Origin of the sequence: Paenibacillus sp. P3E (genome assembly GCF_001909045.1) — a bacterium.
In the GTDB taxonomy this organism is placed as follows: Bacteria; Bacillota; Bacilli; order Paenibacillales; family Paenibacillaceae; genus Paenibacillus_AQ; species Paenibacillus_AQ helianthi.
This window is the reverse complement of record NZ_LVWH01000187.1, coordinates 1-57,671: the sequence shown is the minus strand read 5'-3', so window position 1 is coordinate 57,671 and position 57,671 is coordinate 1. Positions and strand designations below refer to the sequence as shown.

Below are 57,671 nucleotides of genomic sequence, written 5' to 3'. Positions count from 1 at the left end.
AGCACGGTTCCAGCCAACGGCTGGGCTTTTACAGCGGCGCTTCCCTCCATCAGGGCATACAGCTGCCGGATGAACTCGCGGGACTGGGAGCAGGCCACCTGGAGAAGCTGCTCTGTTCCGGCGGCCAGCTCTGCCGGACTGCAGCCCTGAGAAGCCTCAAGCAACTGGCGGGCTGCTTGCTCGGTAGCCCCGAAGACAAAAGCCCATTCGTCTAGCAACTTCACATACCGCTCTTCAAGCTGTGGGATAACCGCCTTAATGACTACCGTATGCTCCTGCTCCTGTTTTTTCCAGAATGCAATTTCTTCGAGAATACGTACTGGCAGCACTTGCCCGTATAGATCCGGCATACCTGTAATCCTCCCGTCATAGATCTTCAACAGTTCATTCTATGTACAGGAGCAGCAGCTTATGATTTCCACATCGAATTCTTAGCGCTTCATAACAGGGTGATTCTTCAGATCCACTGGCTCTGCAAACTTAACATTCTTAAACACTTGATTCACATTCAATTGCTGTTCTACACGCAGTGGTAATGGGGACGCTGTAATCTCATTGATAGTTGTGCCGGTTTTATCGGTAAGGATAACCTTCAAATCGAGCTCTGTCCGGGTCATTTTCAGTTCGCAATCATTTGCCACTTCAATTTGCAGGAGCTTAAAAGGAGATATATCAATAACTACCGTGAGCCCGATTCCTGTAAATCCGTAAAGATACGTTTGTTCTGTTGCACCTGTAGCTGTATAGCTCATGTCAATGGTCCCGCTTCCAATCTTAACGCGGGACTGTAAATCTTCGATCTCCCCGGGAATCCGGGGCGCAAGCGTAAGCCTCTGATTAATCATATCCGGCCGGAACCCCAGAAAATACTGATACCACACACGCAGCTGCTCGGCATTGGACCAGGCTTGCAGGTAGGCTCCCGTAAGTTTGGCTGAGCTCTGGCCTTCCTGCGGATAAGCATCCATATTCTCGCTCAGTCCCCCGACTACTCCCAGGTTCAGCGCTTGCCAGTTCATATTTTTGAAAAGTTGATAAGCCGTTTCTTTCTGCCCGGCCTCGATCATACGCTGCATGGCTATACCGTTTAACCAGAGCCAAACCGTACCATTGTGGTAAGCTTCATCTTTATGGTACAGGCGGGTTAAGTGAAATGGATGGAAAAACGGATGCTTTTGATTCAATGAAGCAACTCCCCATGGATACACGAGTTCCTCCCATGCTGTACGAATCACTTCACATTTGAAAGAATCATCTTCAATCATGTCCAAGGCAAACAATTGGTTAGGCCGCAGTGAGAATTCCGGCTCATCCTCCGAGTTCAGCCGGTCAGCGAGATAGGGATGTGCCTGATCCCTAAAATCCTCTGCAAAGTTTCTTTTGAGTTTGCCCGCGATATTGCTCCATTTCTTCGCGCTGCCGCTGTCGTCCATGTACTCGGCAAAATATATCCCAGCTTGCAGCTGGTCGTACCAAAGCGCTTGAATATCATTGGCCCGGGTGTCTCTAGGAGAGTAGGACTTCAGATTCGCATCCCGGGCATCCATCCAGGTTTCGTTATCATCGTGCATAAGGTAGCCTTTATCGTCTACCCAATGCTTAATGGAGCCTTCTATACTGTTTTGTACCGCCGGATAAAGCTCTGTGATGATTGCCGAGTCACCCGAATATTTAACGTAATCCTGCAATTGGATAATAAACCGCGGTGTCCCGTCGGTTGTATGGTAGTCTACGTTTTTTAGAGCAAGAATATTGGGCACCCTGCCGAAGTATTTGGAAGTTGCATCGGTGTTCTGAAATTTCGCAAAGGATAGCAGTATATTCTTAGCAGTTTCAAATTGCCCGGTTACCAATACGGCTCCCGGAAGCGCAATAAATTGGTCTCTTCCCCAATATTCATTAAACCAGGGGAGGCCGGCATAGATCCCGTCGCCTTGCTGTCTGGTCACCAGTTGGTCCATCGTTAGATTTAACCAATTCAAAGACAAGGCGAGCGAGTCACTGGTGCTGGCGATATACACATTCTTCTGCAAAAAATCCTCCATACGCTGTATTCGTTCGAGCTTCATAGGGATGACATCCCGTCTCGTATCATGAATCATATCTGCCGCTTCGGCAGCCGTTTTGCCCACGGCTATATAAAAGCCTCCGGCGCTGGCGCCGGAATAAACGATATGGTTTTTAACTTCCACCGGCTGGCTGCTTGCTGCGCCTACAGCAATAACCCATCCGCCTTCTATTGAATTGAAAAAAGCGATGCCTTCCCGTGGGCTCAGCGGGTTCAGCTGTTCTCCCAACAATTCAATCCCAATGGTTTTTTGAGCACCGGAGAGACGGATCTCCAGCACATTTTTGTAGTCAAACATCCATAGTTCTTCGGTCAGATTCCCATGTCTACGTACCATTTTATAGGGGGACACACAGACTTCAGCTTCTTGATTATCCAGTTTCCGTTGATCTGCAATTAAAGTGTAGCCGCCAAAAATTCTGCTTTTTGAGATGTTCAATCCCTCAAAATAAGCATGCTCCACATGGTTGTTGAGATGGGATTGAGTATAATAATAAGCGGCCTCTTTATTAGTAAAGGAAATTCCGCGATTCTCTTCGCGAGAAACGAATATGTTCATTTCATCCAGAATATCGGATGTTTGCCCGGCATGATTTGTTGATAATTTCACTGTTGCTTACCTCCCGCAGTAAAAATTTATACATTACTCTTTAACAGAACCCACCACGATTCCTGTAACAAAGTATTTTTGCATAAAAGGATAAATCAGGAGCAGTGGCAAGGTGGAGATCACGATTTTGGCAGCATTCAGCGTCCGGTTCGAAATCTTGGAGTACTCTATGAGCTTTTGTGGATCAGTTATATTCTGAACGTCTACGCTTAGCTGCTGGATATAAGTCTGCAAAGGGTAATTTGATGTTTTGTTGATATACACCAAAGCACTGAAGTAGTCATTCCAATGTCCGACAATCGTAAACAGCAGTACAGTGGCAATTGTAGGCAGCACCACAGGTACATATATCGTTGAGAGAATTCTCCACTGCGAAGCCCCGTCAATGGTTGCGGCCTCTTCCAGAGATTTCGGTACGGCGCGGAACGCATTCATCAGCAAAATGACATTGGCGATCGGCACAGCTCCCGGCAGAATCAAAGCCCAGATGGAATCCAGAAGATGAAGCTGTTTGACAACCATAAAGGTTGGAATGAGACCACCGGAAAACAGCATGGCGAAAATCACAATATTCATATACACCTTCTGTGCCCGGAATTGCTTTGAGCTTTTGGATAACGGATAAGCAGCAAGAATCATCAGCATCATATTGACGATCAGACCAAGGACAACCCGTTCCACCGAGATCATAAAGGAGCGCCAGAACTGGGAGTCCGACAGCAACTTCTCATAGGAGCTTAAGGTAAAATTAACCGGGAAAATACTTACCATATTTGCGGAAGCCGCCGCATTGTCACTGAAGGAAATGGCAACCAGATTAACTAAGGGTATAAGGCAGGATAAAGTGAATGCTAATACAAATATCCAGATTATAGTATCCGCAATTCGGCTTTTGATGGAATGAGTGATAATGAATAACACCTCCTTGTTCAGAAGATTCTGTAATCGGTAAGCTTCTGTGCCAGTTTATTGGCGGATAGGATGAGAACAATTCCGACAACCGACCGCAGTAGCCCTATCGCTGTTCCCAGGCTGTATTGTCTCTGTACCAGACCCACCCGGTATACATAGGTGTCAATAATATCGGACGTTGCATAAACCAACGGATTATATAGATTGAAAATCTGGTCAAACCCGGCATTGAGCACGTTGGGCAGATTTAAAGTGGTAACCAGCAGGATGGTTGGCATCAGGCCGGGCAGCGTCACATACCACAGCTGTTTAAACCGGTTGGCGCCGTCAATGGATGACGCTTCATAAAGTCCCGGATCAATGGCCGTCAGGGAGGCCAGATAGATGATAGAGCCATATCCAAACCCTTTCCAGACATCTGTTAATACCAGCATAGGTCTGAACCAGTGGTTGCTGGCCATAAACAAAACCGGATCAATGCCAAACCATCCCAAAAATGCGTTAACCGGACCTTCGAAGGAAAAAATATTCATAACGACAGTAGCCAGTACGGCCCAGGACAGAAAATTCGGCAGATAAACAACGGTCTGCATGAACTTTTTGACAAATCGTACGCGAATTTCGTTTAACAGTAAGGCGAACACAATGGAAACCAAAGTCCCTATTAAAATTTTCCATAAGGCAATGACTATAGTATTGATTAATATTTGCTTACTGTCGGGAATTTGAAACATAAATTTGAAATTATCAAGTCCTACCCACGCTGATCCACTCATCCCTTTAGCAGGGATGTAATTTTGAAAAGCCATCACGATACCGAACATTGGAATAAACGAGAAGATAATCAAAAATACTATACTTGGTGCGAGCATAAGGTGGAACGCCGCCTGATCTTTTTTATTGTTCATTTAGAATCATCTCTTTCTATCATTTGGAGGTGATTTCTTTATTGACTTCGTTCGTAATCGTATCGCCGCCTGTTTTTTTCCAACTGCTGACAAAGCTATCAAAAGCGTCAGGAGATTGCTCACCGGTAATGATCTTCAAAAACATTTCCAGCTCCATCTTCGTCAGTGTCGGCCACTTCAGTGCCATGGAAGGTGTTGTTCCGAAAAATACAGGGTTAACTTCCTTGATCTTTGAATTCTTGACCAGGTTGGCCGTCGTGATGCTCGAGGTATATCCGGCCCATCCATTCGAATCCAGTTTCTCCCCATTTTTTATGTTATCCAGATACTTCTTGTATGAGCGGTAGGCGTTTATATCGTTGCTGGTGAGCAGTTTGCTGCTATCCCCTGTCTTCAGCGCTTCTTCCATAATCCCGACATTACGGTAAAATGCATCATAGTAATCGATATTTATAGCAATCGGAGATCCCCCGACGTTATAGCTGGCATAGTCCTCAAATTTCTTTAGGACCGCTGCATCTTTTTCCTGATAACGCTGATAATCAAACTGAAGGCTGGCGATCTTTATAGCGGCTTCCGGATGCTCGAACCCTTTCCGGACCACAAGGTAACTGCTTGAAGGGTTGCCGGTGAACATCGTAACTGAACCATCCTCCGACTGCGGAGCCACATAAGAAGCCCACTTGGCATTTGGATTCAGCTTAATCGAATCCGCTACCGTCCAGCTTCCCCACCAATTGTCCATGAACGATCCGCTTTTTCCGCCGGTAAGCAGCGCCTTCCGGTCGTCGGATGTGCGTACGGCAAACTGCCGGTCGATCAAGCCTTTTTTGTACATATCCGCCAGCTTTGCAAGGGCCGGCTTCATTTGGGGCTGTACGGAACCATACACTGCCTTGCCGCTCCCATCATCCATCCATTGTTTCGGGAATGCGCCATACAACGTAAAGATGTTGTTCAATTCATACTGGCCGCCGGAAACACCAGCGGTATTTTCATTGTCGACCACAAGACCAACCGTGTTTCCCGCTCCATTGCCGCCAGGGTCTTTTTTAACGAACTGGGTGATGATATTCTCCACATCATCCATCGTTTTGGGATCTGCGAGTCCCAGTTTATCCATCCAGTCTTTGCGCAGCCAGAGGACCCCTGGGCCGTGTGAAATTTCCGTAGTCGGCAGCGCCATCAGTTTTCCGTCAAACCTTGCGGTATCCAGAACACGGCCCTTATAGGAGTCGTAAATCTCCTTAATTTGGTCGCTGGCGCATTGATTATAAGCATCTGTCATATCCGCAATAAGATCGTTTTCATAAAGCTGCTGCAGAGTAGAGAGGTCAGGGACAACCATGATATCAGGAATCGTACCGCCTACAATGGCCATTGAAACCTTTTGATTATAGTCCGTGCCGTCATTTGCTTCAAATGCAACTTTGTTTTGCACGTTGAGTTTTTCTTTGATATATCTGGTCCACACATTATCGGTTGCATTATCCTTTTCATACGGCGTTCCCGCAAGCGCAGAGAAGTTGGAGGCCACCTGTCCTATGGTGTAGGTAACGGTTTCAGGATACGGGGTAAAAGGAGTCGTCTGGGCTTTCTTCCACGCGGGATCATTTGAATTTGCCGCAGGGTTTTTAGCCGAGTCATTGGAATTATTGGAACTTTGGCAGCCTGCGACTGACACGGCTAAAAGCGCTGTCAATAAAATAGTGCAAGACTTTGTGAGCTTGGATGACATATAAGAACCCCCTTAAATAAATACGTTGAGTCAATAGGCTAGAGATAACGGATTCAAAGCGCCGGCTTGCTTTGAAACCAGAATTAATTTGGCTTCTTTATTGTAGAGCCCTTTACTTTTGAGCGTAAATACAAATAAATTACGTTTTACACAAATAAATAACATACTTGAAGCAAAGCGTTTTGCTTGCTGAAAAGCTCAATTAAAACATGGTACACTATACATGATTAGGGACACAAATGGATTACTGCGTATGGAGAGGGCGTCCGGGATGTTAACGATACTAATAGCAGATGACCAAAGGGAAGAACGGGAAGGCATTGAATTTCTCATTGATGAACTGGGGTTTGTCCTCCATATAGAGATGGCGGAGAACGGCCGAAAGGCTCTCGAGTATCTGGAGCAAAATCCTGTTGATATCCTTTTTACTGATGTTCGGATGCCCTTGATGGATGGCTTGCAGCTTACCACAGAAGCTTTAAATCTTAACCCCAAATTAAAAGTTATTCTTTTCAGCGGGTTCGCTGAATTTGAATATGCAAAAACCGCCATCTCCCTTGGTGTTTCTGAATATCTTCTCAAGCCGATCAATGTTGAAGCTTTCCAGCATACCATGCAAAAAGTAATTGCTCAGCTAACAGATCAGAAACAGGAAAACATCGCTTCGCAAATTAAACTTGAATATGTCAAAAAGCATGTGCTTTTTAATCTTGTTAACGGCCTGGGAATACCTTCTTCGATGAAGGAGATATCCTTCGAGCTTCCGGATCATTATCATGGAATGTTTTTGCTGGAATTTGACAAGAACTTTTTTGAAAATGCCGGACCGGAGTTTGAGGAGTTTATCTTGTCTTTACTGAAGGACCCTGTTGATTATGTGAATTTGAATGGCTGTCAGAGCTTGCTGTTATTTCCCCATCTGCCGGTAGGTTCCCCTGGTTCTTTCCATGATTTAGGCACGTTTTTGCATGATAGTATACTAGATAACTACAAAGTACATTGCTACCTCGCTATCAATGATGAAATCACGGTGCTGGAGGATCTTTCCGCCGCTTTGATTCGATTAGATCAACTGATGGAATACCGGTTCTTCTCACCGGATTTTTTTGTATGTGAAGTGAAGAAAGATTTTTACTTTTCTAATGACATGCTTCCCGGGTTATCAGATGGCGATCTTTTAAATCACATCAGAAATAATTTGAAGGAAAGGGACATTTTCAGTCTTAGAGCAAATACAGATCTTTTGTATCAAAAATATGCGAATCAGGCTCAGTTTTCACAATTATATGTCAAGTATATGTTCTCTTCTTTGTATCAGGAGATTATGACCTATTCTGCACCTGTATCTGAAATTGAATTGAGCTATGGAATCGAAAAAATATATAAGTCCGAAGAATTAAAGGAAATAAAAGAGATTATAATTGCCGGGATTGCTCTTCTTGATCAGGAGGATAACAGTTCCGAATTTTTAAACCGGGATATTGCCGCCGTAAAGCAGTACATCGAGGATCATTATGGCGAGGATTTGAGTTTGGATCTTCTTGCTGCAAAGATACATTTATCACCCCATTATTTAAGCTCCATTTTCAAAAAAAATACGGGATGCGGATTGAACAAGTATATTAAAAATGTCCGTATGAATATAGCGAAGGACATGCTGCAGCAAACACATCTTAAGGTTTCAGATATTTGTTATACAGTGGGGTTTCAAAACGTTTCTTATTTCTGTCAGAATTTTAGAGATTTTTTTGGGCAGACACCTGAGAAATTCCGGCAGTACAATCAGAAATAACCCCAGCCCGGGAGGAACGGCATGCAAACGTGGAAGGCCCTTAAACAGAAAATCGGAGACTTTAGATTTCAAACAAAAATAAAGCTTTCATTTTTACTGGTCAGCATGATTCCTGTTATTGTTCTCGGAAGTTTTTGCTTCTCAGAAACCAGATCGCTCTTAGTGCAGCAGTCAAAAGCCGATCTGAATGCCACGTTAAAACAAAGCGTCCTGTCTGTAAACAACCAGATGGATGTCTACAATAAAGTAATGAACTTTCTGAGCTTCAACCAGGAGATTTTGAATGCCGCCAACACCACATATACCAGTGCGTATGAAATGTATGACCAGTTAAATAACGTAATCGATCAGAATTTCTTTACAGCGCGTTACTTAAACACCGGGGTAGAACAAATTATCCTGTATACCGGAACTAATCTGCCTCCACATGGAAACACAGTAAGACCTATCGATGAAATCAAAGAAGCCTCATGGTACCCGCCTGTAATGAAGTCGGTTGATGTTCTTTGGTTTTCCAGCGGGAAAAGTGTATATAGTGCCCGGCGTCTCCTCAGCACAAAACAGGAAAATCCCAAAGATAATATTCTGTTTGCACTGGTAGACTATGATGCACTGTTTAAAACGTTTGAACCCCTCGAATCCCATGGAGCGGAGATAATGATAATGGACTCCAATGGAGATTCTATTTATTCCTCGGGAGCTGACCGTAAAAATTCAGTTATCCCCATTTCCGATAAGACAGCTGATGAGTTTCATTGGAGTGGTAAGAACTACACCGTCCTTCAATCTTCGATCCCGATTACAGGCTGGAAAGTATATTTGTATAAGCCGACAAGCCTGATTACCAACTCTGCATGGTGGATTGCTTTGACTGTCCTGTTGATGATTGCCGCCTGCATCGCTGCTGTCGTTGTAGCTGGCACACTCTTTTCCCGGAAAATTATGCTGCCTATTCACCGCCTGCACAAAAATATGAAACTTATAGGAGAAGGGAATTTAGAGATTAAAGTTTTTAGCGATTCTAAAGATGAAATTGGAGATCTGATCCGAGGGTTTGGAAGTATGTTAGGAAGGACCAAGACGCTAATTGATACTGTGTATGTGGGAGAAATTGCACGCAAGGAATACGAAATGAAAGCTCTGCAGGCGCAAATCAATCCTCATTTTCTATACAATTCCCTGTCATTAATAAATTGGAGAGCGCTTCGAATACATGCGACGGATATTAGTGAAATGGCACAGCTATTATCTACCTTTTACCGTACTACGCTCAATAAGGGCGAGAATCTGATATTGGTTTCAGACGAAATTCTTAATGTTCAGTCCTATATTAATATCCAGTTGATTATGCACAGCAACAGTTTCGAGATAGATTATCAGATTGATGACTCCATTCTTTCCTGCCGTATGCCCAATTTAATGCTCCAGCCTTTAATCGAAAATGCGATCATTCATGGAATTGAAAACCGGGAAGACGGTGGTGGAATCATTCATCTCTCAGGCCAAAAAGATGGTCAAAGTATAGTTTTTCTGATAACTGACAATGGAATCGGAGTAGAGCAGGAGCGGCTTGCTCTATTGCTTAAATCTCAATCTAAAGGATACGGACTTAAAAATGTAAATGACCGGGCAGTTGTAATGTACGGCGAACAGTATGGACTTACGATTAACAGCATCCTCGGAGAAGGAACTCAAGTTTTACTCAGAATTCCTTATGATGAACAGAATTAAGATTCAGCTTCGCGCATATAAAAAACAGGTTCACGAAAAGGCGATTGAGCCGTTTCAGAACCTGCTTAAATGTTACGACACGGTGAAACATATACGTCTGTTCTACTGGGCTTTGGCCAGCTGCACGTTGCCCAGAAAAGCGGACACACGCCGCAGATATTCACGGGGGTGCTCACGGAACAGCAGCTCATGATGGCTGTCCTGCACGATCCAGGAATCTGAGTAAGGGTTGCTTTGGTTCGCCGCAAGTTCTTCAGCAATCGGATACGGCGCCTTGTCATCTTTGGTGCCATGCAGGAACAGTGTAGGGAACGGGTAATCCTCTGCCTTGACCTTGGAATAGGGGATTTGATTCAATCCTGTACCGTTCAGCACTGGGAATAACAGCTCCATAATCTCCAGAGAGGGCTGGCGGGGGAGGTCGATATTGTGCTTGATGTTATGGTACAGCGTATCCGGCTCAAGCAGGAAGGTGCTGTCCAGAATCATGGCATCGACATCCTTGGTGACGAGTCCTGCCTGAAGCGCGGTACCAGCTCCCATCGAGAAGCCCCAGACTACAATCTCTTTGGCGCCATGCTCCTTGGCGTACTTTATGGCTCCAAGGAGCTGCTTGGATTCTTTTTTGCCGCCGGTGGCGATATCCTTGTTGGTCTTGGAAGCGAAACCGTAGTCGAACATGACAACGTTGAAATTCAGGCTGTGCGCATAGTGTGCCAGATCGTACATCGGTACCCAGGTTTCCTCGCGGTTGGCACCATATCCATGACTGAACACAATAGTCTTGGTCGAGCCCTTCGACGGAATGTACCAGCCTTGCATCATGCGGCTGCCATCCAGCGCCGGAAAGGTGATATCCTTATAATCCAGTCCCTTGGCCAATGAAGGATTGGAGTAGAGCGGGGCTACGGTCGGGTTGGACAGCACCCAGGCGATATAGCCATGCAAGGCGATGAAACAGAAGACAAAAAAGAAAAAAACGGACAAAAGCAAAGCAACGACAATATGTTTAACGCGAATCATCCGCAAAGAAAGCTTGGGTGCAGCACTTGGTGTGCGCTCACCCGGCATACGGGAGACCGGTGTGCCGGTACGTGTAGTTGCTAAGTCCATGAGGTCCCCTCCTATAATGGTCCGTAATTTGCAACGAAAAAAAAGAATGTGCGGTGAGAAATTGTGCTGTTCATTCTCTGCTGCAGGCTATATAATTCATATATTTAATCGTATGATTATGACCTTACAAAGTCAATGAATTCGCCGCTTTTGTAATCTAACTGTAAAGTGCCGCCCAGACTTTTCCGCTCACTGAAACTGCTGGACTTTCCCGGGGCATTTGCTCTAAGATAGAATGGATATCTTAAATAATGTAACCGGGTTTCATTTGGTGAAACAGTTGAAGGAGAGAGTGCTGTGGAAGACCGAAAGCTGACTGTACGCGCGGTAGAACGTGCGTTGGATATATTGCTGTGCTTTACACAGGAAAGTGATCTGAGTCTGACGGAAATTGCCTCCAGAATCAGCCTGCACAAAAGCACAGTGCACCGGCTGCTGACTACGCTTGAGGATAAGGGATTTCTTCTGCGTATTGAAGCCACGGAAAAGTACCGCCTGGGCATCCGCATCTGGGAGCTGTCCACGCATCTGCCGACATTGGATGAACCGGCGGCGCTGCTGCTTCCAGCCATGGAGAAGCTGCGCGACTCGCTGGGAGAGACGGTCAGCCTGTATCTGCGCGACGATCTGGAACGTGTGCGCATCCAGGCGGTGCAGAGCAGGCAGGCGATCCGCCGGGTCGCACAGATTGGTGCGAGACTCCCGCTCTCGGTCGGTGCTTCGAGCAAGGTGCTTGCAGCCTACGCTCCGCATGAGGTACAGGCCCGCCTGCTGGCCGACCCGAACTGGCCGGAGGCTGTGGATAGAAGTACGTATTTAGAGCAATTGCAGGAAATTACACGCCGGGGTTATGCAACAAGCTTCGAGGAACGGGAGCCGGGTGCAGCAGCGGTAGCGGTGCCCATTACCGGAAGGGCGGGGAATGTGGTCGCTGCGCTCTCCCTGTCGGGACCCGTCAGCCGCCTTTCCCGCGAGACGCTGGAGGATTATGCCGTGATTTTGGCCGAAAAAGCTGCTGAAATGGGTCTGATGATGGGTTAAAGCACCCAAGTTCCGTTATATAGTCGATTTAGGGGGTAATTAGTAAGTGAAGGTAATTGTACAGTCATTATCTATAGGATATTGTGGTTAATTCCGGGGCATGGGGTGATAGGATGGCAACTGTAGTACCCGATTCATTAATGGAGGAGATGGAGCAGCTCCAGGAATCATTCAGCAGGATTACTGGGCAGGCTATCGTACTAACAGATCAGGAGGGCAACGTCTTTACTCGTCCGGTAGCTCCAGGAATGTTTTATGAGGTCATTTTGACTTCACTCCAGAATATAGACAACCCTTTCAAGCCTACCCTGCGGAGATTGGGTCCTTTGTCGCATCCTGTAATTCTGGAGGAATGGATTCCCGGATTGAAATATGCCATCATCCCGCTGTTCCCCGGTTATGGACAGGTCTATTATTTATGGTCGGGCATCTACATGCAAGAGGGCACCAAAGCGCTGGTAATGCCTGCTTTTGAAGCGAAAATGAAGAATCACCCGGTCTATGAGCATTTATGTAAGGAGCTGCTTGCCCTGCCTGAGCTCAGCCGGGAGCGTATTGCTGAAGTACGGGACAAGATCGCCGTGCTTGGCCGCATCCTAAGCAAGTTGTTGTCCGGTTGTGCGGGTGCCTCCTCTGCCACACAAGGCTTTGGAGATATGATCTCCGGGCTCTTAATGAATCTGGAAAAGGGTTATCTCAAGGTTGAAGAGGTGCTGCAACAATTGGCGGCCACTCCTTCGGCAGGGGATTTATATGCTTTTGCCAAAGAGAATGAGGCTGGAGAATTTCAGGTGAAGTATGCCGCCGGCAAAGGATCGGACCAGCTAATGAATGCCGCATTCCAGCAAGGCGACGGATTCCTGGGACAGGCTGCATTAGGCAAGGAGCCACGGCACTGGAGAACGAGCGCGATAGACCCGAGGTCACTGTTCTTCACGCAGCGCGGTCTTCCGCAGCCGGAATATTTATCCTGCTACCCTGCTATGATCTATGGCGGCAGAAGAGCGCTTCTGCTGACCGTTGGCTTCGGTAAAAGTGAACATATACAGAACTACGACCCTCAGGAGCAGTGTGTAGCCTCATTACTGGGGATTTCCGATAGAGGGCAGAAGCTGATACGACGGGAAGAGCTGCGCAAAGAAGGAACCCTCATTCTTAAAGAAGCTGTGCGGCTGCTGCCGCTGGCAGCCTCCCATAAGGAGCTCGGCAGCCAACTGATTGATACTGTAATGAGCATGCCCTTTTCCCCTGCATCTGTCCTTGTCTTTTTTCAGAACCCAACAGCTGATCAGAGTACATATTACGCCAGAGGCTGGCCGGAAGCAGAAGAGCCGTTCTACGTGAAGGATCTGAAGATGCGGTATTCCCCCCAAGCTTTTCTCTCGGGCTCTGTCATCCATGAGACCTCAGGCGAACGGTTCTTGCTGGAATGCCCGTTAATCGCGGAAAATGTATACAAAGGGATATTGTCCATCGGATTCCGCAAACGAATTGAAGCGCAGGAATGGCGGGCCTTTATGGAGTGTATTGCCACTCTGGCTACGACGGCTATCCGTCTTCTGGAGAAGGACAGCAGATATGCAAAGCAAGCGGAGACCTTTTTGAATAACCTCCTCCAAAATCTGCAATATCATCATCCGGAGCTGCAGCGCATTTCACTGGAAGCCTCAAATATGGCTTATGATTTTGCCCGTTATGCAGGCCTGCCAGAGAAAGAGTCCGAGCGGCTGAAACTTGCTTGTAAGCTGGCGCCTTTTCCGCTGGAGGTACTAATGGAATATGATTTCTACATTCAAGAAGTATCGCTGCTGAACCAGGTAGATCAATTGTCCGCTTTTTATTTTGAAATTGAGAAACCCATGCTGTCCTTTGAGGCCCAGTTGCTGGCGCTTGTGCTGCATCATGCAGGCAAACAGGAGCAGGCAGAGACGCTGAAAGACAATCGGGAGAAAGGGATCGTTTCTTCAAGATTTCATTTGGACATCAATGTAAAAGCAGTAATTGATGCGGAGCCGCGGGTGGCGTTTCAGTCCTTTCTGCTCAGCCGGTCCGGGGAACAGCGTCATATGCAGCCAGTCTCGCCTGTTAAGCTCCTCAATAATACGTCCCTCAAGTCACCGAAGGAGGAATGGGGGATCTCGCCCCGTGAAGAAGAGGTGCTTGAGCTGATTATTCTCGGCAAGACGAATAAGGATATTGCTGCGGCGTTGTTCATTAGCGAACATACCGTCAAGAACCATTTGAGCCGTATCTTTGATAAAATGAACGTAAGCGACCGCTCGCAGATTATTGCTCTTATCTATAAAAGGATTCTAAATTCGGAGCGGATTGAGATATAGAGGTTGGAAGCCTCCTCCATCCAAGTGTAATGGTTCTCAAAACAAAACAGCCTTCAATCCTCCCGCAGGGAGAGGTTGGAGGCTGTTTTGTGATCGGAGAAGACCGGCATCCCATGCGAAACGCAGGCAGCTGGTCTTCCGCGAAAGATCTATTCCACCGGAAGCGCTGAATCTGAAGTGGTGGCATCGGCCAGCATCTGGCGGAGCACGGTCTGCAGAATCCCGCCATTGCGGTAGTAGTCAATGTCCACGGTACTATCGAGACGGGCAATGACCGGGAATTCGAACTGGGTGCCGTCTTCACGGGTAGCGGTGACAGTCAGCTCTTGACCAGGCAGTACATCGTTGCCAAGTCCGGTGATGTTGAAGGTCTCGCGTCCGGTCAGCCCCAGGCTGCTCCAGCCATGACCTTCCTGGAATTGCAGCGGAAGCACGCCCATGCCGACGAGATTGCTGCGGTGAATCCGCTCGAAGCTTTCGGCGATAACGGCTTTGACGCCCAGCAGGAGGGTGCCCTTTGCTGCCCAGTCGCGGGAGCTTCCGGTACCGTATTCCTTGCCGGCGATGACGATCAGATTCTGTCCTGCGGATTGGTACAGCATGGACGCATCATAGATCGACATCACTTCTTCGCTTGGCAGGAAGGTGGTGACTCCGCCTTCCGTTCCCGGAGCAACCGCATTGCGGATACGGATGTTTGCGAACGTGCCGCGCATCATCACTTCATGGTTCCCGCGGCGCGATCCGTAGGAGTTGAAGTCGGCGCGGTCCACGCCATGACTCCGCAGATATTCACCGGCAGGACCGGAGTTGGAGATATTACCCGCTGGCGAGATGTGGTCAGTGGTTACGGAATCAGCAAGCAGTGCAAGCACCCGGGCATTGCGGATGTTCTCGATATCACCGACACCGTCTGCCAGATGCTCAAAGAATGGCGGGTTCTGGATGTACGTTGAGTTGTCGTCCCATTCATACAGCTCGCCTTCCGGTACCGGAATCGAGTTCCAGCGCTCATTGGCCGTGAATACATTCTCGTATTTCCGGCGGAACATCTCCGGACTCAGGGAGAGGGCGATGGCTTCACGGATTTCTGCAGAAGTTGGCCAGATATCAGCAAGGAAGACAGGCTCGCCTTGCGGATCATAGCCCAGCGGCTCGGTTTTCAGATCAATGTTAACTGTGCCTGCCAGTGCATAGGCTACGACAAGCGGCGGGGAGGCCAGGTAATTGGCTTTGACCTGTGCATGCACGCGGCCTTCAAAGTTCCGGTTCCCGGATATTACGGCAGCTACCGTCATATCATGGTCTGTGATCGCCTGGCTGACTTCATCCGGCAGCGGGCCGGAGTTGCCGATACAGGTGGCGCAGCCGTAACCGGCCAGATAGAAGCCCAGTGCTTCCAGAGGCTTCAGCAGATTAGCCTTTTCCAGGTATTCGGTAACGACCAGCGAGCCTGGCGTGAGGCTGCTTTTTACGTATCCCGGTTTGGTCAATCCGCGCTCTACCGCCTTCTTGGCCAGCAGGCCGGCTCCCAGCATTACACTCGGGTTGGAGGTGTTGGTACAGCTTGTAATGGCTGCAATCACAACCGCCCCTGTGCTTAGCTTGCTGCTCGTGCCGTTCTTATGCTGCACTTCCACTACTTCGTTTATTTTCTCGTCGCTCAGGCCATAACCGCCTTTGTCGACCGGAGTGCGGATAATACCTTCGAAGTTTTCTTTCATGTGTGTCAGCTCCACCCGGTCCTGCGGACGTTTCGGTCCGGCAAGACTCGGAACCACTGAAGCTAAGTCTAGCTCAATGAAATCACTGAACAGCGGGTCAGGCGTTTCGGAGGTACGGAACATACCCTGTGCCTTGTAATAATCCCCAACCAGCTCCACAAGCTCATCCGGACGGCCGGTGCTGCGCAGGTAGGCAAGCGTCTCTTCGTCCACAGGGAAGAAACCGATGGTTGCCCCATATTCGGGAGCCATATTGGCTACGGTCGCGCGGTCTGCCAGGCTGATGTTGGCCAGGCCCGGTCCGTAGAATTCAACAAATTTGCCGACTACGCCTTTTTTGCGCAGCATCTGCGTGACGGTCAGCGCCAGATCGGTTGCTGTAGCTCCTTCTACCAGACTGCCGGTAAGCTTGAAGCCCACCACATCCGGTGTTACAAAATAAAGCGGCTGCCCCAGCATGCCGGCTTCCGCCTCGATGCCGCCTACACCCCAGCCTACAACACCGAGACCGTTGATCATCGTCGTATGAGAATCGGTGCCTACCAGGGAGTCCGGATAGACGACGGTTTCGCCGTCCACAGTCTTGGTGGTTGCCACGGAGGCCAGATACTCCAGGTTAACCTGGTGCACAATGCCGGTTGCCGGTGGAACCGCGCGGAAATTGTTGAAGGCGGTCTGCGCCCAGCGCAGGAACCGGTAGCGTTCTTCATTGCGTTCGAATTCTACGTTCATATTGTATTCAAGCGCGTCTGCGGTGCCAAAAGCATCAACCATAACCGAATGGTCAATGACCAGGTCAACCGGTACGAGCGGATTGATCTTTTTCGGGTCGCCGCCGGCTTTCTTTACGGTGTCACGCATGGCGGCCAGATCGACAACCACCGGTACGCCGGTGAAATCCTGCAGCACGATCCGGGCCGGGATGAAGGGGATTTCCTTATTGCGGTCGATATCGCCAGACCAATCCGCCAACTGCTTCACATGTTCTTCGGTAATCGCCCGTCCGTCATATTGGCGGACAGCGGCCTCAAGCAATACTTTGATGGAAAACGGCAGGGAGGAAATAGCCCCTGCGCCTTGCTCTTCAAGGGAGTTAAGATGATAGTAGCGATAGCTTTTGCCGCCTGACTCCAGGGTGCGGGCCAGCGAAAAGTGGTCCTTGCTTGGCATATATGCGCCTCCTTGTTTCATCTGATGAAACTACATTTCAATATTTCGTGTATCATAAGTATAACGGTTACATAAGTGCGAGTAAAGTATTTTTTGCCGCAGAAAGGCCCGGATTATTCAATGGGATGTGAGGTTTGGCCCCTGGAAAATAAGGGGATTGCTAATTTAAGATCCCCTTCCCCCTTCATCGCGTAAATGAGAGCCCGTTGTCCCGTCATCCCATAAGCCAAAAGTGTTTCTTCTTTTTTCTAGCTGTATAGCTGCGAGGTTTTCCTCATATACATAGAGCAGCAGCCAAACAGGGATGAAGGGCGGGGAATGGAATGGAACAGAAGTGGAAGAAAAGCCTCTACGTGTACGTAGATCAAGTGAATAAAGGTCGTGTGGCCCCGGGAGTTGACCAGCAGCGCAGCAGTGCGGTCAGGGACCCGCGGTTCCTGCTGGAGCAGGGAGAGCGCTCCCGGCGTCTGGCGCAGTGGTACCAGCGGCGGGGCATAACACCGCTTCGTTCGGAGACGGGCGTCCGCACATTGCGGACGGTCCGGCAGAACCCGTCCGAGGTGGTCGCGGATGTAGCGCTGCACAGTGCACTCTATTACGAGAAGGGCGGCATCACGCACCGTGAGGATGTCATTGAAACGGAGCGGCTGACTTTTGTGAGTGAAGGGGGCGCCTGGGAGATTACCGCTGTGGAGCGCAGCGTGCCTGAGCGGAATTCAATGCGCAAAGTGCTAGGACCGGAGCCTCTGCTTCGGCTATCCAAATGGGGCGAGGTGCTCCCCGTTCCCCAGCCGTCGCAGCCATTGCTTAACAAGAGTATACTCCGCAGCATTGCCAGCGGCAAAGAAGTGCGCTACCGCCGGGAAGAGGCAGCCGCTTATGCCGACCGGTGGTGGAAGGACGGCAATCCGGAGTTCGAGGTATTTGATGTGGACTGTACTAATTATGTGTCCCAATGTCTCTTTGCAGGGGGGGCGCCTATCAACTATACTGGTAAAAGAGAAACGGGCTGGTGGTACAAAGGCTATAACGGCGCGCAGGAATGGTGGAGCTTCAGTTGGGCGGTGTCGGACAGTCTGCAGCGCTATTTAAGTGCAAGCCGGAGCAGCGGACTACGGGCCGAGGCGGTGGAACGGGCAGATCAGCTGATGCTCGGGGATGTTATCCAGTACGATTGGGACGGCAACGGCCATTATCAGCACAGCACGATTGTTACCGCTTTTGACGCAGCGGGACAGCCGCTGGTGAATGCGCGGACAGTCAGCAGCCGGCACCGCTTTTGGGATTATCGTGATTCCTATGCATGGACTGACAGAACGGCCTACCGTTTTTTTCATATTAATGACTACTTATAAATCAGAAAGAGGTTAGGGCATGAGTGACACAAAATTAACCGTAGGACTGGTGTACGGCGGCAAATCCGGGGAGCACGAGGTATCGCTGCAGACGGCATTTGCGGTTATGAATGCTTTTGACTACGCTAAATATGAGATTATTCCTTTTTATATTTCGAAGCAGGGGCTCTGGAAGGTCGGAGCGGTGCTGGACGCACCTTTTGGGGCTATTGAGCAGTTGAAGCTGGGCGGCGAAGCCGGGGATATGGGCATGGCGTTAAATGCAGTATTCAGCGGTCTGACCGGCGGCAGCCAGGTGATTGATGTGATGTTCCCGCTGCTGCATGGTACCAACGGAGAGGACGGAACGATTCAGGGCTTGTTCGAAATGGCTAATATCCCGTATATCGGTGCAGGCGTGCTGGCATCTTCTGCAGGTATGGATAAAGTCGTGATGAAGAAGCTGTTCGGTGAAGCCGGGTTGGATCAGTGCGAATACTGCTATTTCAATATCAGTTCATGGAAACGCAAAAGCCATGAGCTGATCATCGGCCTGGAAGATAAGCTGGGGTATCCGGTATTCGTCAAGCCGGCCAATCTGGGCTCCAGTGTGGGTATTTCCAAAGCCGTGGACAAGGAAAGCCTGATCAAGGCGGTCGATTTTGCGTTCCGTTACGATACCAAAGTCATTATTGAAGAGTTCGTCGATGCGCGTGAGGTTGAAGTCAGTGTGCTTGGCAATGAGGAGCCCGAGGCTTCGGTTCCGGGTGAAATCGTCTCTTCTGGTGAATATTATGATTACGCGGCAAAATACACCGACGGCAAATCGCAGATGCTGATTCCGGCACCTGTGGACTCTGAGGTTGCAGACCGCCTGCGGGAATCCGCCATTCAGGCCTTCCGGGCCATTGAGGGCAGCGGCATTACCCGGGCCGACTTCTTCCTCCGCAAATCAGACGGAAAAATTCTCATAAATGAAGTGAATACGATGCCCGGCTTCACACCGTTCAGCATGTATCCGCTACTGTGGCGCGAGACGGGGGTATCCTATCAGGCGCTGCTGGACCGCATGATTGAGCTGGCGCTGGAGCGTTACCATTTCAAGCAGAACCTGAAGTACGACAACGAATAACATTTTGCGAGCGGCGGGGTGATTCCGGCCGGGAAGGAGAGGAACAGGATGGGATTTCAATCCGAATTCAATTCCGTGTGCAAGTTCAAGAATGAGCAGGAGCTGTACGAGCTGCTGGAATACGGCCGCACCAAAATGGTTAAACAGGGCTTCCGCGTGTATCCGACCGGTCAGAAGGTTATCGCCTACACACCGGAGAATGTGGCGGTAGCCATTGTCAAAATTTCCGCGTCCATCGCGGAAATTAATTTTCAGGGCAATGAGGTTACCGCTGTGGAGATGGATCTGGTACGCAAGCTGAATGACGAAGAATCGAGGATACAGACGGCACTGGCGTATGAGATGTTTTTTGGGGAAGAAGGATGATTGTCCGGTTTGGCTATGTAGCTATGTCCACAGTCATTCCGGACTGCTCGCCCTCCAAAACCATGACCATGGCCAGCTTCAACAAGCTGAGTGACCGGGAGGCCGGAATCCGGCGGCTGGAAACTATCGCCCGGGGGAATCTCCACAATACCCTGCGCCTGCTGAAACATAATGTAGGCTCGGATATCCAGGTATACCGCTTGACCTCCAAACTGATTCCGCTGGCTACACATCCCGACATGCAGGATTGGAATCCTTTTGCCGCACTCACTCCTGATTTTGCCGAAGTAGGCAGCTACGTGAAAAAACACGGACTGCGGGTTTCTTTTCATCCCGACCATTTTACGGTTCTGAGTACTCCCCGGCCCGAGGTGCTGGCCAGCTCCATCCGCGATCTGCAGCATCATGTGGATATGCTGAATGCCATGGGCCTTCCCGCCACCGCGAAGAACAACATTCATATCGGCGGCGCTTACGGGGACAAGCCTGCGGCGGCTGCACGCTTCGTAGAGCAATTTGCGGTATTGCCGCAAGTATTGCAGGAGCGGATCACACTGGAGAATGATGACAAGACATTCAATGCGCCGGAGACCCTTGAGGTCAGCCGGAGGCTGGGGCTGCCGATGGTTCTCGATATCCATCATCAATGGGTGAATAATGAAGGCGAGCTTCCCTGGGAGCTGTGGCCGGAGATTCTGAAGACCTGGCAGACACCACTGGCACAGAGGGGTACGCTCCCCGGTGAGTGGCTGCCCCCGAAGATCCATGTCTCCAGCCCGCGCAGCCCTTCGGACCCTAGAAGCCATGCTGATGGTGTCGAGCCCGCACCCCTTCTGGCTTTTCTGAAGCGCATCGCTGCGGATACTCCGGCCGTGGATGCGATGATTGAAGCAAAAGCCAAGGACGGGGCGCTGTTCGATCTGATGGAAGCCCTGAAGGAGCTGGCTGAAGCCGGGAACGGAATAAAGGTATTAGATGGAGCCAGCGTTAATATTGAACCATAAACCCCGCATAACCCGGGGCTAGAGGCGGGAAACGGGGCAAGGTATGACTTGATAAGTCCCTTGAAATAGGGTACGTTGAATGAAACTTAAGCAAGAAGAAGGTCAGCGCCGGGAACACCTGGCCTAGCCGATTGCCGGATGTAAGTCTGATCCCAAAGAGCGAACATATGTCTTTACATATGAGAACAATTATGTTCAAGAAAGCGGAGTGAAGATATGAATCCTACAAATCCTGATAACCGGAATGACCGCGAGCCCTACGTAGTTACCAGTAAGGGGCATACGGCTGCAGCCATCAACGCCGCTGCCAAAGCGGGGGAATGGATCAAGAACAGACAGGGTCATGTGAAGGAGCTGGGCAGCAAGACGTCGGCCCAGGATCTGGTTACAGAAGTCGACAAAGGCGTGGAACAGATGATACGCCGGCTGATCCTGACCCATTATCCCGACCATGCCATTCTCGGGGAAGAGAGCGTTCTGCCTGGGGCAGACGCTTTGACCGCAGCCCTGGAAGAAGGGCGGAAGCATGAGTATTTATGGATTGTTGACCCGATAGACGGAACGACTAACTTCGTACATGGCTTTCCCTTTTATTGTGTTTCGATAGCCCTGGTAGTCAAGGGAGAGCTGACAGTGGGGGTCATCTATGACCCTATCCGGGATGAAATGTTCGTCGCCGAGAAGGGCAAAGGCGCTTATATGCATGGTATCCCTACCTCCGTTTCTGCTGAAGCAGACCCGGGAAGCAGCCTGGTAGCTATGGGCTTCCCTCCAGACCGTCTCTTTGCCCAGCCCGCCAACATGGCCGGGCTGCAGCAGATTCTGCCGCAGATCCGCGGCGTCCGTGCAGGCGGGTCTGCCGCTCTGCATCTGGCTTATGTGGCAGCGGGCCGGGTGGATGGTTATTGGGAAGTCGGCTTAAGTCCGTGGGACTGTGCAGCAGGTGTGCTTCTGGTATTGGAGTCCGGCGGCAAGGTGACGGATACGCAGGGCAATCCCTATGACATCGGTACACGTCATGTGGTGGCAAGCAATGGCCGAATCCATGATTTCCTTGTAGGTTCGCTGGAAGAAGCTAAGGCAACGGGATATAAGAAGTAGGAGGCGGCGGGAAGCATGAGCGAGAAGGACGATCTGGAGCGCAAGCTGAGTGAAATGCTGGAGGATGGCGAGATGGAGGAGACAGACCGGACCGCCAAGGAAATCCGCCAGATCTCACCCAAGTATGAGATTCGTATTCAGACCACACTTGATCCGATTGTGGAAGAAACGCTGCGCTACCGCAAATTCGGCCATGAGCTGGATGACAGATATGATAAATATCTGAAGCGTACGGAGAAAGGTAATGCCTTAATAGACACCGATGATATGAAGCAATAATAGATACATGCCAGAGCGTCTTCCCGATATCGGGAAGACGCTCTTTTGCATAGGCGGACTGGGTGTTAGAATGGAATTATACCAATTTGGGAGGGATACGATGCTGAACATATGGAAAAAAGTGTACACGGCTGGCACAAGCAGCCTGCTGCTGTTCACGTTATTGATCAGTGCAGGAGCGGGGTCTGCTAGTGCAGCTGAAGCAACAGTAACACAGGGGGCGGAGCCGGATGTTTTTCGCATCGTAGCTTTGGGGGATTCCATCACTGCCGGCTATGAGCCGGGAATGACCGATCCGAATGTGAAGCCATACGGATATGCGGAACGTCTGCTGGAGCAAGGCTGGTATCATGGCAGAAGCGCTCTTAGCAACTATGGTATCCTGGGACTTACCACTACGGGGCTGCTGAATTATACCGCGGCTATTAAAGATGGAGCTGTTACAACTGCCGACGGGATACAGCCCGGACTCCCGGACCCGCGGATTCAACAATTTGCCGCACTCACGCCACAGATCAAAACAGAGCTTGGTGAGGCGGATCTGATCACGCTGACGATCGGCGGAAATGATGTCAGCAGCCTGCTGCTTACGGCCAAAGATCTGACAGAAGAGGCGTTCAAGGCTGAGCTGGATCAGCTTTTGGCAAGCTACAGCACCAATGTGAAGACAGCTCTGGAGAATATCCGCACGGTTAATCCGCAGGCCACCATTCTGCTGGCTGATCAGTATCAGCCGGCGCCTAAGATTGCCGTGAGCAGCTCCTACCTGAAGCTGATGAGCGCTGCGCAGCAGTTCACTGTGGCAGCAGAGGGTGTAGCGTCCAGCATGAACCAGCCGGGTGCTCCGGTAAAAGTGGCTCATGTGGCGGAGAAGTTCGCAGGTGTGGAAGCTTCGCTGACCCATATCATTGGCGCGGGAGCAGCGGATTTTCATCCAACCCAGCTGGGATATGAGACCATCGCCCGGGTTTTTGCCGAGTCCTATTGGGGAGAGTACCGTACGCCATCCGTCCCCGTTTGGACAGCCGCATCGGCACCTATGTCGATTGTGGTGAAGGGAGTAGAGCTGAATACGCCGAATAAGCCGATTCTGAAGAACGGCCAGAACTTCCTGGCGCTTAAGGATATTCTGAATGCTGTGGGTGCCAACGGCAAATGGGACAACAAAACCCAGAGTGCGAGCATTGTGTACGGTGGAAGAACCGTTGTGATTACCATCGGCTCCAAAACGATCAAGGTGAACGGGGCAGCTGTAACCGTTGATACGCCAGCGTTTCTGCAAAAGGTAGGCCAGGAGGATAAAACCTATCTGCCGCTTGCCGCACTCGCCACCGGCCTCGGCTTCGATGTGAATTACAGCAGCAAGCTGCGGACGGCTTTCATAAATCCATAAATACACATAAACTAAAGATAAATATAAAGATAAATATAAATTCAGCCCGTACGGCATAAAGGTGGATGAATGTTGTTGTCTAGTGCAAAATATAATGCAGAATATATGATTACCATGGATGATATTGTGCGAGAGGGGGGGCCCGTGCTGCGCACGGTAGCTGAACCTGTACAGCTGCCCTTGCAGGCCGAGGATCAAGAGGCGCTGCAGTGCATGATGCAGTTCTTAAAGAACAGCCAGGATCCGGAAGTATCCGCCAAATACAAGCTGCGTTCGGGTGTCGGGTTGTCGGCCAACCAGATCGGACTGCTGAAGCGGATGTTCGTAATGTACCTGAGGGATGAGAAGGGTAACATGGTGGAGCAGGCCTGGGTGAATCCCAAGATCATCAGCCACTCGGTGGCGATGGTATATCTGCCGGAGAGCGAGGGCTGCCTGTCCGTTGACCGCCCGGTGCATGGTTTTGTGCCGAGATACGACTCCATAAAGGTCAAGGGATATAATATGAGCGGCAAGGAAGTCGTTATGAAATTCAGGGGCTATCAGGCCATTGTAGTTCAACATGAAATTGACCATCTGGACGGGATTATGTTCTATGACCGGATCAATCAGGAGAATCCGTTTAAGCTACCCCAAGGCGTGAATATCCGTAGTCTTTATGAGCAGAAGAGCAACAGATAAGCCGGTTTAAACCGCTTTCCTCCGGGAGAGTGGTTATTCAGAATGAGACGCTGGCTCTCGTAATTGTCGGAGTGTTCCTGTACAGGATACGAAACGGGACATTTAAAAAGCATCTCATGGCGGAGAAGGCTATTGTAGTCAGCTATATCGTTGTATCGATGGCGGCATCCAATATGGCTTTTCTCCTTCGGCTGGTAATCACCTTATCCATTGCAGGAGTATTTGTTTACGGCCGCAGCAGGAGCACCCCATGAGAGGAGAGGTTAAATGGGAGAATCCGTTTGACTTTCACTAGCTGTGCGGTAACGCAAAAAAACAGCCCACTGCGCTTATATCCGCAGTGGGTCTGTTTGTATTTTAAGGAACTACAGCGCAGCTGAGGCTGTTGCCTGCAAGGACTGTATTATTTCTCCGCCGCCATGGCCTGGAACGAAGCGTCTGCCGCTTCGAGAGTGAGGTCAATATCGGCATCGGTATGAGCCGTGGTCAGGAACCAGGCTTCATACTTGGACGGGGCCAGGTTGATGCCGCGGTTCAGCATGTGGCGGAAGAAGCTGGCGAACAATTCGCCGTCTGTATCCTGCGCTTCATCGTAATTGGTTACCGGGTGGCTGCAGAAATGAGTGGAGAATGAGCCGCGGATCCGATTAATGGTCAGCGGGATGCCATGGCGGTCAGCGGAAGCCTGAAGCCCTTCCGTCAAACGGATCGCCAGCCGTTCCATCTCGTCATACACGCCTTCGGCTGCAAGCACCTCCAGGCAGGCAATGCCTGCGGAGATTGAGGCCGGATTGCCCGCCATTGTTCCGGCCTGGTAGGCCGGGCCGAGCGGGGCAACCTGTTCCATGACATGCTTGCGGCCGCCGTAAGCGCCGATCGGCAGGCCGCCTCCGATAATTTTGCCCAGTGCGGTCAGGTCAGGAATGATATCCTCATGATGATCGAGTCCTGCATAGGTCTGGGTAGAACCATAATGGAAACGGAAAGCGGTGATGACTTCATCGTAAATTACGAGGGAGCCATTGTCGTGAGCCTGCTTGCAGAGCCCTTCGAGGAAGCCCGGCTGCGGCATAACCATGCCGAAATTGCCGACAATCGGCTCTACCATGACCGCTGCGACATCCTTGCCCCATTTATCCAGCGCTTCGCGTAGTGCGTCCAGATCATTGAAGGGAACGGTAATGACCTCCTGGGCGATGCTTGCAGGTACTCCGGCGCTGTCGGGAATGCCGAGAGTGGATGGACCCGAACCAGCGGCTACCAGAACAAGATCAGAATGACCGTGGTAGCAGCCGGCGAATTTGACAATCTTGCTGCGCTTCGTGTACGCGCGGGCGACACGGATTGTGGTCATGACGGCCTCAGTGCCAGAGTTGACGAAGCGGACTTTGTCCATCGAAGGGATGGCTTCTTTCAGCATCTTGGCCAGTTTGATCTCGAGCTGCGTGGGAGTTCCGTACAGCAGCCCGTTTTCTGCAGCTTTTGTAATAGCTGCTGTAATATGGGGATGGGCATGTCCGGTAATAATCGGTCCGTAGGCGGCCAGATAATCTATGTATTCATTGCCGTCTTCGTCCCAGAAGCGGGAGCCGCCGGCACGTTTCATGAAGACGGGAGCGCCGCCGCCTACAGCTTTGAAGGAACGGGAGGGACTGTTGACGCCTCCGACAATATGCTGCAGGGCTTCCTCATACAAATGTTCAGATGTGGTACGGTTCATGGTTCATCATCCTTTCAATAGTAGTGGCACAAGGGAAAGGGCGAACCGCCGGATTCATCCGCTGTTCGCCCGCCCTAATGCCAAGCATAGGTTTATTTACGAATATCTCTGAAATGGAGTGCCTTATTTGCTCCCGGCGCTTGCCGAAGGGCTGCTGCCCGGTGAAGCAGAAGGCGATGGAGACGGCTCAGGACCAGTCAGCGTGTCTTGAACGAACTGCTTCAGCTCATCTTCGCTGCTGATGCCGATGACCTGAGAGCCATCCTTGGTTGTTTTCTCCCTGATAATATCCATTGGGGGAACCTGCACGCTGCCGCCCATAGAGCTGTTGTAGCCTACTGTAGCCAGTTTCCACATGTCATTCACATCCAGGTTGGTATCAATATAAGGGGTAACCTGGGACAGAATATTAGGCAGCTTAATAATGGACGTGGTACTAATCACCTTATCTGCTACAGCCTTAAGGAAGCCGCGCTGGCGTTCCGTCCGGGTGAAGTCGGAGGTGGCGTCATGACGGAAGCGCACATACTGTAGTGCCGAGTTGCCATCCAGATGCTGAAAGCCTTTTTTTAGATCAATATCATATTCGGGTCCGTCAGCCTTAGATTTATAGCGCATGTCCTTCTCAACCTCATAATCGATCCCGCCAACGGCATCCACTAGCTTGATGAAGCCCTGAAAGTCGGTATAGACATAATATTGAATCGGAATGCCCAGCAGGTCGCTCACTGTTTGCATTGCCGTATTGGGTCCGTAGGTGATTGCGGCATTAATACGCTGAGTGCCGTGCTCAGGGATAGAAACATAAGTATCACGGAGGATAGAGAACACATAAAACTTCTTCTTGACCGGGTCAAGCGAGGCGACCAGCATCGTATCGGAGCGTGGGACTTCACCCTTCTTCACGCCTCGCGCATCGACACCCATAAGCAGGATGTTGACCGGCTCGGTACCTTCCCATTTAGGAGGCTGAATAACATCGGCCGAAGGAGAGGGGAGTGCCGCAAACGGTGAGTCTTCACCCGTCTTGTGCAGATTGTCCATTTGATTATAGATCTCAGCAAAATAATAAATTGCCCCGCCGATAATGAGGAGAAGTATGATTGCCAGAGTCCAGAGCAGCGGTTTCTTTTTTGACTTACCGGCTTTTGCGTGCCGTTTCTTTCTTGGTGACATTTCGTTCTTCCTTTCCCATTCACATTCTCTACATTATAATTTCTTTTAGGTATACAAGCAATTTCGGAATATACATCCATATTATTAAGGAGTGAAACAGTAAATGAACGAACTTAAGGTCGGACAAGAAGTGCCGGATTTCACCCTTCCCGCTTCAACTGGACAGAACATCAGCTTACGGGATTACCGGGGCAGCAAGGTAGTGCTGTATTTTTATCCGAAAAATATGACGCCTGCCTGTACCCAGGAGGCCTGCGAATTCCGTGACGCCGGGGACCCGATTGCCCGGGGCAATGCAGTTCTGCTGGGAATCAGCCCGGACAGCCTGTCTTCCCACGCGAAGTTCATCGAGAGGAACAGTCTGCCGTTTCCGCTGCTCTCCGATGAGGAGCATAAGGTAAGCCAATTATTCGGAGTCTGGCAGCTTAAGAAACTATACGGCAAAGAATTTATGGGTATTGTGCGCTCTACCTTTCTGATTGATGAGCAAGGCCTTCTGGTCAAAGAATGGCGGAAGGTCCGGGTCAAAGGACATGTTGAAGCAGTATTGGGAGAAATCATGAATAAATAAGTATGCTAGTAATTAATTGTAAATGTCTGTAACATTTCTAACAGCCTCTATAAGGCGCTCTCATGATATAGTTGCCTCATATTACTTCAAATTTGGAGCAAGGCATGGTGATGAGGGCATGATGATGCTGCGTATTGGGCTGGACGTCGGATCAACTACGGCCAAATTGGTTGTTATGGAACGTGATGCGATTATATATCAGGATTATGTGAGACATTTTAGCGATATAAAAAAAGCTGCGCTATCCCTCCTGTCGGATGTGCGGGACAGGTTCCCGGATCGTGAGGCTGCACTTACTGTAAGCGGTTCCTCCGGCTTGTCTCTCTCGAAGCTTGGCGAGGTCCCCTTTGTTCAGGAGGTCATTGCCTGCACGAAAGCGATCAGCGAGCTGATCCCGCAGTGTGATACAGCGATTGAGCTTGGCGGAGAGGACGCCAAAATCATCTATCTCAGCGGCGGCATTGAGCAGCGGATGAACACGGCCTGTGCGGGCGGCACGGGAGCATTCATTGATCAGATGGCTTCCCTGCTGCAGACAGACCCGGCGGGCCTGAATACCCTGGCCGAACAGCATGAAAGGATCTACCCTATCGCATCGCGGTGCGGTGTATTTGCCAAAAGCGATGTGCAGCCGCTGCTTAATGAAGGCGCCCGCCGCGAGGATGTGGCGGCTTCTATTTTTCAGAGCATCGTCAACCAGACGATCAGCGGACTGGCCTGCGGACGCCCGATCCGCGGACGGGTAGCCTTCCTGGGCGGACCGCTGACCTTCCTGCCCGCGCTGCGGCAACGTTTTGCAGAGACCCTTGGACTGAACGAAGGGGATGTACTGTTCCCGGAGCGTTCACAGTATTTTGTCGCTATTGGTTCAGCACTGTCACAGAACGATCCGCTGGTTCTGCCGCTGTCCGGCTGGCTGGCCCGGCTCGACGCCGTGGACTTCTCAGCCGACCGCGCTGAGGATGCCGAGCTGCAGCCGCTGTTCGCGACGCCGGACGATCTGGCGCAGTTCCGTCTCCGCCACGGCCAGGCGGCAGCTCCGCGCTCTGAACTGGATACATATCGCGGTCCCTGTTATCTCGGCATTGATGCCGGGTCTACCACAACCAAGCTGGTAATTACCGGCTCAGCAGACGAAATCCTCTATACCTTTTATGGAAGCAACAAAGGCAATCCCCTGCAGTCTGTAAGCGATGCTCTGAAGGAGATTTACCGGATTCTGCCGGAGGGCTGTCATATTGCCGGTGCCTATGCAACCGGTTATGGCGAAGGCCTGGTCAAGGCAGCGCTTCGTACAGATGGAGGCGAAGTGGAGACGGTAGCCCACTATAAGGCAGCCTCCAAGTTCATGCCGGAGGTTGATTTCATCCTCGATATCGGCGGACAGGATATGAAGTGCATCAAGATCCGCGGCGGCGCCATCGACAGCCTCATGCTGAACGAAGCCTGCTCCGCGGGCTGCGGCTCCTTCCTGGAGAGCTTTGCGTCAGCTCTGGAGCTAGGCATTGGAGAATTTGCCGCAGCCGCATTAGAATCCACGGAGCCGGTCAACCTGGGCTCGCGCTGTACGGTCTTTATGAATTCCAAAGTGAAGCAGGTTCAGAAGGAAGGCGCCACTCTAGCCGATTTATCGGCAGGGCTTGCGTATTCCGTTATTAAGAATGCGCTGCAAAAGGTAATCAAAATCCGCAACCCAGAGGATCTGGGACGCAATATCATCGTGCAGGGCGGTACCTTTTATAATGAGGCGGTGCTTCGGGCGTTTGAACTGCTCACCGGAAGAACCGTGGTCAGACCGGATATTGCCGGTGTGATGGGCGCTTACGGGTGTGCGCTGATTGCCAGAGAGCATGCTGGACTTGACGGAACCAGCACCCTTCTGGGACCCGAGGAACTGGAAGCCTTCAAATATGAAGTCTCTCCGGGCCGCTGCGGCCTTTGCGCCAACAACTGTGCACTGACGATCAGCCGCTTCCCCGACAAGAGCTTCCATGTAACTGGCAACCGCTGTGAGCGCGGGGCCGGGGGCAAGAAAGAGAAGAATAGCCTTCCGAATCTGATGCAATATAAATATGAACGGTTTTTTGATTATGAGGGGCTGCCTGAGGAGCAGGCGCAGCGGGGGACGGTCGGCATTCCGCGGACTATGAATATGTTTGAGAACTACCCGTTCTGGCATACCTTTTTTACCACACTGCGCTACCGGACGGTGCTGTCGCCGAAGTCCAGCAAGAAGCTCTATGAGAGTGGAATGGATACCATCCCTTCGGAATCCATTTGTTATCCGGCGAAGATGGCCCATGGCCATGTCCAGAGCCTGCTTAGCAAGGGAGTCGATTTCATTTTTTACCCGGCTGTTGTGTACGAGAAGAAGGAAGATGACGCGGCGCAGAACCATTTCAACTGTCCAGTGGTGGCCTCCTATCCCGAAGTCATCCGCAACAACATGGATGGGCTAAAAGAAAAAGGCATACCGCTCGTGAGTCCATTTCTGACCTTTGATGATATCCCGGCGCTGACCCGGGTTCTAGTGAAGACTTTTATGGATATTCCCAAGGAAGAGATTGCCGCTGCCGTGCAGACCGGTCTCACCGAAGCCGAACGGGCCAAAGCAGATCTGCGAAACAAAGGCGAAGAAACGCTCGAATTCCTTACTCATAGTGATACCAAGGGGATTCTGCTCTGCGGACATCCCTACCATGCAGACCCTGAGATTAATCATGGCATTGCTGAGATGATTACGGGCATGGGGCTGGCTGTGCTGACCGAGGATTCAGTCTGTCACCTGGACCGCAGTGAAGGGGATGTGGGAGTAGTTAACCAGTGGACCTATCATGCCCGGATGTACCGCGCAGCCCGTCTGGCCGCCAGCAGAAACGATTTGGAGCTGGTGCAGCTGACCTCGTTCGGCTGCGGTATTGATGCCATCACATGCGATGCGGTTCAGGACATTATGGAACGCAATAACAAGGTATATACCTTAATCAAGATTGATGAGATCAGCAATCTGGGTGCCGCGCGCATCCGTCTGCGGTCCCTGCTCGCGGCCATGCGCGAACGGGAGAAGGGCGATGTTCAACCTCAGCTTCTTTACAAGGCACAGGCCAACGTGCCTTTTACAAAGGAAATGAAGGAAACCTACACTATTCTGGCTCCGCAAATGTCACCGATTCATTTCGAACTGTTCGAACGGGTCTTCCGTGACGCCGGATACCGGCTCAAAATCCTGGAGAGCACCGGACCGAAGGAGACAGAGGAGGGTCTCAGATATGTAAATAATGATGCCTGCTATCCGGCGATTGTCACCATCGGACAAATGCTGTCGGCGCTAAAGAGCGGAGACTATGATCCGAACCGGACCGCTGTGATTATGTCGCAGACGGGGGGAGGCTGCCGGGCAACTAATTATATTTCACTGCTGCGCAAGGCACTGAAGGATTCCGGCCTGGGGCAGATTCCGGTAATTTCGCTGAATGCCTCCGGAATGGAGAACCAGCCCGGCTTCCGCATTAGCCTGAAGCTGGCAAACCGCCTGATTGCAGCCGCGTGTTACGGCGACCTGATGATGCGTCTGCTGCACCGCTTCAGACCGTATGAGGTGATTCCGGGAAGCGCCCAGGCCTTGTTCCGCAAAGGGATGGACCGCTGCAAGTCCAGCCTGTCTACCTTCTCGTTCAGGGAATACAAACGTCTGACCCGGGAGATCGTGGCAGAATTCAGCCAGCTCCCTGTGATTAGAGCCGTGAAGCCGCGAGTGGGAATCGTGGGTGAAATCCTGATCAAATTTCATCCGGATGCCAATAATCACATCATTGAGATGATTGAAGCCGAGGGCGGCGAAGCGGTCATGCCGGATTTCCTGGATTTCATTTTCTATTGCGTCTACAATCCCATTTACAAAGCTGAGCAGTTCGGCAAAAGTAGAAAGCTGGGCTACATTAATCCAATGCTGATCTCTTATCTGGAAATTTACCGCAAACCAGTTAAGGTGGCGCTGGAAGAAGCAGGACTGGCCAAAGGGCGAGAGAATATCTACGGACTGGCCGAGAAGGCCAGCCGCCTGGTCTCTGTGGGCAACCAAATGGGCGAGGGCTGGTTCCTGACTGCGGAAATGATGGATCTGCTGGATAACGGGGTTAATAATATAGCTTGTATTCAGCCTTTCGCCTGTCTGCCGAATCATATTACCGGACGGGGAATGATTAAGGGGCTGAAGGATCTGTATCCCGGCGCCAACATTGCCGCCATTGATTATGATGCGGGGGTCAGTGTCGTGAACCAGGCGAACCGGATCAAGCTCATGATGTCTATCGCCAGCGGGCTGGAGAACAGTGCCCCCCTCCCTACCCCAAAGGTGAAAAAAGGCAGCGCGGTTAAGCCTGTAATAGTGGGCATTAGAAGCGATCTATAATTAGCTTAAATAAATTCAAAGAGCGCACCCTTTGCAAGATGGGGTGCGCTCTTTCATTTTGGATGCCGGATTCAATGAGCTTAGGAGTCCTGTTATTTTTGCAGTTTCAGCTTGATCCGCATGGCTTTATTTAAATGAACGAAGTTATGCCTCGTGGCAGGCATCAGCACCAGGCCCGCAATGGTCTTGCTCCCCCAGTAATCAATGAGCCATTGTTCCGATTCTTTCACAGCGCCTTCCCCGGAAATTCTGCTGATCTGCGCGGGACCGGGTTTGGCCCGAAACTGCCCGGGCTGCAGAGCAGCGATGATGGACCGTGTCCGTGCTGCTACGGCCTGACGGTAAGCCAGCAAAGCTTCAATGTGGACCGTTTCACTGAATTCGGCGATTTCCTCTTCGCTCATCCCGTTTCCGGAATGAATAAAAGGGGTTTGAAGCTTGTCGGCAAAATGTCCGGAATGAAGGATTTGTTCACTGTCTGCAATGAGGATATTCATGGTAATGTCCTCAATTCGGGCACAGTGCCAAATATGCCACACGATCGAATTATTACTGTTAACGGTATGTACCGGATAACTGCGCAGGGTTTGCTCGCGGAGATCTTCTAACAGCACATCTTCATAGGTCACCTGTCCCTGATTCGTGCCATCCGAGGCGTACAGGTTGGCATGGAGCTCCAGGAACAGAGCTGCCGCATTAGTATGCTCCTCACGTTTTGTAATGATTCCAGTCAATTGCTTATGCTTGGCGCTCCAGATTGTCCGTGCTTCAAGATTCAAGAGGCTCACCGCTTCCGCTTTAATGTTGTCATTCTTCTAAAGTATATATTAAACCGGAAATACTCCAAATACCAAAATGATAGTTTCAGAAATTTTCAGTAAATGGTTGACGAATAAATAAGTAAATAGTAAAATAGTTCGCATGCGAAGTATTATTGAGTATGTGAATTTCATGGAGGTAATGAGTGTTGGAGGATAAAGAGCAGCAATTGGATGAAATCTTTTCTTCGTTCCGTTGTATCATCCATAATTTTCAACAGCTGATGTGGAAGGATGCAGACGAGCTGGGCATTACATCTACCCAGTTAATGGTCTTGCGTAAATTGGCGGCTCACCCTGATATAGGGATCACGGAGCTTGCGGACCTGTTGCATTTGGGGAACAGCGCTGCGAGCGGTGTAGTGGACCGGATGGTAAAGGCTGGACTGATAACCAGACAACGCTCAGAGAGCGACAAACGCATATTTAGGCTGGCAATGACTGAGAAAGGCCTGGAGATCAGGGAGCGAAGCAAGCAGTCGCTCAGAAGCCATCTGGAGCCATTGTCGAACATACCCGCTGAAGATGCCAAAGAGCTGCTGCGATTGCATGGTGAAATTATTAAAATTTTAGAACAAGGGAGAGAGAACAAGAAGCTATGAGTACAATATCTGCTAACGCTGGCTCGCCGTCGAAGACGATACGCAGAGGCCCCATTATTGCAGCCCTTTTGATTGGCGCATTCGTAGCGCTGCTGAATCAGACGCTGATGAATGTGGCACTGCCCAAAATGATGGAGGACCTCAACATTGCCGCCAATACGGCGCAATGGCTGACCACAGGATTTATGCTGGTGAACGGGGTGCTTATTCCAATCAGTGCTTATCTGGTGGAGAAGTTTACCACCCGTCAATTATTTACTACGGCAATGATCCTTTTTTCTATAGGAACGCTGGTCTGTGCCATAGGGACCGGATTTGAGATGATTATGGTCGGCAGAGTGATCCAGGCTGTCGGCGCAGGTATTCTAATGCCGTTGATGAACATCGTCTTCCTGCGGATCTTCCCGATTGAAGAGCGCGGTAAAGCGATGGGCCTGATGGCGGTTGCTATGATTTTTGCCCCGGCTGTAGGACCTACGCTGTCCGGCTGGGTGGTTCAGAACTATTCCTGGCGGGTGCTGTTCTACATTGTGCTTCCGCTGGCTATTTTCTCCACGCTGCTGGGAATGAAGACGATGCAGAATGTCGGAAAGCTGACTTCGCCCAGATTGGATAAATTGGGTGTGGTCCTGTCGACGCTTGGTTTCGGCGGATTGCTGTATGGCTTCAGTGATGCCGGTACAGACGGCTGGAACAGCCCGACAGTATATGCCTGCCTGATTCTTGGCGTTGTATCTCTGGCTTTGTTTGTATGGCGTGAGCTTACCACCGACAAGCCGCTGCTCGAGTTCCGTATATTCCGGTACAATATGTACTCATTGACTACAGTCATTAACATTATTGTTACGATGGCACTGTATTCCGGTATGATCCTGCTGCCGATTTATCTGCAGACGATCCGTGGCTTTACACCTATGGAGTCGGGGCTGATGCTGCTGCCGGGTGCAATTCTTATGGGCGTAATGTCTCCGATCACAGGGATTATTTTTGATAAAATCGGTGCCAGATGGCTGTCCGTTATCGGTCTGGTTATTACTACCGTTACCACTTGGGAATTCAGCCAGATTACCCATACAACTACGTACACTCACCTGATTCTGACGTACACAGCCCGGATGTTCGGGATGTCCATGCTGATGATGCCAATTGTAACCGCCGGTCTGAACCAGCTGCCGCAGCGCTTGGCTTCACACGGAACCGCAATGTCGAATACGCTGCGGACGGTCGGCGGAGCACTGGGGATGGCGCTATTCGTCAGCCTGATGACCAACCGTACGAAGAGCAACATTACGGATGCTGTAATGAGCGGAGCTGTATCCCAGACCGACAAGGCGGCAATGCTCAAACTTACACAGGATGCCACGATCAACGGGATTACCCATGCGTTTACCGTAGCTACCTGGGTAACCGTTGTGGCCCTGGTGCTGGCCTTGTTCATCAAGAAAACCTCTCCGCAGCCTGATTTCCTGAAAACGGAAGAGGAGGAGCCTGTGCAGCTACAGAAAGTGAAGTCACAGCAGGCATAAGCTACTTACTTGCAAGAACTTGTACTCATATCTATGAACAAAAGGACTATCCAGCATGGGTAGTCCTTTTGCTGATACATTGTCCCTTGTTTACAGGGATTTTTGGACCTCGGCCCCTGTACTCCAGCGCTTCAAACGCGGCAGGCTGTTAGCCAGAATACTTCGTGCCTCAGCTTCATCCATGCCCTCCTCTACCATGTATCCGGCGCACAGATCAGCCATCTCTTCCATGGTAGTCTCCGGTTGCTTGAATTCTCCACTCTCGTAGCAATATACACAATACTCTTCCGTCTTGCTGCCTTCACGGTCAGTGCCCTGCAGCTCTGCCTCAGCCATCGGCATTCCGCAGCTTTGGCAGATGGGGATTCCGCTTTCACGGGATGCTGTCATTTCCACTATTAACACGCTCCTTGGATATGGATTGGGCTCCTTCAGCCCGTATTCCTCCACAGTATAAAATACCAAACCTGACAACATACCTTCAGGTTTACAAGCTGTCTTTATATTTGGCGGCGATTTCTGCTGCGAGTCCGGCCAGTTTGCGGCGGATCGGTTCCGGTTCCAGTACCTCCACAACCGTTCCGAAGCTCAGCAAAAATCCATACAGCCAGTTGTTTTCCGCATAAGCCACCTTAACGGTGTATCCGCCGTCTCCAGCCGGTTCCAGCTCTTCCGAATCGAAGTAGTCCTCCGCCAGATGTCTGCCCTCCGCCGAAAAATGCAAGACGATAGCTTGTGTGTGCAGCGGTTCTTTCCAGCCCTCTGTCCAGGGCAGATCCTTCAGCGGAATATCCAGGCGTTCGTAGCTTCGGGTTTCTTTGACCAGTGCCTTCATTCGCTGCAGCTTGAACAGCCTGAAATCCTGACGCTCAGTGCAGTAGCCATATAGATACCACCCCGCACCTTTATGTACTAGTGTATAAGGCTCCACAGACCGGTGGCTGACCCCGCCGTCTGCATCGACATAATCAAAAGCTACGGCAGTGCTCTCCTCCAGCGCCTCCTTGAGAAGGGACAGACGCTCTTCCAGCAGACCCTGCAGCCCCCAGGGGGAGAAGTCGACAATCAGCTGAGTTGTTTTGGTGCGGAAGGCCTGCGACTTGGAGGGAGGAATAACGCTGCTGATTTTTTCCATAAGCAGGTTGTGTCCACCTCCACCGTAGGAGGAGACGCTCTGCAGAGCCGTGAAAATATCCGCCAGTTCGCGTTCGGTGAGGACATTGCGGTCCAGCCGGTATCCTTCCATAAGGCCAATGCCGCCATTGGCACCCTGATAGGTGACGACGGGGATACCCGCGCCGTTAATACTATCGATATCACGGTAAATAGTGCGTACAGACACCTCGAACATCTCGGCCAAATCCTTGGCCTGAACCAGGGGCCGGTTCATCAGCAATATGACGATGGAGAGCAAACGGTCTATTTTCACACAAACGTCCTTCTTTCCGGTAGGATTCGTACTCTCATTATCCCTGTATTCTTACGTGGAATCAAAGCAAATAAAAGCTTGCCAAATCACATATATTAGAATAACATCTAATTAGATAATTATTTAATGATGAATGTGAGGGTAAGCGTTGTGAACATGAATGGATTGAAAGACAGCTCCGTGGCAGTGCGGACAAGGAATAAGGGAGGGTATTCACGGCTGTTCACAGCAGGTCTTGTAAATGGCATCGGTGACCGGTTCAGTAGTATCGCCATGCTGGCACTCATTCTAAAGGTGACTGGCTCGGGAATGGCGGTAGGGATCGCACTGGGGGTAAGAGTTATTCCCTATCTGTTCATGGCCCCTCTTGCCGGGATACTGGTCTTGAAAATACCGCGCAAAACCCTCATGATGGCCGTTGATATCCTGCGGGTGCCGATTGCACTGTCCTTTCTGCTGGTGGATGGGGAGGACAAGTTATGGCTGCTCTATGCAGGGAGCTTTATTATGGCGGCTGGGGAGGCGATTTACAGTCCGGTGCGCAAATCTTCGATTCCACTGCTGGCCGGACCGGATGCTTTGCTTAAGATTAATAGCCTGGAGCAGTTAATGACCGGATGTGTACTCATCCTCGGGGCATTTACAGGTGGAATTGTGTCCCTGTGGTGGGGGCCGAAAATGGGTTTTGTCCTGAATGCAGCCTCTTTCATGCTGGCAGCACTTCTGATCCGGGGTATAAGGTTTCCGGAGAATGCTGTCAGTGGGGATGAACAGAGTGCAGACTCTGATTCAGCAGAGTTACAGCAGGGATTTCGGAGACGGGCTGGCCGCTTACAGACTCTCAAAATTCTGATTGGCGGCAGTCAGGTGCTGCAGATTATTATGGCCTACGAGTTACTGGTGCCGATTATCAATGGCTGGGACAATGTGTTGATCAGCGTGTATGCTGTGCAGGTTTTTCATGCGGGGGATGCCGGAGTCGGAGCCTTTTATGGCGCGCTGGGCATCGGACTCAGCCTTAGCTTTTTTGCCGGACGGCTACTGAAGAAGAGGCTGCTATCTATCGCGCTTGTCGGATTACTGCTGGAGGGAATTCTGCTGATGAGTATCAGCGGCAGCAGCCACTTTGGAGCGGCCTTTGTCCTTTATATTCTGCTGTCGCTGTGCGGAGGGATAGGCAATGCCTGTCTCGATACACTGGTGATGAGGAATACGCCTCAGGCCCAGCAGCCGGTGGTTTTTGGAATATTGGCAGCGATCAGCGGATCTTTGATTGGAGTGTCCATGTTTGGTGCAGGCTGGCTGCTGGATATGATGGGGCCGAGGGCGCTGGGCTTTACAGGTGGAGCCGGCTTCGCAGGGGTGGCCTTGCTGCTTGGAGGTTTTTCATTGCTGCGCCGGCGCCGGGAGAACAGGTGAAATCAGTCATTTCAGTAACGATAGGGGACAAATCTTCACTTGGAAGGTTCCTTGACCTTGACGTTCACTTTTGAATCCAGGTTCATACTTCCTTTGCGCCGGAGAAGACGGGCGCTGATGCTACGCCGGCAGCGGTAGAGGATAATAAGGGCTGCAAGACCGGCGATACCGGAGACAATCCAGACCGCATTCTGTTCGATGAGGTGAAAGATGCCCATCCACTGCGGACCGAACACTTTTCCGATTCCCAGAAAAAGCACTACCCATAACAGGGCACCGCTGTATGCATAGAGGGCAAATTTCCGGAACGGCAGGGCGGTAATGCCGGAAAAATAGCCGGTAAAATGCCGGACTCCAGGAATGAAGTAGCCTATGGAAACCAGTATACTGCCATAGCGGTCGAACCAATGCTGCGTTTTCTCCAGCTTGGTCTCTGAGAACAAAAACCATTTTCCATAACGGCGAATAAAAGGAAGCCCGGCCTTAAGTCCGATGAAATAAGTCACAGTCATGCCAATTGTAGTTCCGGCAAAAGCTACGGCAATCAGTACAAAGAAGTCAAGTCTGCCGGTATAGGACAGGAAGCCCGCAAATGCCATAGTAGTCTCCCCCGGAAAAGGCAGGGCCACAAACTCCAGCAGAAGTCCGAAGAATAGTACACTATATCCGTAACTCGCGAACAATTCCTGTATCCAATTCAACATTTCCATAGGTCGTCACTCTCCAAGGGCACCATGCCTAAGTCTATTTCGCAGCTTGTCTTCATACAATCTACCAAACAGCGCAAAAAGCGCAATAGAATGCTGGAGGTAGAGAAGATGAAAGAAAGCCGGAAAAATCATATTCGCCCGATCGTTCTAAGCGGGCTGCTTGCTATGGCAGTTCTAATATTTGCAGTAGGGGGATGGGCTGTACTCTATAAGAATAATCTTCCGGCTCCCGTGAAGCAAGATTTGGCCCCGGTAGCGGCGAATTCCGGACAGCTTCAGACGAAGCCGGGCTCCTCTTGGAATGCAGGGGTGTATTCGCCAAACCGACTTTCACAGGCAGCAGGGAAAGTTATGGCTCCAAGAATGGTTATAACCCCGGCGAAAGCTGCTGTTAAGGCAGAAGCTGCTGTGTCAAAGAATAATGCCCAAAATCATCTTCCTGCGCCCAACAAGCACAAGACAGTCTACTTAACATTTGACGACGGCCCCAGCAAAATCACTTCGAAGGTGCTGGAAATCCTGAGGCAGCAAGGGGTAAAGGCGACTTTTTTCGTGCTTGGGGAGCAGGCCAGACAGCGGCCGGAGCTGATCAATGCTATATGGGAGCAGGGCCATTCCATCGGCAATCATACCTATAATCATAATTACCATGATCTATATAGCGGGTTTACGGAGTTTTGGTCTCAAATCAAGCAAACTGAGGAGATTGTCCGCAATATCACAGGGGTGCGCCCGCAGCTTATTCGTGCGCCAGGCGGGACGTTTGGACATTTCGACCAGACGTATTTCCATCTGCTGAAGCAAGCGGGCTATTCCGTCATGGACTGGACAGTAGATAGCGGGGATTCCAGGCGGAAAGGGGTGCCTGCTGCGGATATTTTGAAGGAATCGGTAGCAGATATGAACGCTTCCCGCGTGATCCTCCTGCTGCATGACGGGGGCGGTCATGAACAGAGTGCCAAGGCTTTGCCGGAAATCATCCAGCGCTACAAGTCTGCCGGATATGCTTTTGGTGTACTGGATGCAGAGATGCAGCCTGTCCAGTTCAGAGTATCGGACGCAGCAGCCAAAGCCAGTCGTAACGGGCCTTCCAGGGACTGGATTGCTGCAAATATAGCTCCAAACCGTGAACTGTTCACCTCGGGCAAAGCGCTGGCACTGGAAGTTGGTCTGCTGGAAACCAAGCTGCTGCCCGGGGAATACAGCATCAGCGAAGGACAGTACAGGGTTCCGCTGCGTGCAGTGGTAGAGCGGCTTGGCGGCCGGGTTAACTGGGATTCAGCCAGCCGCACCGGCAAAGTTGTCTGGAATGGCCGGGCCATCATAGCGGATGCTGCGCGCAAACAACTAACCATAACAGGTGCAGATGGCAGACAGCAGGTCCGCAGTGCGGATGTGCAAATGATCGGCTCTTCACTGTGGGTTTCGCTTCGGGGGCTGCTGGAGGCTGCCGGTCATGCGCCGCTGACAACAGCAGTGACCATAGACGAGCGCAGGGTAAAAACGCTTTGAAATGGAGCTAAACAGGAGGTCTAGGCACTCTTTTTCGTGGGAAGAATAGACAGTATCAGGCTTCGAACAGCCATATTACCTAATCGGGATGGCAGTAGGGGCTAGTCTATGACCAAAGGAAGGGTAGTCCATTGTCCTCTTCATCCTTAATGGAACAGAAACCGCTTGAACGGAAGGATCAAAATAGCGTAAGTCCTACCAGGAGCCTGCCTGCCCACTATGGCCGAAATGCCTTGGGAGAGTGGCTGAGAATGCTGGCGGTGGCTGCTGTCACTCTATCCCTGTATGTCTGGCGGGGAGGCGAGACGCTGTTGTTTCTCTTGACGGCCTGCGGAGTTCTTATGATAGGCGGGCTGCTGCTGAAGCTCCTGGGCCCGCGTCAGGTGACCGTTACGAGAAGTCTGTCCCGTGTCAGCTTGGCAGCCGGGGATACGCTGACCGTAGATGTGCAGGTCAGCTTCAGATCAAGCATTCCACTGCCGTGGATGGTTATAGCCGACCACTGGAGCCAAGGACAACACCAGGAATTGCTTTTTCCGGGGTTACGGCGCTCCCTGACTTATAGCTATCCACTGGAGGAAGTACAGAGGGGTGTACACCGGCTTCACGGAAGCAGTGTAAGCTGGGGAGATATGCTCGGCTTATTCACTGGCGGCTGCCAGTCAGGTTGCGGAGACAGCTTCAAGGTCCGTCCGAGACCTTTGTATATAGGCGGAGCGGCGCTTTATAGCAGTATGAAGGCAGGAGACGTGGCACTTAGCAGGAGTACCCGGAATTTCAGCGCTGAAGCTGGTGAAATCCGCGAGTATGCACCAGGAGATCCGCTCAGCCGTATCCACTGGAAGAACAGTGCCCGCAAGGGAACGCTGCAGAGCCGTGTGCCGGAGCGGGAGGAAGGACGCATGTCCTGCATCGTTCTTGCCAACACTCCAGGAGAATATCAAATTCCATACGGGGCTTTGACCCCGCGGGGGCAACGCAGTGCTGCACCCGATGCATTTGAGCAGGCGGTTTCGGCCGCCATGGGTCTGTTGCTGGCCGCTGAGCAGACTGGTTCATATGTGCAGCTCTTCAGCGGCGGGTGGCCTGAGGGTATGGCAAGACATGAAGGACTCGGGCAGATCCCGTCCAGAGTCCAGGATATGCTCACCGAAATTGCCCCCGATGGCGGGCGTTCTCTAAGCACTCTGCTGGAGGATGCCTCGAAGGGCTGGATTCCCGGGATGACCGTTGCCGTCATTACAGGCCGGCTGGAGGAAGAATCCGCCCGTTCCCTTGCCCGTTTTCTGGTGCAGGGTGTGAAGGTTGAACTGTATTATGTCTGGGATCAACCCGCTCCGGAGCCGGCAGGTGGTACTGAGAAGAATTCATGGAGCCCTGCTTCAACGGTCGGCGCCAGCCTGACCAGACTCGGAGCCAATGTATACTGCCTCAGAGACAGTTGCCCGTCAAACGGATACAAGGGGGTCGGAAACCATGGATTCCAGGAGAAGTCAACACTTTGGTAGCATCCAACCGGATTCAGCAGGAGCGATCGCAGGGCTATTAGGCCTGTGGAAGAAACGCCTGGAGCAGAGGAGCGGTACAAGCCCTGCCTCGACCGCCCGGGACCCTTTGGAGAACAGTCAAGCTGATTACAGGGACGGCAGTCCTCTGCATTATCGGCTGCTGTTCTCTTTGGCTATTATGGGCTTGTTCATGGAATGGCTGCTCCCGCTACTCCGGTCTGCCGTCGAGCCGGATACACAGCGGCTGCTGTACACGCTCATGTTCTCCGCGGCAGCATTGCTGCTGTGGGGAAGCCTTCGGCTTCCTAATTTTCTGCTGTATGCGGTTCAATTCATAATGATGTTCCTGACCTGGTTCTATATATGTGCCGCCAACGAAGGGGAACGCTGGCTGGGCACGTATGCTGCCGGGTTTCCAGAGGATGTGGCTTTACTTTTCTCAGGACATCTCTCGGCGCTTAGCGGGAATAGCCGCTTGCTGATTCTGGTGCTGGGCTGGGGACTGCTGGTCTGCTCCGTACAGCAGCTGGCGCTATATAGAGGCAGTACGGCGCTTTTTACTCTCGTGACCTTGGTGTATCTTCTTGCACTGGATATGGGCTTCACGGTCAGAACAACGGGCGATATTATAGTTGCCGTGGGGCTGATTCTATGGATGCAGGCTTTGAATAGTCTGCTCCGGCTAAGAGAGCGCACCGGGAGTGCTTCACTTCCTTATACACGCTGGGGAGTGGCGGCCCTGGGTGCTGCATTAGTGATAATAACAGGGGCCTGGACCGGGGGGCAGTTGTACGGAGCACGTCCGGGAGGGCCAATCACCTTCCAGCCGGTGATGACCATGATGCAGAACTGGGCGTCAGAGCAAATGAAGGAGTCCTACCAAAAGCAACAGGCCCTGTCAGGGAACACAGGCTACAGTTCAAGTGACGCAGAGCTAGGGGCTCCGCTGTCATCCAGTACGCAAGCTGTGTTTAGTGTGTTTGCCTCTCAGCCCTCGTACTGGCGCGGGGAGAGTATAGCTTATTATGACGGGAGACGCTGGATCAGGGACGGAGCGGCATTTCTGCCGGTCAGTCTGACAGGGCTGCCTGTATTCAAACAGGAGCTATCCGGAAATGCAGGGGGGAGCCGCAGACTTGTTCAGCGCGTTCAATTCGCGGTTCCTTCTGCGGGTGGACTTCCGCTGTTCGGTGCCGGAACGGTAACGGATATCCGGGGCGTGATCCTTGAAGACGGGAGCCGGCTTGGCTATGTGCTTGCAAATCCGGAGAAAACCCGCTTCCGGCTCCCCGAAGCGGGAGGCACGGTCAGAGTTGCAGAATACACTGTAGACTCTGTGCTCCCGGAGAGTAACCCCGATGTACTGGCGGCTTCTTCCGGAATGGACCCTCTGTCTGTCCGCAATGAGTATCTTCAGCTTCCCGTGCTGCTGCCTGAACGGGTCACCAAGCTGGCTGCGCAGCTCACAGCTTCAGCGGGTAACCGGTATGAAGCTGTCACCGCTGTGCGGGATTATCTGCAAAGCGGATTCACTTATACGCTGAAGACCCGGGTGCCGCCCACCGGGTCTGATTTCGCGGATGATTTCCTCTTCGTCACGAAGCAGGGCTATTGCGTGCATTTCGCAACAGCGATGACCGTATTGCTTCGGAGCTCCGGTATACCGGCCCGTTATGTCCAGGGCTACGGGACGGGTACGCTGGCGCCGGGCTCCGTGCCGCCGCGTTATGACGTCACCCAGGGCGATGCCCACGCCTGGGTGGAGGTCTACTTTCCCGGCACGGGCTGGGTCCCGTTCGACCCCACGCCCGCTGCCGCTCTCGCCGCTGCCGGAGGCCTCGCGGCAGACCCCCCGGCGGCTGCATCCGCGCCGCCGGGAACCCCCGCGTCCGCTGCGCGCGGCGCGGACGTTCTACCCGCCCTGCCGCAGGCGGGCGGGAACCCGCCAGCGCCGGCAGCAGCGGCGCTGGTGGGGCTGGCCGCCGCCTGGCGCTGGCGGCGCAGCCTGGCCCTGCTGCCGGCGGCATGGCGCGCCGGCAGGGTAAGCCGCGAGCGGCAGCTGCGCGCTGCCGCTCTGGCCTGGCGCGGGCTGGCGGTGCGGTATGGACCGCCGCCGCCCGGGGTGACCGCCAGGGAGTACGTCGCCTCCCTGGCCATTGAGGATGCGCGGCTGTGCGCCGCGCTCCGGCAGTTCATACGCCAGTGGGAAGCCCTGGCGTACAGCTGCCCCGCCGCGTCAGCGCAGGTGCAGCTACCCATCCCGGCCGTCCCGCTGCTCCGCACAGCGGCGTCGCTCCCGGCTGTCCCGCCGCTCCGCACAGCGGCTAACCTCAAGCACCAACGCCGCGCCGGGGCCGCAGCCGCCAGCAAAAAAGCCGCTGCCGAGGGCGCTGACTTTATCGGGAGCTGTCTGACTATTACCTTTCGCCTGACTTAATGACATTTTGGCTCATCCCCTATACTGTGAACATCTGCCAAATTGTTGATATTTGCTTGCTGTACAAGGGCAAAACCATTGAATAAACGTGCCTTCCTTTCCTTGACGGTAAGAATTAACCATGAGTATAATGAATCCAATAATCAAGGGAGGCACGTAATGAACAAGCCAAATGAAATTATCGTCGTTCTCGATTTCGGGGGACAATACAATCAACTTATCGCGCGCAGAATTCGGGACCTGGGGGTATACAGCGAGCTTCTGCCGTACAATACGCCAATTGAGAAGATTAAGGCACTATCACCGAAGGGGATCATCTTCTCTGGTGGACCAAGCAGTGTTTATGCCGAGGATGCACCTCATGTAGATCCGGCTATTTATGATTTGGGCTTGCCGATTTTTGGTATCTGCTATGGTATGCAGCTTATGGCCCACCAGCAGGGCGGAAAGGTTGAACGTGCGGACAAGCGGGAATACGGCAAGGCCAACGTTGACTTTGAAATGGGGGCTGTACTTGCTACCGGACTGGATAGCGGTCAGACCGTTTGGATGAGCCATGGTGATCATGTGGTGGAGCTTCCGACCGGATTCAAGCTGGATGCCGGCACAGAGAGTGCACCGATTGCGGCAATGAGTCATGTTGACCGCAAATTCTTCGCTGTGCAATTCCATCCTGAAGTACGCCACTCCGTGAACGGGAATGAGATCATCTCGAACTTTTTGTACGAGGTTTGCGGCTGCGAAGGCAAATGGACGATGGAATCCTTTATTGAGGATGCTGTTAAGGATATCCAAGACAAAGTCGGCGACAAAAAAGTGCTCTGCGCCCTCAGCGGCGGTGTGGACTCCTCGGTGGTGGCGATGCTGATTCACCGGGCGATCGGCGACCAGCTGACCTGTATGTTTATCGACCACGGCCTCCTGCGGAAAGGTGAAGCAGAGAGTGTCATGGAAACCTTTGTCGGCAAATTCGATATCCATGTGGTGAAGATCGATGCGCGCGATCGTTTTCTGGGCAAGCTGGCAGGTGTCTCCGATCCCGAACAGAAACGTAAAATCATCGGTAACGAATTCATCTACTGCTTCGACGAAGAATCGGCCAAGCTGGGTGACTTCTCCTTCCTTGCCCAAGGTACGCTGTACACCGATATTGTAGAGAGTGGAACGGCAACGGCGCAAACCATCAAATCGCATCACAATGTCGGCGGACTGCCGGAAGATATGAAGTTCAGTCTGATCGAGCCATTGAATACGCTATTCAAGGACGAGGTGCGCAAGCTGGGCGAAGAGCTGGGAATGCCGCATGCCATTGTCTGGCGTCAGCCTTTCCCGGGTCCAGGACTTGCTATCCGTGTGCTTGGCGAAGTGACCGAGGAGAAGCTGACCATTGTGCGCGATTCCGATTACATCCTGCGTGAGGAAATTGCCAAAGCCGGTCTCGACCGCGAAATCTGGCAGTATTTCACCGCATTGCCTAACATGAAGAGTGTAGGCGTTATGGGTGACGAACGTACCTACTCCTACACTGTAGGTATTCGCGCAGTAACCTCCATCGACGGCATGACGGCCGACTGGGCACGTATCCCTTGGGATGTGCTGGAGAAGATCTCCGTCCGTATCGTCAACGAAGTGGACAACGTCAACCGCATCGTCTACGATATTACCTCGAAACCGCCTGCAACGATTGAATGGGAGTAGGCTTGAATTCCAATACTGCATCTCAACCTTCACATCCACGATTGCCGTGGATGTGAAGGTTTTTTGTTCCTGTAATTTTTGAGAAATGGATGTTGCCTCCATCAGAGGACAGCGAAGCCGTTTCTTTTTATTTGAATGCTATGGAAATTGTTTGGTCATTTGCATTTTTTGTGTAATGAGATGGATAATACTGTTGAAGCGTGTATTTAAGGAGGAGAAGCAATGAGAGCCATCGTCATCGATCGTTATGGGGGCAAGGAAGAACTTCAGGAAAGAGAAGTGCCGAGCCCTGCTCCGCAAGCGCATCAAGTCGTAGTCAAAGTGGCCGCCACCTCGATCAATCCGATTGACTGGAAGCTGCGGGAAGGTTACTTGAAACAAATGATGGATTGGGAGTTTCCGATTATTTTAGGGTGGGATGTTGCCGGGACGATTTCAGAAATCGGCAGCGGGGTAACGGATTGGAAAGTGGGGGATGAAGTGTTTGCACGCCCGGAAACGACCCGCTTTGGCACATATGCTGAATACACTTTGGTGGATGATCACCTGCTGGCACGCAAGCCTGGCAACATCTCATGGGAAGAAGCCGCATCGGTTCCGCTCGCAGGCCTGACGGCTTGGCAGGCGCTTTTTACCCATGGTGGACTGACTGCTGGAGAAAAGGTATTAATTCATGCTGGTGCAGGTGGCGTGGGTATGTTCGCGATCCAGTTTGCCAAACAAGCCGGAGCCTACGTGATTACGACAGCAAGTGAGCGTAATCACGAACTGCTTGCTTCACTCGGAGCTGATCAGATTATTGATTACCGTACGACCCGGTTTGTAGAGGTTTTATCCGACGTGGACCTTGTGTTCGACACGATGGGCGGGGACATACAGAAGGACAGCTTCCAAGTGTTGAAAAAACATACCGGGCGGATTATATCGATCGTCAGCAATTTTGATGAAGAGCTGGTGAGGGAGTTTGACGTAACCGCAAAAAATATATGGCTGGAGCCCAATGGCCAGCAGCTTCAGGAAATTGCCGGCCTTTTGGAGCAGGGGAAGGTAAGGTCAGTGGTCGGTGCAACGTTTCCTTTTTCGCAAAAGGGACTGTATGATGCCCACGCATTAAGCGAGACCCACCATGCTGTTGGTAAAATAGCCATATCTTTTTCTTAAAGAAAGTCCATTGGCAAGCAAGGTTGGCCCATGGTGTAATGAAAGAAATCGCTCCTTTTGGGATGGTTGGTGGTACAACCATTTTACCAAAATGGGCGATTTCTTTTTTTATTTATTAGGATGAATGAGGCAATTTCCGCTTAAACAGCAGAGCGTCCACCCAAGCGATAATAAACTTCTTACTCCAAGACTAGGAGGTGTCCCGAGCAACCATTTCATTTTGCGACACCCCCTGCTACTTCTGCTAAACGAAGGGATACCCTCTCCTTGACAAGGACAAGCTAGACGAAGGGATTAGAAATTACACCGTAGAGCTGCTCAAGCTGCTTAATTACAGCTACAAGTAAGTGTGCCGCGACAAATGTCTGAATTACGAACAATATTTAAAACCTTGCCCATAATGTTCGTATTTACCATTGACAAGTGATGTCATGTACACCTAAAATAATAAAGCGTTAGAGCAGCATAAATATTCGTATAATTCTGGGAATCGGCCCGGAAGTCTCTACGAGGTCACCGTAATGACCTGGCTACGATTAAGAAGAGCAAAGCCTTCACGATCCTTCGGATTTGAGTCCGATATTTCTCGCTGAAACGGTACCGTCCTTTGTATGGATGGCACAGTCGTTTTGGCTTGACAGGCGCGAAGCTGTTCTTTTTTCGGGCCGGTGTCTTCCAAGATGCCGGCTTTTCTGTTGCTTTCAGACAACATACACCTTAGGGGGAGAACAATTTGAACCGCTTTTTCAGGTTGAAAGAAAACGGCACCACAGTACGCACAGAGATTATGGCCGGTCTGACCACTTTTATGGCAATGGCGTATATTTTGTCGGTTAATCCGGGTACACTTACCGCCTTTGGCCGCATTGACATGGGATGGTATCCAGTATTTCTGGCAACCGCTCTGGCAGCGGGGATCTTCACCATTGCGATGGGGCTGTTTATTAATTTTCCGGTAGCTTTGGCACCTGGTATGGGCCTTAATGCATATTTTGCATCCGTAGTTTTATCCTCACAGACCACTGATCATCCTTTTTCCTGGCAAATGGGTCTGACCGCCGTATTTATTTCCGGTATTATCTTCATCCTGCTTACGGTCACTCAGATCCGGCAAATTCTACTTACCGCCATTCCTGACAGTTTGAAGCATGCTATTACTGTTGGTATCGGCTTATTTATTACCATTATCGGCCTGAAGAACAGCGGACTCATGACAATCGGCGTTGAAGCCGGCAAAGACATCGCCGCGAATAAGTTCACTGATGTGCTTTCCTTTGAGACGGTTATTCATATGGGCAGCCTGGAGAACTCCAATGTTCAACTGGTTATCATCGGCCTCTTATTGATTTCCATCCTGATGGTGTTGAATGTGCGCGGTGCAATCCTGTTCGGGATTCTGGGAACAACAGTAGCCGCTATTCTCATGGGCGTTGTTGATTTCAGCAGCCTGTCGAGCACTGACAATCACTGGGTTCCTGATTTCTCGCAGCTCAACTTCTGGCAATTTGACTGGGAAGGCATTATGCACACAGGTATCGTATCCGCGATTGCCACCTTTACTTTCGTAGAATTGTTTGATACCTTTGGTACGCTTGTCGGGACGGCTCAGCGTGCAGGAATTATGAAGGACCCTGAAGAAGGCAAGAAACGTGTCGGAAAAGCGATGTTCGTTGATGCAGTCGCTGTTGCCGGCGGTGCGGTGCTGGGTACTTCCACCACTACCGCTTACGTTGAAAGTGCTGCCGGGGTTGCTGAAGGCGGACGTACAGGTCTGACTGCCGTTACAACAGGTATCTGCTTCCTGCTTGCACTGTTCCTGGCTCCAGTTGTGGCGCTTATCCCTGGCCCCGCTACTGCGGCTGCACTGATTATTGTTGGTGTGCTGATGGCTCAATCCATCCGCGAAATCGATTTTCAGGATATGGTGCTGGCGATTCCAGCCTTCCTGACCTTCGTAATTATGCCTTTCACTTACAATATCGCGAACGGGATCTCCTTCGGAATTGTTACGTACGTTATTCTGGCCTGTGTAGCCAACCTGGCCGGCAAAAAGAAATACGACATCCACTGGATGATGTGGGTGCTCGCTGTTCTGATCGTACTGCGTTACCTTATGATCGGCAGCCAGGGCTAAGTTAAGTATATATAATCCGGCATATGCAGATTTATGTTTTTGCGGTCCCTTCTATTGAAGAAGGGGCCGTTTTCTAATATTGGAGAGTAACTTCGGTACAACCTCTGCTGCGGTCTTTTCTTGAGCCGGCATTTCGATTATATTGTTGAAGAGGTGATCCTATTGTCCGGTTTTTTCCAAAAGGTATATCGGTCCTGCAAAGACAATCCGTGGCCGCTTGTACTGTTTATACTGGGTGCCATTGTCAGAACGGTTTATCTCGGCTCCATTCCCTCAGGACTTAACCAGGATGAGGCGTCCATTGGTTATGATGCTTACGCGATCCTTCATTATGGGATTGACCGCAATGGTGTCCATCTTCCCGTTCACCTCATCGCCTGGGGCAGCGGGCAGAATGCATTGTATGCTTATTTATCCATGCCTTTCATTGGGCTCTTTGGATTGACACCGCTGTCGGTAAGGGCGCTTAGTTTGGTGATGGGCCTTTTAGGCATGATTTTTTTCTATTTATGTATGAAGAGACTGTTTCCATCCAGAGCTGCAGGCATTATCGCCATGTTCTTTATCGCCATCAACCCCTGGCATATTATGATGTCCAGATGGGCGCTTGAATCGAACTTGTTCCCTACCTTGATCCTGATTGCCGTCTATTGCCTGCTGAGATCATTTCAGAATCCTAAATGGACTTACAGCTTCACCGTTATCCTGGCTATCTCGCTGTATGCATACGGTACAGCCTACTTTTTTGTGCCGGTATTTGCTATCTGTGCGGCATTTCTTCTATTGTATAGTAGAGCCATGAAATTCCGGATGTTAGGCTGGAACAGTATTCTATTTGTGCTCCTTGCTGTGCCTATACTATTATTTATAGTAATTAATCATTATGGGCTTCAAGAGATTGGAATGAAGCTCTTCACGATTCCCAAATTAACGATGCCCCGGGTGGAGCAGATTTCCTCTGTATTCAGCGGACAGCTCCTGCAGACGGCATCCGGTAACTTCAGTTCATTTCTCCAGCTTATGCGCAGCGGAAGTGACGGGCTGCCCTGGAATTCCATATCTCCATACGGTTATGCTTATCCGATTGCGCTGCCCTTTGCTCTGCTTGGGCTTATCGTCCTGGTCTATGAGTTCTTCCGTCGCGGACGCGAAGGGCTTGTGCATATCGTCGTGCTGCTCTGGCTGGGCATTGCCGTACTGATGGCCCTGATCACAGATGTGAATATCAACCGGATTAATATTATTTTCTACCCGTTGATTATGCTGGTTGCTGCAGCTGTATTCTGGCTATATCAGAAACTTAAGCCTGCCGGTATAGTAGCAATTTTAGCATTTGCTGTAATGTTCGGCTTTTTTACAAATACTTATTTTCGTGAGTTCCCCAAGAACATCGGTCCAGCCTTTTATGACTCATTGGGGGAGGCTATCCAATATGCTTCAGAAGCAACCAGCGGCAGTGTCTATGTCACGGATAAGGTCAACATGCCCTATATCTATGTGCTCTTTTATGAAAAGATCAATCCGCATGACTTTCTGGATTCCGTCAAATACATCAATCCCGGAGATGCCTTTCAGAGGGTCGCTTCGTTTGGCCGGTACAAATTTGGCGCGCCAGACATGCAGCCGGGGCAGAAGGCATATGTCTACAGGAATAATGAGCCTGTGCCTGCTGTGAATGGAGGCTACACGATTACGCGGTTCACGAATTACAGTGTGCTTATTTATAACCATACGGAAGGTATGAATGCTGCTGATGTAGAAGGAGTGCAAGCAGAGGTTCCTAATGGAGGATTTGAAGAGGGGGCCGCAAGCTGGGACTTTTCAGCGGGGACAGGTGTTGCGCACAATAATCCTTACTCGGGTGCAAGCCATGCTTACCTGAATATAGGTTCTGACAAAAGCATCCTGCAGACCTTTGCCGCAAAGACAGGTATCTACAAGTTAGCCGCCATGGTAAGCGCCGGAGGTTCCGGAGGAAGGATCGGTATTCGGGTAGATGGCGCTGTACGTGCGGAAACTGAACTGACTGCAGGGGATGAATATCACTCTGTTGTACTTCCGGATGCTTCCCTTAAGCAAGGCGAGCAGGCGGAGATCTACATAACCGGCGGGAACGGCTGGATTAACATTGACGAGGTGAGGTTGGAACGATGATCAAGAGTACACGCGCGGCCGCAATGATGCTTTTAATGCTGTTATTGTTCATTCTCCCTGTAACAAGCATTCATGCAGCGGGCAATTTATTGCAGAATCCGGGCTTCGAGGATGGAGAAAAGGGTGCTCCTTCGGGCTGGACCAAGGATATGTGGATCGCGGGGGACAACTCCGGGCTGCTCTCAGTGCAGTCTGAGGATGTCCATTCCGGAAGCAAGGCAGCAGTTATTGAGAATCTGGAGCCCAATCACCTCAAATGGGTGCAGACGATTGCTGTTTCGGCTAACAGCTACTATAAGATCTCCGGTTATGTCAAAATCGTCAGCACCGCAGGCGAGGGCCTTGGTGCGAACATTTTTCCGGTAGGCATCGGAGGCGGTTACCCCGCTACCAAGGATACGGCTGGAGATTGGCAGTATCTTGAATTCTACGGCCAAACGGGCCCCGGGCAAAAAGAGCTGGGCATCGGTGCGGCCCTCGGCGGCTATGCCAGTCTGATTCAAGGTAAGGCTTACTTTGATGATCTGTCAGTAGAGCAGGTAGATGCCGCTCCTGGAGGGGCCAGTGTCATCTCGCTTGACAGCGGAGCGGCGGCAGCCCAGAACGGAAGCAGCAAAGCTGCTGAGACACCGCACAAAGTATCGCCTGCCAAGCTTCTTTTACTATCGGCGGTATTTAGCGTCTTTTTCGCTTTCTTCTATAATAGGGCATTCCGCAGTGACCGGCTTCTGAAGCAGCCGGATGCTATCTATACCAGATGGCTCTATGTTGTCTTCGGCGCAGCATTGATCCTGCGGGTCTGGATCGGATTGACCGCACAAGGATATCAAAATGACATGAATACCTTCATCGCCTGGGGGCAGCGTCTTGTGGACCTGGGGCCAGGAAAGTTTTATGAAAAGGGGTATTTTGCTGATTATCCTCCTGGATATTTGTACATATTGTATGTGCTTAGCCTCATTCGCGGGCTGTTCGGATTTGCACATGGCTCCGGAGGAGAGAATCTGCTCTTTAAGCTGCCGGCAATCATCTCCGACTTGGTACTGGGCTGGCTGATCTACCGCGCAGGCCGCAAGAAGCTGGGCTCCGGTGTGGCTATCGGCCTGATGTTGCTGTTCCTGTTCAATCCGGCTGTACTGATGGATTCTGCTGCTTGGGGGCAAGCGGACTCGTTCTTTTTAGTGTTCCTGCTGCTCAGTATTCTGGCTGCCTCGGAACAAGGATTTGTGCGTTCGGCTATCTTTTTTGCTCTGGCCACGCTGATTAAACCACAGGCCCTAATATTCACGCCTGTTCTGCTGCTTGCTTTCTATCATCACCGTGCGTGGAAGCAGCTGGCGGTCGGCGCCCTTTACGGTCTTGGCATCTTTGCCGTTCTGGCTGCTCCATTCTTCTGGAATAATGGCGGACTCGGAGGACTTATTGACCTTTATAAGGGAACCTTATCCTCCTATCCTTATTCCACGGTGAATGCCTTTAATCTATATGCGCTGACCGACCCGATGTGGGCTTCGATTGATTCCATGTGGCTCGGGATTACCTACCGTGCCTGGGGGTTTATTTTCATCCTGGCGGCCGTTGCCCTTGCAGCGTATTACTCTTTCATAAAAGACCGCAAAGACCTGTCGAAGTCCTTCTTCATTGGTATGGTTCTGATTATAATCGTGTTCGTGTTCGGTACCAAAATGCATGAACGTTACATGTACCCGGCCTTGATCCTGTGTCTGTTCACCTATATTGAGAGCCGTGACCGGCGGTTCTTGACGCTGTTCCTCGGCTTTACTTTGACACAGTATCTTAATGTAGGGTATACATTGGCTCATCTGAACGCCGGCAATAACCCGCCCTCAGACGGGATTGTGCTGGTGACTGCAATTGCCAATATCGCTTTGGCGTTATATATGCTGTATGTAGGCTATTCCGTATATGTCCGTAAAAACATCAAAGAGCTCGTATCACCGGCCACTCCATCAGAGAAGTATGATGCCGATATGGAACTCGCTGAGGGAATCCGTCCGCTGGTGAAGAGCGTTAGAGCCGGCAGGTTTAAGCTGCAGCGCAAAGACTGGATCTGGATGCTCGGCATTACCGCCGTATATGCGGCATTGGCCTTGTTTCATCTGGGCTCTACCAAAGCCCCGGAAACCCTGTGGGAACCGGCAGCCAGCGGCCAGAGCTTTTATGTAGATCTTGGCCAGAGCAGGCAGCTGGAACGTGTGAATATATTCGGCGGTGTCGGAACCGGCAAATTCAAGCTGGAGTTCAGCGAGTCGCCGGATGTCTGGAACAGCCCGCTGGACGTCAACGAAGATGTCGGTAATGTATTCATTTGGAAAAGCCAGCCTTTGAACGTAGCGGCAAGATATGTGAAACTGACCGTCACATCGCCAGGCTTCACTTTGAATGAGATGGCCTTTTATGAACAAGGAGGAGGCAAAATACCGCTTCCGGTAGCAAGCATTACACCTGATGGCGCTGCTGCCAAGAGAGGCCAGCCGTCCAACCTGTTTGACGAACAGTCGATTATTCCGGAAAACTCCGGGTTCATGAACAGCACCTACTTTGATGAAATCTATCATGCCCGTACGGCCTATGAGTATGCCCATGGTATTGTTCCGTATGAGAATACCCACCCGCCGCTTGGCAAGCTGCTGATCTCGGTCGGCATGGAGCTGTTCGGCGTCAATCCGTTTGGCTGGCGGATCATCGGTACCCTCTTTGGGATCGCAATGCTGCCGCTGATCTATATAATGGCCCTGAGGCTCTTCAAAAAGAGTCTCTACGCCGCACTTGCCGCCGGACTGTTCGCACTCGATTTCATGCACTTCACCCAGACGCGCATCTCAACGATCGATGTCTACGGCGTATTCTTCATTATGCTGATGTTCTATTTCATGCAGAGGTATTTCACAATGAATTTCTATCGTGTACCACTGCGCCGGACGCTGGTCCCCCTATTCTGGTCGGGTCTGTTCTTCGGAATCGGCGTTGCCTCCAAATGGATCGTAATCTATGGAGGAGCCGGGCTTGCTATTATGCTGGCGCTTGGCTTATTTGAACGCTATAGAGAATACAAGGCGGCGGGACGTTTGCTGTCTGAAGGCATAGTGGGGGATCAGGAGCTGAAAGCCGCTTGCCACACTGCTGCCGGATCATTCTGGAAGAATACTATCATTACCCTGCTTAGCTGTCTGTTGTTCTTTGTAATTATTCCAGGCATCATCTATAGCCTGTCCTTTATCCCTGTACTGTCCGTCTCGGCGGATGGCTATACCTTCAAAGGCCTGATCCAAGCGCAGAAGAATATGTATGATTACCACAGCCAGCTTGTTGCCACTCATCCGTTCGCTTCTTCCTGGTGGGAGTGGCCGTTTATGAAACGGCCGGTATGGTTCTTCAGTGGGGGAGAAGGCCTGCCCGAAGGCCAGGTCAGCAGTATTGTCACGATGGGGAATCCGCTGATCTGGTGGACCGGAGTCTTTGCTATGCTGGCTGCAGTCTGGTTTACAGTGAAGCGCAAGGACAAGAACCTGTACATGATCTGGATCGGGTTCTTCTCGCAGTATGTACCGTGGATGCTGGTGCCGCGTGAGACATTCCTTTACCACTATTTTGCGATGGTGCCGTTCATGATTCTTGCCATTGTATATATCATGAAGCTGCTCGACAGCAAATATCCCGAAGCCCGCTACATGCGTTATGCCTATGTGGCCGGAGCCGCACTGCTCTTTGTATTGTTTTATCCCGTACTGTCAGGTATGCAGGTCAGTAAAGACTATGTGGACGTTATGCTGCGCTGGTTCCCTTCTTGGGTATTCTAGTGGACTCGCAATGCTTGTGAGGCAGCTGTATATCTTTTGATTTATGTAGTAAATAACTAGGCATATGCTTCTATGGCGGTGTTGTATGGAGCCGATCTGGAAGCATATGCTGATTCAACTAAGCGTGTGCTTACAAAACCTGTTTTACTTATAAAAGGATCTGAAGTAATGCTTCATAAAATTCTGAGGAGGAACAAAGGTGAAAGCCAGATACAGTGTAATTGTCCCCATGTTCAATGAGGAGGAAGTCATTCAGCATACGTATGAGCGTCTCAAAAAGGTTATGGACGGTTGCGGCGATTCCTACGAGCTGGTCTTCGTCAACGACGGAAGCCGGGACCGTACAGCCGAGATTATGCGCGGGGTCAGCCGTCAAGATGAGCATGTCAAGCTGATCGATTTCTCACGCAACTTCGGCCACCAGGTAGCGATCACGGCGGGGATGGATTATGCTGAAGGCGAGGCGGTCGTTGTTATTGATGCGGATCTCCAGGACCCGCCGGAGGTCATTTTGCAGATGATCGCGAAGTGGAAAGAGGGCTATGATGTTGTTTATGCCAAGCGGCTCAAACGCCACGGAGAGACTTTTTTCAAAAAAGCAACTGCGAAGATCTTCTATCGTTTGCTGAGCAGCATGACAAGTGTGGATATTCCTACAGATACAGGGGATTTCCGTTTGATTGACCGTAAAGTATGCGATGTGCTGCGTGGTCTGAAGGAGAAGAACCGTTATGTGCGCGGGTTGGTAAGCTGGGTGGGCTTCCGGCAGACCATGGTGGAATACATCCGTGAAGAGCGTTTTGCCGGCGAAACCAAATACCCCCTGAAGAAAATGATCCGGTTTGCGCTCGACGGCATCACCTCCTTTTCCCATAAGCCGCTGAAAATCGCCTCCTATGTTGGCTTTTTTCTTTCCTTCTCCAGCTTTCTTTATTTATTCTTTGTTTTATTCCAAAGGGTTTTCACTTCTTGGACCGTTCCGGGCTGGGCTTCTATCGTGGGCGTCAACCTGCTGTTTAACGGTATTGTGCTCATGCTGCTTGGTGTAATTGGTGAATATATCGGGCGGATTTATGATGAGTCCAAGGATAGACCGCTGTATATCGTGCGCGAGACTAAGGGCTATGGTGACGTTGATAGGGATGTAGAGCGCGCGGACATGCGGAAGGAAAGCGATTATGTTAAATAAAAAACTGAATGCAGGTTTTGTCCAGTTTTTGAAATTCAATGCCGTAGGCCTGCTGAATACATTGATTGATTTTGCCGTATTTACCCTGCTGCATTCGCTTGGAATGATGAATACACCGGCACAGATTATTTCATACAGTACCGGTACAGCCAACAGTTTTATATGGAATAAAAAAGTGACCTTTAAGGACCACAACCGCGGGAGTCAGGACGGATTTGACCGGATGCAGCTGGTTAGGTTTATTGTACTTAACCTCGTTGTGCTGGGCATTTCGGTGCTGCTTATGCATTTGCTGACAGACCGCTTCGGTCTTCAGGTGCTGATTGCCAAAGTGCTGGTTACCGGTGTAACCGTGATTATAAATTTTTTCGGAAGCCGGAAGTGGGTATTTTGAAAAGGCTCCTTCAAATGAGGGGACAGTCCTTTCTGCCAGGGGCTGCACAAACTAACTTACGGAGGTGATGTTCATGCGCAAGTTCTCTTATCTTATTATTCTTGCTGGGATTCTGATTATGCTGTACCCCAAAGCTAACGAGTGGTACAACGATTGGCAGCAGCAGAAGCTGCTGGAAGAAGCTGAACAGGCTTATAGTGAAAGTGCGCCTTCAACGTCTCCGGAGTCCGACCTGAGTAAGCAGTACGCCAGAGTCACGCAGCTTCTTGCAGACGAGTCTTCAGGGGATCAGGCGGAGGCGACGGAACCGCCATCCCCTGAAATTCGGTTGGGTGGGAAGATCACAGGCATCATCCAGATCGATAAAATCAATCTGAAGCTCCCTATCCTGGAGGGCGCCACCAAAGCCAATATGAAACATGCTGCCGCTCATATGCAAGAGACCGCTGCAATAGGACAGGTTGGCAATGCTGCGATTGCAGCACACAGATCAAGAACGGCCGGCCGGCTTTTTAACAGATTGAATGAAGTTGCGATCGGCGATACCATATCCGTACAGACGAGTGGGCATGATTACCGCTATGTAGTATACGATATCTCGATTGTTGAACCTACGGATGTTTCCGTCTTGAATGGCCGGGGTGATGACAAAATACTCACACTAATTACTTGTGATCCATTGGTTAACCCAACCCATCGCCTGATTATCCACGCTAAGATGTCCTAAATTCGGCAAGCCGTGACTTGAAAATTCCGTATTGTAAGAATTTTATCAATAAATAGTGGGAATCTAGTGATTTAGATCTTGTATATAGAGATGAATATGGTAGTATATAACTATAAAA

General features: G+C 51.0%; 42 protein-coding genes and 1 riboswitch (1 of these 43 running past the window's edge). Of the genes, 29 read left to right on the top strand and 13 right to left on the bottom strand.

All coding sequences use genetic code 11. The features are described 5' to 3' along the window. The 5 genes from A3842_RS21700 to A3842_RS21680 form a co-directional block, all read right to left on the bottom strand. Positions 1 to 350, bottom strand: partial view of a Fe-Mn family superoxide dismutase gene (locus A3842_RS21700; protein WP_074102713.1) — the 5' portion only. 829 nt of this gene lie to the left of the window's left edge; 350 of the gene's 1,179 nt are visible here — the first part of the coding sequence; it begins with the start codon at positions 348 to 350; its stop codon lies off the left edge, out of view. 81 nt (positions 351 to 431) lie between these two features. Further along, positions 432 to 2,678 carry an amylo-alpha-1,6-glucosidase gene (locus tag A3842_RS21695; protein ID WP_074102712.1) on the bottom strand — a complete coding sequence of 749 codons (2,247 nt, stop codon included), beginning with the start codon at positions 2,676 to 2,678 and terminating at the stop codon, positions 432 to 434. A gap of 33 nt (positions 2,679 to 2,711) precedes the next feature. Next, complete coding sequence (locus A3842_RS21690; protein WP_178382390.1) at positions 2,712 to 3,587, bottom strand: carbohydrate ABC transporter permease; 876 nt, start codon at positions 3,585 to 3,587, stop codon at positions 2,712 to 2,714. 20 nt (positions 3,588 to 3,607) lie between these two features. Beyond that, the gene (locus tag A3842_RS21685) at positions 3,608 to 4,498 is read right to left on the bottom strand and encodes an ABC transporter permease (RefSeq protein ID WP_074102711.1); all 891 of its coding nucleotides are present in this window, start codon (positions 4,496 to 4,498) and stop codon (positions 3,608 to 3,610) included. 19 nt (positions 4,499 to 4,517) lie between these two features. Then, positions 4,518 to 6,236, bottom strand: a complete 1,719-nt coding sequence (locus A3842_RS21680; protein ID WP_074102710.1) for a type 2 periplasmic-binding domain-containing protein — start codon at positions 6,234 to 6,236, stop codon at positions 4,518 to 4,520. A gap of 271 nt (positions 6,237 to 6,507) precedes the next feature. On the opposite strand from A3842_RS21680, the gene A3842_RS21675 reads away from it, so the two are divergent. Next, positions 6,508 to 8,028, top strand: coding sequence for a response regulator transcription factor (locus tag A3842_RS21675; RefSeq protein WP_074102709.1), 1,521 nt, complete (start codon positions 6,508 to 6,510; stop codon positions 8,026 to 8,028). 21 nt (positions 8,029 to 8,049) lie between these two features. Then, positions 8,050 to 9,759, top strand: coding sequence for a sensor histidine kinase (locus A3842_RS21670; protein ID WP_074102708.1), 1,710 nt, complete (start codon positions 8,050 to 8,052; stop codon positions 9,757 to 9,759). A gap of 102 nt (positions 9,760 to 9,861) precedes the next feature. Here A3842_RS21670 and A3842_RS21665 read toward each other — a convergent pair whose 3' ends face one another. Next, positions 9,862 to 10,830, bottom strand: a complete 969-nt coding sequence (locus A3842_RS21665) for an alpha/beta hydrolase (protein WP_074086897.1) — start codon at positions 10,828 to 10,830, stop codon at positions 9,862 to 9,864. A gap of 339 nt (positions 10,831 to 11,169) precedes the next feature. Between A3842_RS21665 and A3842_RS21660 the strand changes: the two genes are divergently transcribed. Together A3842_RS21660 and A3842_RS33600 are read left to right on the top strand one after the other, a co-directional pair. Beyond that, entirely contained in the window at positions 11,170 to 11,913 is a 744-nt protein-coding gene (locus A3842_RS21660) for an IclR family transcriptional regulator (protein WP_074086833.1), read from the top strand. A gap of 113 nt (positions 11,914 to 12,026) precedes the next feature. Beyond that, on the top strand, positions 12,027 to 14,252 hold the full coding sequence (locus A3842_RS33600; RefSeq protein WP_074102707.1) for a helix-turn-helix transcriptional regulator: 2,226 nt from the start codon (positions 12,027 to 12,029) through the stop codon (positions 14,250 to 14,252). A 149-nt stretch (positions 14,253 to 14,401) separates the two neighbouring features. Here A3842_RS33600 and acnA read toward each other — a convergent pair whose 3' ends face one another. Beyond that, on the bottom strand, positions 14,402 to 17,146 hold the full coding sequence (gene acnA, locus A3842_RS21650; protein ID WP_074086835.1) for an aconitate hydratase AcnA: 2,745 nt from the start codon (positions 17,144 to 17,146) through the stop codon (positions 14,402 to 14,404). 323 nt (positions 17,147 to 17,469) lie between these two features. Here acnA and A3842_RS21645 point away from each other — a divergent pair, with 323 nt between their 5' ends. From A3842_RS21645 to A3842_RS21605, 9 genes are all read left to right on the top strand, one after another. Then, positions 17,470 to 18,501: an amidase domain-containing protein gene (locus A3842_RS21645; RefSeq protein ID WP_074102706.1), complete on the top strand. Its 1,032-nt coding sequence runs from the start codon at positions 17,470 to 17,472 to the stop codon at positions 18,499 to 18,501. 19 nt (positions 18,502 to 18,520) lie between these two features. Continuing rightward, positions 18,521 to 19,612 (top strand): D-alanine--D-alanine ligase, encoded by a 1,092-nt coding sequence (locus tag A3842_RS21640; protein ID WP_074102705.1) that lies wholly within the window; start codon positions 18,521 to 18,523, stop codon positions 19,610 to 19,612. A 48-nt stretch (positions 19,613 to 19,660) separates the two neighbouring features. After that, complete coding sequence (locus A3842_RS21635) at positions 19,661 to 19,978, top strand: hypothetical protein (protein WP_074086838.1); 318 nt, start codon at positions 19,661 to 19,663, stop codon at positions 19,976 to 19,978. Beyond that, positions 19,975 to 20,982 carry a UV DNA damage repair endonuclease UvsE gene (gene uvsE, locus A3842_RS21630; protein WP_074102704.1) on the top strand — a complete coding sequence of 336 codons (1,008 nt, stop codon included), beginning with the start codon at positions 19,975 to 19,977 and terminating at the stop codon, positions 20,980 to 20,982. Before A3842_RS21635 ends, uvsE begins: the two co-directional genes overlap by 4 nt. A gap of 216 nt (positions 20,983 to 21,198) precedes the next feature. Then, positions 21,199 to 22,083, top strand: a complete 885-nt coding sequence (locus A3842_RS21625) for an inositol monophosphatase family protein (RefSeq protein ID WP_074102703.1) — start codon at positions 21,199 to 21,201, stop codon at positions 22,081 to 22,083. A gap of 15 nt (positions 22,084 to 22,098) precedes the next feature. After that, the gene (locus A3842_RS21620) at positions 22,099 to 22,362 is read left to right on the top strand and encodes a hypothetical protein (RefSeq protein ID WP_074086841.1); all 264 of its coding nucleotides are present in this window, start codon (positions 22,099 to 22,101) and stop codon (positions 22,360 to 22,362) included. A gap of 100 nt (positions 22,363 to 22,462) precedes the next feature. Continuing rightward, on the top strand, positions 22,463 to 23,755 hold the full coding sequence (locus A3842_RS21615; protein ID WP_074102702.1) for a stalk domain-containing protein: 1,293 nt from the start codon (positions 22,463 to 22,465) through the stop codon (positions 23,753 to 23,755). 105 nt (positions 23,756 to 23,860) lie between these two features. After that, the gene (gene def, locus A3842_RS21610; RefSeq protein ID WP_256701805.1) at positions 23,861 to 24,436 is read left to right on the top strand and encodes a peptide deformylase; all 576 of its coding nucleotides are present in this window, start codon (positions 23,861 to 23,863) and stop codon (positions 24,434 to 24,436) included. Positions 24,437 to 24,465: 29 nt separating this feature from the next. Continuing rightward, the gene (locus A3842_RS21605) at positions 24,466 to 24,690 is read left to right on the top strand and encodes a hypothetical protein (protein ID WP_074102700.1); all 225 of its coding nucleotides are present in this window, start codon (positions 24,466 to 24,468) and stop codon (positions 24,688 to 24,690) included. A gap of 149 nt (positions 24,691 to 24,839) precedes the next feature. On the opposite strand, the gene A3842_RS21600 is transcribed toward A3842_RS21605, so the two are convergent. Both A3842_RS21600 and A3842_RS21595 read right to left on the bottom strand, forming a co-directional pair. Then, positions 24,840 to 26,156 (bottom strand): glutamate-1-semialdehyde 2,1-aminomutase, encoded by a 1,317-nt coding sequence (locus tag A3842_RS21600; RefSeq protein WP_074086845.1) that lies wholly within the window; start codon positions 26,154 to 26,156, stop codon positions 24,840 to 24,842. Between the two features lie 123 nt (positions 26,157 to 26,279). After that, positions 26,280 to 27,332: an LCP family protein gene (locus tag A3842_RS21595; protein WP_074102699.1), complete on the bottom strand. Its 1,053-nt coding sequence runs from the start codon at positions 27,330 to 27,332 to the stop codon at positions 26,280 to 26,282. Positions 27,333 to 27,435: 103 nt separating this feature from the next. Here A3842_RS21595 and bcp point away from each other — a divergent pair, with 103 nt between their 5' ends. Continuing rightward, on the top strand, positions 27,436 to 27,903 hold the full coding sequence (bcp, locus tag A3842_RS21590; protein WP_074086847.1) for a thioredoxin-dependent thiol peroxidase: 468 nt from the start codon (positions 27,436 to 27,438) through the stop codon (positions 27,901 to 27,903). 124 nt (positions 27,904 to 28,027) lie between these two features. After that, a complete protein-coding gene (locus A3842_RS21585; protein ID WP_256701804.1) occupies positions 28,028 to 32,314 on the top strand; it encodes a 2-hydroxyacyl-CoA dehydratase in 4,287 nt (1,428 codons plus the stop codon). 92 nt (positions 32,315 to 32,406) lie between these two features. Here A3842_RS21585 and A3842_RS21580 read toward each other — a convergent pair whose 3' ends face one another. Beyond that, positions 32,407 to 33,102, bottom strand: coding sequence for a DinB family protein (locus A3842_RS21580; RefSeq protein ID WP_256701802.1), 696 nt, complete (start codon positions 33,100 to 33,102; stop codon positions 32,407 to 32,409). 176 nt (positions 33,103 to 33,278) lie between these two features. Between A3842_RS21580 and A3842_RS21575 the strand changes: the two genes are divergently transcribed. Together A3842_RS21575 and A3842_RS21570 are read left to right on the top strand one after the other, a co-directional pair. Further along, positions 33,279 to 33,734, top strand: coding sequence for a MarR family winged helix-turn-helix transcriptional regulator (locus tag A3842_RS21575; RefSeq protein ID WP_074086850.1), 456 nt, complete (start codon positions 33,279 to 33,281; stop codon positions 33,732 to 33,734). Then, entirely contained in the window at positions 33,731 to 35,260 is a 1,530-nt protein-coding gene (locus A3842_RS21570; RefSeq protein WP_074102696.1) for a DHA2 family efflux MFS transporter permease subunit, read from the top strand. Before A3842_RS21575 ends, A3842_RS21570 begins: the two co-directional genes overlap by 4 nt. Positions 35,261 to 35,350: 90 nt before the next feature. Here A3842_RS21570 and A3842_RS21565 read toward each other — a convergent pair whose 3' ends face one another. Both A3842_RS21565 and A3842_RS21560 read right to left on the bottom strand, forming a co-directional pair. After that, positions 35,351 to 35,650 (bottom strand): zinc ribbon domain-containing protein, encoded by a 300-nt coding sequence (locus A3842_RS21565; protein WP_074086898.1) that lies wholly within the window; start codon positions 35,648 to 35,650, stop codon positions 35,351 to 35,353. 97 nt (positions 35,651 to 35,747) lie between these two features. Then, a complete protein-coding gene (locus tag A3842_RS21560) occupies positions 35,748 to 36,689 on the bottom strand; it encodes a helix-turn-helix transcriptional regulator (RefSeq protein ID WP_074086852.1) in 942 nt (313 codons plus the stop codon). 156 nt (positions 36,690 to 36,845) lie between these two features. Here A3842_RS21560 and A3842_RS21555 point away from each other — a divergent pair, with 156 nt between their 5' ends. Next, positions 36,846 to 38,108 (top strand): MFS transporter, encoded by a 1,263-nt coding sequence (locus tag A3842_RS21555; protein ID WP_074102762.1) that lies wholly within the window; start codon positions 36,846 to 36,848, stop codon positions 38,106 to 38,108. 35 nt (positions 38,109 to 38,143) lie between these two features. Here A3842_RS21555 and A3842_RS21550 read toward each other — a convergent pair whose 3' ends face one another. Continuing rightward, positions 38,144 to 38,818: a DedA family protein gene (locus A3842_RS21550; RefSeq protein ID WP_074086853.1), complete on the bottom strand. Its 675-nt coding sequence runs from the start codon at positions 38,816 to 38,818 to the stop codon at positions 38,144 to 38,146. A gap of 108 nt (positions 38,819 to 38,926) precedes the next feature. Between A3842_RS21550 and A3842_RS21545 the strand changes: the two genes are divergently transcribed. The 11 genes from A3842_RS21545 (at position 38,927) to A3842_RS21495 (ending at position 57,553) form a co-directional block, all read left to right on the top strand. Next, the gene (locus A3842_RS21545) at positions 38,927 to 40,330 is read left to right on the top strand and encodes a polysaccharide deacetylase family protein (protein WP_074102695.1); all 1,404 of its coding nucleotides are present in this window, start codon (positions 38,927 to 38,929) and stop codon (positions 40,328 to 40,330) included. A 149-nt stretch (positions 40,331 to 40,479) separates the two neighbouring features. Then, positions 40,480 to 41,838, top strand: coding sequence for a DUF58 domain-containing protein (locus tag A3842_RS21540; protein ID WP_083609683.1), 1,359 nt, complete (start codon positions 40,480 to 40,482; stop codon positions 41,836 to 41,838). Next, positions 41,807 to 44,275 carry a DUF4129 domain-containing transglutaminase family protein gene (locus A3842_RS21535; protein WP_074102693.1) on the top strand — a complete coding sequence of 823 codons (2,469 nt, stop codon included), beginning with the start codon at positions 41,807 to 41,809 and terminating at the stop codon, positions 44,273 to 44,275. Before A3842_RS21540 ends, A3842_RS21535 begins: the two co-directional genes overlap by 32 nt. Positions 44,276 to 44,434: 159 nt before the next feature. Next, positions 44,435 to 45,973, top strand: a complete 1,539-nt coding sequence (gene guaA / locus A3842_RS21530) for a glutamine-hydrolyzing GMP synthase (RefSeq protein WP_074086857.1) — start codon at positions 44,435 to 44,437, stop codon at positions 45,971 to 45,973. Between the two features lie 222 nt (positions 45,974 to 46,195). After that, the gene (locus A3842_RS21525; protein WP_074086858.1) at positions 46,196 to 47,134 is read left to right on the top strand and encodes an NADP-dependent oxidoreductase; all 939 of its coding nucleotides are present in this window, start codon (positions 46,196 to 46,198) and stop codon (positions 47,132 to 47,134) included. 453 nt (positions 47,135 to 47,587) lie between these two features. Next, positions 47,588 to 47,687: riboswitch (purine riboswitch) on the top strand. A gap of 180 nt (positions 47,688 to 47,867) precedes the next feature. After that, positions 47,868 to 49,268, top strand: a complete 1,401-nt coding sequence (locus A3842_RS21520; protein ID WP_074086859.1) for an NCS2 family permease — start codon at positions 47,868 to 47,870, stop codon at positions 49,266 to 49,268. 120 nt (positions 49,269 to 49,388) lie between these two features. Further along, positions 49,389 to 51,422 carry a phospholipid carrier-dependent glycosyltransferase gene (locus A3842_RS21515; RefSeq protein ID WP_074086860.1) on the top strand — a complete coding sequence of 678 codons (2,034 nt, stop codon included), beginning with the start codon at positions 49,389 to 49,391 and terminating at the stop codon, positions 51,420 to 51,422. Continuing rightward, positions 51,419 to 55,243, top strand: a complete 3,825-nt coding sequence (locus A3842_RS21510) for a glycosyltransferase family 39 protein (RefSeq protein WP_074102692.1) — start codon at positions 51,419 to 51,421, stop codon at positions 55,241 to 55,243. Before A3842_RS21515 ends, A3842_RS21510 begins: the two co-directional genes overlap by 4 nt. A gap of 199 nt (positions 55,244 to 55,442) precedes the next feature. Continuing rightward, complete coding sequence (locus tag A3842_RS21505; protein WP_074102691.1) at positions 55,443 to 56,432, top strand: glycosyltransferase family 2 protein; 990 nt, start codon at positions 55,443 to 55,445, stop codon at positions 56,430 to 56,432. Continuing rightward, a complete protein-coding gene (locus tag A3842_RS21500) occupies positions 56,422 to 56,826 on the top strand; it encodes a GtrA family protein (RefSeq protein ID WP_074102690.1) in 405 nt (134 codons plus the stop codon). The genes A3842_RS21505 and A3842_RS21500 overlap by 11 nt, the downstream gene beginning before the upstream one ends. A 73-nt stretch (positions 56,827 to 56,899) precedes the next feature. Further along, positions 56,900 to 57,553, top strand: a complete 654-nt coding sequence (locus tag A3842_RS21495; RefSeq protein WP_083607064.1) for a class D sortase — start codon at positions 56,900 to 56,902, stop codon at positions 57,551 to 57,553. Positions 57,554 to 57,671 lie beyond the last annotated feature (118 nt).

Bases quoted from the DNA above. Each gene is read 5' to 3' on its own strand.
- A3842_RS21685 (WP_074102711.1), bottom strand. From the start codon at position 4,498: ATGAACAATAAAAAAGATCAGGCGGCGTTCCACCTTATGCTCGCACCA.
- A3842_RS21680 (WP_074102710.1), bottom strand. From the start codon at position 6,236: ATGTCATCCAAGCTCACAAAGTCTTGCACTATTTTATTGACAGCGCTT.
- A3842_RS21675 (WP_074102709.1), top strand. From the start codon at position 6,508: ATGTTAACGATACTAATAGCAGATGACCAAAGGGAAGAACGGGAAGGC.
- A3842_RS21670 (WP_074102708.1), top strand. From the start codon at position 8,050: ATGCAAACGTGGAAGGCCCTTAAACAGAAAATCGGAGACTTTAGATTT.
- A3842_RS21665 (WP_074086897.1), bottom strand. From the start codon at position 10,830: ATGCCGGGTGAGCGCACACCAAGTGCTGCACCCAAGCTTTCTTTGCGG.
- A3842_RS33600 (WP_074102707.1), top strand. From the start codon at position 12,027: ATGGCAACTGTAGTACCCGATTCATTAATGGAGGAGATGGAGCAGCTC.
- acnA (WP_074086835.1), bottom strand. From the start codon at position 17,146: ATGCCAAGCAAGGACCACTTTTCGCTGGCCCGCACCCTGGAGTCAGGC.
- A3842_RS21645 (WP_074102706.1), top strand. From the start codon at position 17,470: ATGGAACAGAAGTGGAAGAAAAGCCTCTACGTGTACGTAGATCAAGTG.
- A3842_RS21640 (WP_074102705.1), top strand. From the start codon at position 18,521: ATGAGTGACACAAAATTAACCGTAGGACTGGTGTACGGCGGCAAATCC.
- A3842_RS21635 (WP_074086838.1), top strand. From the start codon at position 19,661: ATGGGATTTCAATCCGAATTCAATTCCGTGTGCAAGTTCAAGAATGAG.
- uvsE (WP_074102704.1), top strand. From the start codon at position 19,975: ATGATTGTCCGGTTTGGCTATGTAGCTATGTCCACAGTCATTCCGGAC.
- A3842_RS21625 (WP_074102703.1), top strand. From the start codon at position 21,199: ATGAATCCTACAAATCCTGATAACCGGAATGACCGCGAGCCCTACGTA.
- A3842_RS21620 (WP_074086841.1), top strand. From the start codon at position 22,099: ATGAGCGAGAAGGACGATCTGGAGCGCAAGCTGAGTGAAATGCTGGAG.
- A3842_RS21615 (WP_074102702.1), top strand. From the start codon at position 22,463: ATGCTGAACATATGGAAAAAAGTGTACACGGCTGGCACAAGCAGCCTG.
- def (WP_256701805.1), top strand. From the start codon at position 23,861: ATGATTACCATGGATGATATTGTGCGAGAGGGGGGGCCCGTGCTGCGC.
- A3842_RS21600 (WP_074086845.1), bottom strand. From the start codon at position 26,156: ATGAACCGTACCACATCTGAACATTTGTATGAGGAAGCCCTGCAGCAT.
- A3842_RS21595 (WP_074102699.1), bottom strand. From the start codon at position 27,332: ATGTCACCAAGAAAGAAACGGCACGCAAAAGCCGGTAAGTCAAAAAAG.
- bcp (WP_074086847.1), top strand. From the start codon at position 27,436: ATGAACGAACTTAAGGTCGGACAAGAAGTGCCGGATTTCACCCTTCCC.
- A3842_RS21585 (WP_256701804.1), top strand. From the start codon at position 28,028: ATGCTGCGTATTGGGCTGGACGTCGGATCAACTACGGCCAAATTGGTT.
- A3842_RS21570 (WP_074102696.1), top strand. From the start codon at position 33,731: ATGAGTACAATATCTGCTAACGCTGGCTCGCCGTCGAAGACGATACGC.
- A3842_RS21565 (WP_074086898.1), bottom strand. From the start codon at position 35,650: ATGACAGCATCCCGTGAAAGCGGAATCCCCATCTGCCAAAGCTGCGGA.
- A3842_RS21555 (WP_074102762.1), top strand. From the start codon at position 36,846: ATGAATGGATTGAAAGACAGCTCCGTGGCAGTGCGGACAAGGAATAAG.
- A3842_RS21550 (WP_074086853.1), bottom strand. From the start codon at position 38,818: ATGGAAATGTTGAATTGGATACAGGAATTGTTCGCGAGTTACGGATAT.
- A3842_RS21545 (WP_074102695.1), top strand. From the start codon at position 38,927: ATGAAAGAAAGCCGGAAAAATCATATTCGCCCGATCGTTCTAAGCGGG.
- A3842_RS21540 (WP_083609683.1), top strand. From the start codon at position 40,480: ATGGAACAGAAACCGCTTGAACGGAAGGATCAAAATAGCGTAAGTCCT.
- A3842_RS21535 (WP_074102693.1), top strand. From the start codon at position 41,807: ATGGATTCCAGGAGAAGTCAACACTTTGGTAGCATCCAACCGGATTCA.
- guaA (WP_074086857.1), top strand. From the start codon at position 44,435: ATGAACAAGCCAAATGAAATTATCGTCGTTCTCGATTTCGGGGGACAA.
- A3842_RS21525 (WP_074086858.1), top strand. From the start codon at position 46,196: ATGAGAGCCATCGTCATCGATCGTTATGGGGGCAAGGAAGAACTTCAG.
- A3842_RS21510 (WP_074102692.1), top strand. From the start codon at position 51,419: ATGATCAAGAGTACACGCGCGGCCGCAATGATGCTTTTAATGCTGTTA.
- A3842_RS21500 (WP_074102690.1), top strand. From the start codon at position 56,422: ATGTTAAATAAAAAACTGAATGCAGGTTTTGTCCAGTTTTTGAAATTC.
- A3842_RS21495 (WP_083607064.1), top strand. From the start codon at position 56,900: ATGCGCAAGTTCTCTTATCTTATTATTCTTGCTGGGATTCTGATTATG.